At 63.3% G+C, this 55,934-nt stretch carries 56 protein-coding genes, 1 pseudogene and 1 riboswitch (2 of these 58 running past the window's edge); of the genes and pseudogenes, 32 read left to right on the top strand and 25 right to left on the bottom strand.

Features of this window, described 5'->3' with window-relative positions:
• From AB1286_RS10455 to AB1286_RS10465, 3 genes are all read right to left on the bottom strand, one after another.
• A protein-coding gene (locus AB1286_RS10455; RefSeq protein ID WP_430363217.1) for a phasin family protein crosses the window boundary here: on the bottom strand, nt 1-61 show its 5' end (the start). 485 nt of this gene lie to the left of the window's left edge; the window shows 61 of its 546 coding nt (coding positions 1-61); its start codon is at nt 59-61; its stop codon lies off the left edge, out of view.
• A 91-nt stretch (nt 62-152) separates the two neighbouring features.
• Nucleotides 153-404 (bottom strand): hypothetical protein, encoded by a 252-nt coding sequence (locus AB1286_RS10460; protein WP_430363218.1) that lies wholly within the window; start codon nt 402-404, stop codon nt 153-155.
• A 125-nt stretch (nt 405-529) separates the two neighbouring features.
• On the bottom strand, nt 530-961 hold the full coding sequence (locus tag AB1286_RS10465) for a hypothetical protein (protein WP_430363219.1): 432 nt from the start codon (nt 959-961) through the stop codon (nt 530-532).
• 806 nt (nt 962-1,767) lie between these two features.
• Between AB1286_RS10465 and AB1286_RS10470 the strand changes: the two are divergent.
• The 3 genes and pseudogenes from AB1286_RS10470 to AB1286_RS10480 all read left to right on the top strand — a co-directional run.
• Nucleotides 1,768-1,920 (top strand): annotated as a pseudogene (locus AB1286_RS10470) (response regulator transcription factor); the annotation flags it as partial.
• 26 nt (nt 1,921-1,946) lie between these two features.
• The gene (locus AB1286_RS10475) at nt 1,947-2,192 is read left to right on the top strand and encodes a response regulator transcription factor (protein ID WP_430363220.1); all 246 of its coding nucleotides are present in this window, start codon (nt 1,947-1,949) and stop codon (nt 2,190-2,192) included.
• A gap of 44 nt (nt 2,193-2,236) precedes the next feature.
• Nucleotides 2,237-2,470, top strand: a complete 234-nt coding sequence (locus AB1286_RS10480; protein WP_430363221.1) for a hypothetical protein — start codon at nt 2,237-2,239, stop codon at nt 2,468-2,470.
• A 14-nt stretch (nt 2,471-2,484) separates the two neighbouring features.
• On the opposite strand, the gene AB1286_RS10485 is transcribed toward AB1286_RS10480, so the two are convergent.
• The 7 genes from AB1286_RS10485 to AB1286_RS10515 form a co-directional block, all read right to left on the bottom strand.
• The gene (locus AB1286_RS10485) at nt 2,485-3,447 is read right to left on the bottom strand and encodes a TraB/GumN family protein (protein WP_430365034.1); all 963 of its coding nucleotides are present in this window, start codon (nt 3,445-3,447) and stop codon (nt 2,485-2,487) included.
• A gap of 175 nt (nt 3,448-3,622) precedes the next feature.
• On the bottom strand, nt 3,623-4,642 hold the full coding sequence (locus AB1286_RS10490; protein ID WP_430363222.1) for a peptide ABC transporter ATP-binding protein: 1,020 nt from the start codon (nt 4,640-4,642) through the stop codon (nt 3,623-3,625).
• The gene (locus AB1286_RS10495; protein WP_430363223.1) at nt 4,642-5,643 is read right to left on the bottom strand and encodes an ABC transporter ATP-binding protein; all 1,002 of its coding nucleotides are present in this window, start codon (nt 5,641-5,643) and stop codon (nt 4,642-4,644) included. Before AB1286_RS10495 ends, AB1286_RS10490 begins: the two co-directional genes overlap by 1 nt.
• On the bottom strand, nt 5,640-6,554 hold the full coding sequence (locus tag AB1286_RS10500) for an ABC transporter permease subunit (protein ID WP_430363224.1): 915 nt from the start codon (nt 6,552-6,554) through the stop codon (nt 5,640-5,642). The genes AB1286_RS10495 and AB1286_RS10500 overlap by 4 nt, the downstream gene beginning before the upstream one ends.
• Nucleotides 6,555-6,568: 14 nt before the next feature.
• A complete protein-coding gene (locus tag AB1286_RS10505) occupies nt 6,569-7,579 on the bottom strand; it encodes an ABC transporter permease subunit (protein ID WP_430363225.1) in 1,011 nt (336 codons plus the stop codon).
• 133 nt (nt 7,580-7,712) lie between these two features.
• Entirely contained in the window at nt 7,713-9,344 is a 1,632-nt protein-coding gene (locus AB1286_RS10510; protein WP_430363226.1) for an ABC transporter substrate-binding protein, read from the bottom strand.
• Nucleotides 9,345-9,592: 248 nt separating this feature from the next.
• Nucleotides 9,593-11,233, bottom strand: coding sequence for an ABC transporter substrate-binding protein (locus AB1286_RS10515; RefSeq protein WP_430363227.1), 1,641 nt, complete (start codon nt 11,231-11,233; stop codon nt 9,593-9,595).
• Nucleotides 11,234-11,483: 250 nt separating this feature from the next.
• Here AB1286_RS10515 and AB1286_RS10520 point away from each other — a divergent pair, with 250 nt between their 5' ends.
• Both AB1286_RS10520 and ggt read left to right on the top strand, forming a co-directional pair.
• Complete coding sequence (locus tag AB1286_RS10520) at nt 11,484-12,344, top strand: MurR/RpiR family transcriptional regulator (RefSeq protein WP_430363228.1); 861 nt, start codon at nt 11,484-11,486, stop codon at nt 12,342-12,344.
• Between the two features lie 49 nt (nt 12,345-12,393).
• A complete protein-coding gene (ggt, locus tag AB1286_RS10525; protein ID WP_430363229.1) occupies nt 12,394-14,169 on the top strand; it encodes a gamma-glutamyltransferase in 1,776 nt (591 codons plus the stop codon).
• Between the two features lie 116 nt (nt 14,170-14,285).
• Here the strand turns inward: ggt and AB1286_RS10530 are convergent, their stop codons facing one another.
• The 5 genes from AB1286_RS10530 to ahcY all read right to left on the bottom strand — a co-directional run bounded on the left by AB1286_RS10530 (nt 14,286) and on the right by ahcY (nt 17,786).
• The gene (locus tag AB1286_RS10530; protein ID WP_430363230.1) at nt 14,286-14,588 is read right to left on the bottom strand and encodes a HigA family addiction module antitoxin; all 303 of its coding nucleotides are present in this window, start codon (nt 14,586-14,588) and stop codon (nt 14,286-14,288) included.
• Nucleotides 14,589-14,608: 20 nt separating this feature from the next.
• A complete protein-coding gene (locus tag AB1286_RS10535; protein ID WP_430363231.1) occupies nt 14,609-14,890 on the bottom strand; it encodes a type II toxin-antitoxin system RelE/ParE family toxin in 282 nt (93 codons plus the stop codon).
• A 61-nt stretch (nt 14,891-14,951) separates the two neighbouring features.
• Complete coding sequence (gene metF / locus AB1286_RS10540; protein ID WP_430363232.1) at nt 14,952-15,785, bottom strand: methylenetetrahydrofolate reductase [NAD(P)H]; 834 nt, start codon at nt 15,783-15,785, stop codon at nt 14,952-14,954.
• A 49-nt stretch (nt 15,786-15,834) separates the two neighbouring features.
• Nucleotides 15,835-16,188: a phage holin family protein gene (locus tag AB1286_RS10545; RefSeq protein ID WP_430363233.1), complete on the bottom strand. Its 354-nt coding sequence runs from the start codon at nt 16,186-16,188 to the stop codon at nt 15,835-15,837.
• A 176-nt stretch (nt 16,189-16,364) separates the two neighbouring features.
• Nucleotides 16,365-17,786, bottom strand: coding sequence for an adenosylhomocysteinase (ahcY, locus tag AB1286_RS10550; RefSeq protein ID WP_430363234.1), 1,422 nt, complete (start codon nt 17,784-17,786; stop codon nt 16,365-16,367).
• 35 nt (nt 17,787-17,821) lie between these two features.
• A riboswitch (S-adenosyl-L-homocysteine riboswitch) is annotated at nt 17,822-17,942 on the bottom strand.
• 71 nt (nt 17,943-18,013) lie between these two features.
• On the opposite strand from ahcY, the gene AB1286_RS10555 reads away from it, so the two are divergent.
• Nucleotides 18,014-18,871, top strand: a complete 858-nt coding sequence (locus tag AB1286_RS10555; RefSeq protein ID WP_430363235.1) for a hypothetical protein — start codon at nt 18,014-18,016, stop codon at nt 18,869-18,871.
• A gap of 47 nt (nt 18,872-18,918) precedes the next feature.
• On the opposite strand, the gene AB1286_RS10560 is transcribed toward AB1286_RS10555, so the two are convergent.
• Together AB1286_RS10560 and AB1286_RS10565 are read right to left on the bottom strand one after the other, a co-directional pair.
• Nucleotides 18,919-19,647: an LrgB family protein gene (locus tag AB1286_RS10560; RefSeq protein WP_430363236.1), complete on the bottom strand. Its 729-nt coding sequence runs from the start codon at nt 19,645-19,647 to the stop codon at nt 18,919-18,921.
• Nucleotides 19,648-19,692: 45 nt separating this feature from the next.
• Nucleotides 19,693-20,124: a CidA/LrgA family protein gene (locus AB1286_RS10565; protein ID WP_430363237.1), complete on the bottom strand. Its 432-nt coding sequence runs from the start codon at nt 20,122-20,124 to the stop codon at nt 19,693-19,695.
• Nucleotides 20,125-20,235: 111 nt separating this feature from the next.
• Here AB1286_RS10565 and AB1286_RS10570 point away from each other — a divergent pair, with 111 nt between their 5' ends.
• Entirely contained in the window at nt 20,236-21,180 is a 945-nt protein-coding gene (locus AB1286_RS10570) for a LysR substrate-binding domain-containing protein (protein ID WP_430363238.1), read from the top strand.
• Here AB1286_RS10570 and AB1286_RS10575 read toward each other — a convergent pair.
• Entirely contained in the window at nt 21,135-22,799 is a 1,665-nt protein-coding gene (locus tag AB1286_RS10575; protein ID WP_430363239.1) for a GMC family oxidoreductase, read from the bottom strand. The genes AB1286_RS10570 and AB1286_RS10575 overlap by 46 nt on opposite strands.
• A gap of 347 nt (nt 22,800-23,146) precedes the next feature.
• Here AB1286_RS10575 and AB1286_RS10580 point away from each other — a divergent pair, with 347 nt between their 5' ends.
• Complete coding sequence (locus AB1286_RS10580; protein WP_430363240.1) at nt 23,147-24,853, top strand: isovaleryl-CoA dehydrogenase; 1,707 nt, start codon at nt 23,147-23,149, stop codon at nt 24,851-24,853.
• 102 nt (nt 24,854-24,955) lie between these two features.
• Nucleotides 24,956-26,374, top strand: a complete 1,419-nt coding sequence (locus AB1286_RS10585) for a coniferyl aldehyde dehydrogenase (RefSeq protein ID WP_430363241.1) — start codon at nt 24,956-24,958, stop codon at nt 26,372-26,374.
• Between the two features lie 45 nt (nt 26,375-26,419).
• Here AB1286_RS10585 and AB1286_RS10590 read toward each other — a convergent pair whose 3' ends face one another.
• Both AB1286_RS10590 and AB1286_RS10595 read right to left on the bottom strand, forming a co-directional pair.
• The gene (locus tag AB1286_RS10590; RefSeq protein WP_430363242.1) at nt 26,420-27,454 is read right to left on the bottom strand and encodes a serine/threonine protein kinase; all 1,035 of its coding nucleotides are present in this window, start codon (nt 27,452-27,454) and stop codon (nt 26,420-26,422) included.
• 75 nt (nt 27,455-27,529) lie between these two features.
• On the bottom strand, nt 27,530-27,745 hold the full coding sequence (locus AB1286_RS10595) for a hypothetical protein (RefSeq protein WP_102645611.1): 216 nt from the start codon (nt 27,743-27,745) through the stop codon (nt 27,530-27,532).
• Nucleotides 27,746-28,164: 419 nt separating this feature from the next.
• Here AB1286_RS10595 and AB1286_RS10600 point away from each other — a divergent pair, with 419 nt between their 5' ends.
• The 3 genes from AB1286_RS10600 (at nt 28,165) to AB1286_RS10610 (ending at nt 29,851) form a co-directional block, all read left to right on the top strand.
• Nucleotides 28,165-28,368, top strand: coding sequence for a hypothetical protein (locus AB1286_RS10600; protein WP_430363243.1), 204 nt, complete (start codon nt 28,165-28,167; stop codon nt 28,366-28,368).
• Nucleotide 28,369: 1 nt separating this feature from the next.
• Nucleotides 28,370-29,578 carry an MFS transporter gene (locus AB1286_RS10605; RefSeq protein WP_430363244.1) on the top strand — a complete coding sequence of 403 codons (1,209 nt, stop codon included), beginning with the start codon at nt 28,370-28,372 and terminating at the stop codon, nt 29,576-29,578.
• Nucleotides 29,579-29,665: 87 nt separating this feature from the next.
• On the top strand, nt 29,666-29,851 hold the full coding sequence (locus AB1286_RS10610; RefSeq protein ID WP_430363245.1) for a hypothetical protein: 186 nt from the start codon (nt 29,666-29,668) through the stop codon (nt 29,849-29,851).
• A 53-nt stretch (nt 29,852-29,904) separates the two neighbouring features.
• On the opposite strand, the gene mgrA is transcribed toward AB1286_RS10610, so the two are convergent.
• Nucleotides 29,905-30,948 (bottom strand): L-glyceraldehyde 3-phosphate reductase, encoded by a 1,044-nt coding sequence (gene mgrA / locus AB1286_RS10615; protein ID WP_430363246.1) that lies wholly within the window; start codon nt 30,946-30,948, stop codon nt 29,905-29,907.
• Between the two features lie 126 nt (nt 30,949-31,074).
• Here mgrA and AB1286_RS10620 point away from each other — a divergent pair, with 126 nt between their 5' ends.
• Complete coding sequence (locus AB1286_RS10620) at nt 31,075-31,284, top strand: DUF3185 family protein (protein WP_430363247.1); 210 nt, start codon at nt 31,075-31,077, stop codon at nt 31,282-31,284.
• A gap of 26 nt (nt 31,285-31,310) precedes the next feature.
• On the opposite strand, the gene AB1286_RS10625 is transcribed toward AB1286_RS10620, so the two are convergent.
• A complete protein-coding gene (locus AB1286_RS10625; RefSeq protein WP_430363248.1) occupies nt 31,311-32,072 on the bottom strand; it encodes a phytanoyl-CoA dioxygenase family protein in 762 nt (253 codons plus the stop codon).
• Between the two features lie 323 nt (nt 32,073-32,395).
• Here AB1286_RS10625 and AB1286_RS10630 point away from each other — a divergent pair, with 323 nt between their 5' ends.
• Nucleotides 32,396-32,746: a hypothetical protein gene (locus AB1286_RS10630; protein WP_430363249.1), complete on the top strand. Its 351-nt coding sequence runs from the start codon at nt 32,396-32,398 to the stop codon at nt 32,744-32,746.
• Between the two features lie 246 nt (nt 32,747-32,992).
• Nucleotides 32,993-33,211 carry a hypothetical protein gene (locus tag AB1286_RS10635; protein WP_430363250.1) on the top strand — a complete coding sequence of 73 codons (219 nt, stop codon included), beginning with the start codon at nt 32,993-32,995 and terminating at the stop codon, nt 33,209-33,211.
• A 257-nt stretch (nt 33,212-33,468) separates the two neighbouring features.
• Here the strand turns inward: AB1286_RS10635 and metK are convergent, their stop codons facing one another.
• Entirely contained in the window at nt 33,469-34,656 is a 1,188-nt protein-coding gene (gene metK, locus AB1286_RS10640) for a methionine adenosyltransferase (protein WP_430363251.1), read from the bottom strand.
• Between the two features lie 301 nt (nt 34,657-34,957).
• Between metK and AB1286_RS10645 the strand changes: the two genes are divergently transcribed.
• From AB1286_RS10645 to AB1286_RS10695, 11 genes are all read left to right on the top strand, one after another.
• The gene (locus AB1286_RS10645) at nt 34,958-35,845 is read left to right on the top strand and encodes a lipid A biosynthesis lauroyl acyltransferase (RefSeq protein WP_430363252.1); all 888 of its coding nucleotides are present in this window, start codon (nt 34,958-34,960) and stop codon (nt 35,843-35,845) included.
• A gap of 67 nt (nt 35,846-35,912) precedes the next feature.
• Nucleotides 35,913-36,779 (top strand): diaminopimelate epimerase, encoded by an 867-nt coding sequence (gene dapF, locus AB1286_RS10650; RefSeq protein ID WP_430363253.1) that lies wholly within the window; start codon nt 35,913-35,915, stop codon nt 36,777-36,779.
• 66 nt (nt 36,780-36,845) lie between these two features.
• Entirely contained in the window at nt 36,846-37,583 is a 738-nt protein-coding gene (locus AB1286_RS10655) for a DUF484 family protein (RefSeq protein ID WP_430363254.1), read from the top strand.
• A 35-nt stretch (nt 37,584-37,618) separates the two neighbouring features.
• The gene (gene xerC, locus AB1286_RS10660) at nt 37,619-38,548 is read left to right on the top strand and encodes a tyrosine recombinase XerC (protein ID WP_430363255.1); all 930 of its coding nucleotides are present in this window, start codon (nt 37,619-37,621) and stop codon (nt 38,546-38,548) included.
• A gap of 50 nt (nt 38,549-38,598) precedes the next feature.
• Nucleotides 38,599-39,801 carry a class I SAM-dependent rRNA methyltransferase gene (locus AB1286_RS10665; protein WP_430363256.1) on the top strand — a complete coding sequence of 401 codons (1,203 nt, stop codon included), beginning with the start codon at nt 38,599-38,601 and terminating at the stop codon, nt 39,799-39,801.
• 152 nt (nt 39,802-39,953) lie between these two features.
• On the top strand, nt 39,954-41,060 hold the full coding sequence (locus AB1286_RS10670) for a CobW family GTP-binding protein (protein ID WP_430363257.1): 1,107 nt from the start codon (nt 39,954-39,956) through the stop codon (nt 41,058-41,060).
• A gap of 462 nt (nt 41,061-41,522) precedes the next feature.
• On the top strand, nt 41,523-41,942 hold the full coding sequence (dksA, locus tag AB1286_RS10675; protein WP_116139816.1) for an RNA polymerase-binding protein DksA: 420 nt from the start codon (nt 41,523-41,525) through the stop codon (nt 41,940-41,942).
• Between the two features lie 367 nt (nt 41,943-42,309).
• Complete coding sequence (hslV, locus tag AB1286_RS10680; RefSeq protein ID WP_430363258.1) at nt 42,310-42,846, top strand: ATP-dependent protease subunit HslV; 537 nt, start codon at nt 42,310-42,312, stop codon at nt 42,844-42,846.
• Nucleotides 42,847-42,868: 22 nt separating this feature from the next.
• Nucleotides 42,869-44,212 carry an ATP-dependent protease ATPase subunit HslU gene (gene hslU, locus AB1286_RS10685; protein ID WP_430363259.1) on the top strand — a complete coding sequence of 448 codons (1,344 nt, stop codon included), beginning with the start codon at nt 42,869-42,871 and terminating at the stop codon, nt 44,210-44,212.
• A 150-nt stretch (nt 44,213-44,362) separates the two neighbouring features.
• Nucleotides 44,363-46,021: a carboxylesterase/lipase family protein gene (locus AB1286_RS10690; RefSeq protein WP_430363260.1), complete on the top strand. Its 1,659-nt coding sequence runs from the start codon at nt 44,363-44,365 to the stop codon at nt 46,019-46,021.
• 131 nt (nt 46,022-46,152) lie between these two features.
• The gene (locus AB1286_RS10695; protein WP_430363261.1) at nt 46,153-47,934 is read left to right on the top strand and encodes a carboxylesterase/lipase family protein; all 1,782 of its coding nucleotides are present in this window, start codon (nt 46,153-46,155) and stop codon (nt 47,932-47,934) included.
• Between the two features lie 44 nt (nt 47,935-47,978).
• Here AB1286_RS10695 and AB1286_RS10700 read toward each other — a convergent pair whose 3' ends face one another.
• Together AB1286_RS10700 and AB1286_RS10705 are read right to left on the bottom strand one after the other, a co-directional pair.
• Nucleotides 47,979-48,521 (bottom strand): response regulator transcription factor, encoded by a 543-nt coding sequence (locus tag AB1286_RS10700; protein WP_430363262.1) that lies wholly within the window; start codon nt 48,519-48,521, stop codon nt 47,979-47,981.
• Nucleotides 48,518-49,813, bottom strand: a complete 1,296-nt coding sequence (locus tag AB1286_RS10705) for an ATP-binding protein (protein WP_430363263.1) — start codon at nt 49,811-49,813, stop codon at nt 48,518-48,520. The genes AB1286_RS10700 and AB1286_RS10705 overlap by 4 nt, the downstream gene beginning before the upstream one ends.
• A 476-nt stretch (nt 49,814-50,289) precedes the next feature.
• Here AB1286_RS10705 and argB point away from each other — a divergent pair, with 476 nt between their 5' ends.
• The 6 genes from argB to metW form a co-directional block, all read left to right on the top strand.
• Nucleotides 50,290-51,189 (top strand): acetylglutamate kinase, encoded by a 900-nt coding sequence (argB, locus tag AB1286_RS10710; protein ID WP_430363264.1) that lies wholly within the window; start codon nt 50,290-50,292, stop codon nt 51,187-51,189.
• A 61-nt stretch (nt 51,190-51,250) separates the two neighbouring features.
• A complete protein-coding gene (locus AB1286_RS10715; protein WP_430363265.1) occupies nt 51,251-52,033 on the top strand; it encodes a pyrimidine 5'-nucleotidase in 783 nt (260 codons plus the stop codon).
• On the top strand, nt 52,000-52,701 hold the full coding sequence (gene slmA / locus AB1286_RS10720) for a nucleoid occlusion factor SlmA (protein WP_430363266.1): 702 nt from the start codon (nt 52,000-52,002) through the stop codon (nt 52,699-52,701). The genes AB1286_RS10715 and slmA overlap by 34 nt, the downstream gene beginning before the upstream one ends.
• A 119-nt stretch (nt 52,702-52,820) precedes the next feature.
• Nucleotides 52,821-54,215 carry an ATP-dependent Clp protease proteolytic subunit gene (locus AB1286_RS10725; protein WP_430363267.1) on the top strand — a complete coding sequence of 465 codons (1,395 nt, stop codon included), beginning with the start codon at nt 52,821-52,823 and terminating at the stop codon, nt 54,213-54,215.
• 248 nt (nt 54,216-54,463) lie between these two features.
• A complete protein-coding gene (metX, locus tag AB1286_RS10730) occupies nt 54,464-55,612 on the top strand; it encodes a homoserine O-succinyltransferase MetX (protein WP_430363268.1) in 1,149 nt (382 codons plus the stop codon).
• On the top strand, nt 55,609-55,934 hold the 5' portion of the coding sequence (gene metW, locus AB1286_RS10735) for a methionine biosynthesis protein MetW (RefSeq protein ID WP_430363269.1). It continues 304 nt past the right edge of the window; the window shows 326 of its 630 coding nt (coding positions 1-326); the start codon lies at nt 55,609-55,611; its stop codon lies beyond the right edge, outside the window. The genes metX and metW overlap by 4 nt, the downstream gene beginning before the upstream one ends.

Below are 55,934 nucleotides of genomic sequence, written 5' to 3' on the forward strand. Positions count from 1 at the left end.
GTACCGTGTCGATGCCGGCTCTCTGGGTTGCGATCACCTGCTTGGGAGATATCCAATTCATACCAGCTCCTATCTATTCCAATAAATTAGTACTACTAACTAAACATGCATGTCCACGACGTCAGATCGAACGACTACAGGAAAAGACGCCCTCAACGCCCCCGCATGACCGCAGCAAGCCAATCGGCGCCATGCGCCGTGATACGCGGGCGTCGCTTGCCGCCCGGCAGCATGTCGAAGGTCACCATCTTGCGAACCGACAGGCTTTCGAGGTCGGCGCGATCGAGTTCGCAATCGCCGGAGGAGCGCTGCAACACCATGAGCGCCGTCAGTTCGTGCATGCTCAGCAACGTGGCCGAACCGCGAGCCGCCGGGCGGCGAAACATCGCAAGCGGCCAAATCATGGGCTGTTCCGGGTCCGGCCCCCGCCGCGCACGCACAGCCGAGGCACGACACAGACATCGGTTCGGGCAAACCGGGCACTGCCCATGAGGACCCGCCGCACAGCGCGGACAAAAGCGGCGCAGCATCATCGCTCCACGCCCTCCCTCATCATTGCCGCATCGCGCCTGCTTGGCTCGCCACCTGCCCTTTCGTCGCTCGACCACTCGAACCAACACACCGTCACGCCCATGAATTCGCCGGCGATGCGTGTGCGCCCATTCACGCTGCGAAACATGCGCCGCCCCATACGATCGAGCAGCGGCGCGAGCGACGTGTGCGGTTCGCGCTCGATTTCAATGAACGGACGCGCATCGCACCAAATCACCCGCGCGACGCGCAAATTCATATCGCGCAGCGCACGCCTTGCGCCGTTCAGCAGCACGAGCCGATCCAGCAAGCTGCCGGCGAGCACGCGCTGCGATGCAAGCGGCGCGCTTTGAGCCGGTGCAGGTTCGGCCGATCCCTCGCTCGATTCATCGTCGCGCGCGCCGTCCGCGCGCTCCGTCAACCCATCCATAGCCATTCTCCTCATGTCCGATGGCGATCGGCGGGACATCGCCGCGCAACGCATCGGCACCCCATCGCGGCGACCGACACGTCCCGCGTTCCAACAACCGACGCCGGGCATTCGCGCGCCGGCATCGTCGATACGCGGTGAACGGATTCTCGGCTTCCACGCGGGCCCTCACCATTCGTCAAATGAAGTAGTCGCGGCAGGAAAACGAGGAAAGATTCTCCCGGCGATTTACTAACCGAATTTCTATAAAACGAATCCATTTATCGAGCGAAGCAACGAAAGAGTTTCTATCGCACTACGCGCTTCCGTCCAATCTCGAGTATCGCGGAAATTCACATTTTTTAAGGATTCGCGGCACTACATCATTTGCCTAATGGATGCCTTTCGCGTCGATGCAGAGAATCGTTTCAACTTCCGACGCTTCTTTGCCAGAGCCTCTCATGTCACGACTCTTAGGACGCAATCTTCGCCTGTTCATACAAAATCCCATCAACTGGGGAAATCGGCGACACTATTCAAAATCAACACTCGATCACTACGGAAATAGCGATCGCTTTCCCACTAAATACGATTTGTCGCGCCGAATATCAAAATCGATTTGTCCCGGACCTCCTAAAAATGCGGCAGCCCTGCATCCCTTGATCGAGGCGCTTTTTAGAAACGTATTTCATCGAAGGCGATAACGACCGGTTCGTATCGAAGAGCAGCCTTGCTCGTGCGCGACGGCACCGGAGCGTAAGCCTGCGCGCGCCGGAGCGGCGCGCCGCATCAACCGAATACATCTCGAACTTATCTTGGAGAGCGGCATGACGCCAACGACCCGAGAGGGCACCGTACTCGCCTTGATCGCCGAAGGATTGACGGACCGCGAGATTGCCGCGCGGCTGGCCTTTTCCATCTCGACGGCCAGGAAGCATCGCGAAGCGCTACTCGCGAAATTCGGCGCGACGAAGTCGGCGCAGCTCGTGCGCCGGTATTTCGTCAGTTGTCCGAACTCAATAAAAAAAAGCCGAGCACGGCGCCGTTCTCCAAACGCGAACAGCAAGTGCTCGGCCTGCTGGGCGACGGCAAAAGCGACAAGCAGATCGCCCGTCGACTCGGCATCAGCGACCTAACCGCCCGTAAGCATAGGGCCAATCTTTTGAAGAAAGCCCATGCGTCCAACGTCTGCGAACTGCTATTCGTATCGCTCGCGTCGGGCTGGCTCGACGTACCGGAGGAGCTGCCATGAAAGGGCTGCGCCGGCCGGATACCGGCTTTTGATTCGGGAGCCTCATGTCGTACTACATGGTGCAGACGATGTCGTGCGGTCCGTTGACCGAGGTCCAATACGTCGGCCGCAACGATGGAAAGCAGCCGTCCCGGCAGGACTTGCAACGCTTCACCGAACAGGCTCGACGAAATTACGCGGCTTTGCGCAACGTTCCGCTATCGCACGTCGTGCCGGGTAAGATCGCCCTGCGTCAACGCACGGTGATCGGCGTCAACGCCGTGGAACTCGGCGATTGATGAGCACGGACGACTCAACCGGGCTCGACGGTGAAGCCGCGCTGACGCAACAGGCTCAGCACGCCCTTGGGCCCGCCCAAATGAAGCGCACCGATCGCCACGAAAATCGGCCGATTCGGCGCGGCGATCGCGGACATGCGCAGCGCGAAACGCCGGTTTCGGTCGTAGACGATGCGATTGTCGAGTGCCCTCGCCACGGCAGGGGTGCGCGCGAGACGCTCCGATTTGGCCGACGCCCATGCCGAGATGGCGTCGGCGTCGCCGATTCGCCAGAGCCGGTGCAGCGTCTTGACGTCGTCCATGTTCTGCGCAGGCGTTTGCGCGAGATCCTGCGCCAGCATCTCGCGTTGCTCGGCCAGCGCCAGATTCGTAAACGAGCGCATCTGCTCCGCCAGCGTTTCCAAGCCGACGATCTTGCCGCGCGTGGGCAGATAGACGTTTTCGAGCTGGGCTTCGGTACCGTATTCGGTTTGCAAGCCCGCGGCCAGCGAATCGTAGGTTTCGACAAGCAGCGCCGCGAGCCAAGGCCGGGTCTTTTTGATTTCCTCGAGCGCGGCGGGGTTGCCGCGCAAGCGCAGCGCAAGCTTGCGCATGATCGGCTCGGGCAACAGGCGCGGCAGGCACGCATAGGAGCACACGCCGTACTTCGACACGTCGTCTTGCGATCGCAGCAAATCGTCGGGCGAAATTTCCAACGCGAGCGTGGGCGAAGCGGCGAGCGCCGCCATGATCGGCCGGCGAAACGGCTGGCTCTTCGGGTAATCGTAAGGATCGCCGACATGCAGGGTGCCGAGCAGATAGATCGTCGTCGTCCCTTTGGTCGCGACGTAAAACGGCATGTGCGCGGGCTCGGCCCGCACCGGGCCGCTCGCAGTCGTGCCGTCGAAGCCGGGCGGCGGTCCGTGAAAACCGGGAATGGCCGCCGCGGGCGAAGGCGGCGGCGTAGGGGCGCTCGGCACGGCTTGAGCGGCGGGCATCGGAGCGGGCCCGGCGAATGCCGGCGAAATCGGCCCGCCGGAACGCGAGTCGAGCGCCAAGGTAAAGATAAACGTCAGCACGAGCGAGCACATGCGTCGCAAGCTGGCTCGCGCCCACCGCGCGAGGGCATCCGCGAAGGAGCCCTCGCGCGGGCGGCGCCGTGCCGCCCGTGCTTCAGCCATCCGCGTCCCCTACCTCCTCGGCGCGGTGACACGATACGAGGCGGCCGTCGACTTCGCGCAGCTTCGGCTCTTCCACCTTGCAGCGCTCGATCGCATACGGGCACCGCTGATGGAACGTGCAGCCCGAGGGCGGATTGAGCGGCGAGGGCATTTCGCCTTGCAGCTTGATCTGCGTGCGTCGATCGGCCTCGAAGATGGCCGGCGTCGCCGACATCAACGAGCGTGTGTACGGATGGCGAGGCTTGGCGAAAATCGTCTTCTTGTCGCCCAGCTCGGCCACGCCGCCGAAGTACATGACCATCACGTCGTCGGCAATGTGCTCGACGACGGCCAGGTTGTGCGAAATAAAGACGTAACTCGTCTTGAACTGTTCTTGCAAGTCCATAAACAAATTCAGGATCTGCGCCTGGATGGAAACGTCGAGCGCCGAAACGGGCTCGTCGGCCACCACGATGCGCGGATCCAGAATCATCGCACGAGCGATGGCAATCCGCTGCCTTTGTCCGCCGGAAAACATGTGCGGATAGCGTTTTGCGTGTTCGGGACGCAACCCGACTGTGCGCATCATCTGCGCGACACGGCCGGCACGCTCGCCCGCGTTCATCTCGGCATTGATGACGAGCGGCTCGGCAAGCGTCTGCTCGACCGTCTTGCGCGGATTGAGCGAGGCAAAGGGGTTTTGGAACACCATCTGCACCCGGCGGCGGAACCCGGCGAGCTGAGCCGCAGCAGCAAAGGACACGTCCTCGCCCTCCACCAGCAAGCGTCCCGAGGTGGGCGGCTCGATCATCGTCAGTTGCCGAGCAAGCGTCGATTTGCCGCAGCCCGACTCACCCACGACGGCCAGGGTCTTGCCGCGCGCCAGCGAAAACGACACGCCGTTTAGCGCCTTGACCGTCGCCTGGCCGAACATGCCGCGCCGCACGGGGTAATGCTTGGTCAGCCCGTCCGCGATCAATACGAGGTCGTCCTCATGCCGCGGCGCGCGCGTTACTTCCGGTACCGCATTCATCAGGCGCCTCCGTGCTGGGTCGTGTTCGAGCGGATCGCATCGAGATTCAAAGGTTTGATACAGCGGGCGCAAGCTTCGGGATCTACCGGATCGAGCGCCGGCCGCCCCTTGCGGCAATCGTCCACGACGTACTTGCATCGCGGCGCAAATAGACAGCCGCTCGGGCGATCGTCGCGTCCCGGCACCATCCCGGGCAGCGCGGAAAGACGCTTGGCGCCGCGATTGTGTTCGGGGATGGCCGCCAGCAGCGCTTCGGTGTACGGATGATGCGGCTGCGCGAAAATGTCCGGGACGCGATTGGTCTCGATCACCTCGCCCGCATACATGACCGCCACGCGCTGCGCCACCTGCGAAACAACCGCCAAATCGTGGGAGATCAGCACGAGCGCCATGCCGCGCTCCTTCTGCAACCGGACCAAGAGATCCATGATCTGCGCCTGGATCGTGACGTCGAGCGCCGTCGTCGGCTCGTCCGCGATCAACAGCTTCGGGTTGCAGGCCACGGCCATCGCGATCATCACGCGCTGGTTCATGCCGCCCGACAGCTGGTGCGGAAAGGCCGTAATCCGGCTCTTCGCATCGGGAATGCCGACCTGATCGAGCAACTCGAGCGCGCGACGATCGAGGGCCGCGCCGCGCAAGCCCTCGTGCAGCTTAAGCACTTCCTTGATCTGATAGCCCACCGTGTAACTCGGATTGAGGCTCGTCAGCGCATCTTGGAACACCATCGCGATGTCTTTGCCGATGATCTTTCGGCGCGCTTTCGCCGACGCTTTCAGCAGATCTTTGCCGTCGAACGTGATCTCGTCCGCGGTAACGACCCCAGGCGCGTCGATGAGTCCCATCAGCGCCATCATCGTCACGCTCTTGCCCGAGCCCGATTCGCCGACGACGCCCACGACTTCGCCCGGCGCGACGGCCAGGCTCACGCCGTCTACGGCGGGCGCACCGCCGAACGTGACCGCCAAATTGCGGATGGTCAATAAATTGTTCATGTTCATGCCATCCGTTTCAGTTTCGGATCGAGCGCGTCGCGCAGCCCGTCGCCGAGCAGATTGATCGCGAGCACCGAAATGAGAATCGCCATGCCTGGCATCGTCACGATCCACCACGCGTTGTCGATGTAGTCGCGCGCCGAAGCGAGCATCGCGCCCCACTCCGCCGTGGGCGGTTGCACGCCTAGGCCCAGAAAGCCGAGCGCGGCCGCATCCAGAATCGCCGACGAAAAGCCGAGCGTCGCCTGCACGATCAACGGGGCCGTGCAGTTGGGCAGCACTTGCGAGAACATGAGCCGCAACGTGCCTGCGCCCGCCACGCGCGATGCCGTGACGTACTCCTTTTGCAGCTCGCCCTGGGCGGAAGCGCGCGTCAAACGGACATAGCCCGGCAGCGCGACGATCGCGATCGCGAACATGGTGTTCGTGAGACCCGGACCGATGATCGCGACGACCGCCACCGCGAGCAGCAGCGAGGGCAGCGCGAGCAGCACGTCCATCGCGCGCATGATGGGCGTATCGGCCCAACCGAAGAACGCCGCGCAAAGACCGAGCACCACGCCGGGAATCAACGCGAGCACGACCGACACGCAGCCGATCCAGAACGACATGCGTGCGCCGAACATCAATCGGGACAAGATGTCGCGGCCGGCTTCGTCGGTGCCGAGCACGAATTTCCAATTGCCGCCGTCGAGCCATGCCGGCGGAATCTTGACGTAGTCGCGGTACTGCTCGACCGGACTATGCGGGGCGATCAGCGGAGCGAACAGCGCGACAATCACGAGCACGAGCACGATTGCGCCGGCCGCCACCGCGCCGCGGTTGCGCGAGAAGTTGCTCCAAAACTCGCGCAGCGCGAGCGCGCGTCCGCTTCGCGGCGTGACGCTTTGAGGAGCCGTATTTTGAATATCTGCCATGGTTGCGGGCTCCTTTAGCGCGTATGACGAATGCGAGGATTGAGCACGCCGTACAACAAATCGACGACCAGGTTCACGACGATCACAAGCGTCGCGATCAGCAAAATGCCGCCCTGCACGACCGGGTAATCGCGCCGGCTGATCGCATCGATCAGCCACTTGCCGATGCCGGGCCAAGAAAACAGCGTCTCGGTGAGGACCGCGCCGGCGAGCAGCGTACCCACTTGAAGGCCGATCACCGTCACCACGGGAATCAGCGCATTGCGCAGGGCGTGCACGACGATCACGCGCACGGGCGAAAGCCCTTTCGCCCGTGCCGTCCGAATGTAGTCCTCGCGCAGCACCTCGAGCATCGACGAGCGCGTCATACGCGCGACGACCGCGAGCGGGATGGTGCCGAGCACGATGGCGGGCAAGATCAGATGACTGACGGCCGATTTGAACGACCCTTCGTCGGGCGCGAGCAGCGCATCGATCAGCATGAAGCCCGTCACGTGGGGAATGTCGTATTCCACGGCGATGCGTCCCGACACCGGCGTCCAGCCGAGCGTCACGGAGAACAGCATGATGAGAATGAGGCCCCACCAGAAAATCGGCATCGAATAGCCGGCGAGCGCCGTACCCATCACGCCGTGATCGACGACGGTGCCGCGCTTGAGCGCCGCGACGACGCCGGCCGGCAGGCCGATCAAGAGCGCGAACAGCATCGCGCAGATCGACAGTTCGACGGTGGCCGGGAAGCGCGCGAGAAACTCGTTCATCACGCTGGTATTCGTGATGATGGATTCGCCGAGATTGCCGTGCAATGCGCGCCAAACGTAGTGGACATACTGCATCGGCAGCGGCTCGTCGAGCCCGAGGCGATGCAGCGCCGCGGCGTGCATCGCCGGATCGACGCCGCGCTCGCCCATCATGACTTCGATCGGATCGCCGGGAATCAGGTGGATGAGCGCGAAGGCGAGAATCGTGATCCCGATGAACGTCGGTATCACCATCCCGATGCGGCGTAAAACGAATCGGAACATGGTTCGTCCCTTTAACTTGCAGGAGGAAAAATGCGACCGGCGACGAGGGACTCCTCTTGTCCCTGTCGCCGGAATACGTGAAATGCGTGGTGGCGCTCCCCGGGTCCACCCAAGAGAGCGTACCGTATCGCCGTTACTTCAGGCTGACGCCATCGAAACGGGCATAGCCAAGCGGCTCGATGCGCATATCGACGACGTTTTTCGTCATCGGTTGATACAGCGTGGAGTGGGCGATCGGCGAGAACGGCAGTTGCTCGGCGAAGATCTGTTGCGCCTGCGTATAAATCTTCGTGCGTGCCTCTTGCCCGTTCGTCGTGCGGCCCTTCTGGATCAGATCGTCGAACGGCTTGTAGCACCATTCCGAAAAGTTGTTGCCGTGCACGGCTTCGCAGCCGAGCAGCGTGCCGAGCCAATTGTCCGGATCGCCGTTGTCGCCGTTCCAGCCGATCATCATCGCATCGTCTTCGCCCGCGTGAGCACGCTTGATGTATTCGCCCCACTCATACGTCACGATCTTGGCCTTCACGCCGATCTTCGCCCAGTCGGACTGGATCATTTCGGCCATCAACTTCGCGTTCGGATTGTACGGGCGCTGCACGGGCATGGCCCAGAGCGCAATGTCGAATCCGTTCGGGAAACCGGCCTTCGCGAGCAATGCTTTCGCCTTCGCCGTATCGTACGAGGCCATCGGCAGGTTGCCGTCGTACGACCATTGGGTCGGCGGCATCGGCGCCTTCGCCGCTTGGCCCGCGCCTTGGTAGACGGATTCGACGATCGCCTTCTTGTTGATGGCCATGTCGAGCGCGCGGCGCACGTCGACATTGTCGAGCGGCTTATGCGTCACGTTGTACGAGAGATAACCGAGATTGAAGCCCGCCTGCGACGGCATCGCGATGTCGGCGTCCTTCTTCAGATCGGCGATATCGGCCGGCTTCGGATAGCTCATCACCTGGCATTCGTTGCGCTTGAGTTTTTGCGCGCGCACGCTGGCATCGGTCGTGATCGAGAAGATCAGGTTCTTCAGCTTCACGGCGCCCGGCTTCCAGTAGTCGGGGTTGCCGGTGAAGCGAATCGTCGCATCCTTCGTATAGCTCTTGAAGATGAACGGGCCCGTGCCGAGCGGCTTTTGATTGATGTCGGGCGCCTTGCCGTCTTTCAGCAGTTGATCCGCGTATTCCTTCGAGAGAATCGACGCGAACTCCATCGCCATGTTTTGGAGGAACGGCGCGTTCACTTCCTTGAGCGTGAAGCGCACGGTATACGGATCGATCTTATCGATCTTCGTGATCAGCTTGTCGAGGCCCATGTCGGTGAAATACGGGAATTGCACCGGATACGCCTTGCGAAACGGCTGGTTCGGATCGAGCATGCGCTCGAACGTGAACACGACGTCGTCCGCATTGAACTCGCGCGAGGGCTTGAAGTATTCCGTCGTTTGGAATTTCACGCCGTGGCGAAGATGGAAGGTATAGACCTTACCGTCAGCCGACACATCCCACGACTCGGCCAATCCGGGCTCCACCTCGGTGCCGCCGCGCTTGAATTCGACGAGACGGTTATAGACGGTGAAGGTATTCGCGGTGAAATCCGTACCCGTCGTGTATTGCGCGGGATCGAAACCGGCGGGGCTGCCCTCGGAGCAATACACAAGGGTTTTGTTGGGAATGTCGGCTGCGTGCGAGATCGTCGCCGCGAGCGATACCGTCACGGTGGCGGCGGCGATCGCGCTCAACCGCACAGCGCGCAACAGTTTGTTTTGCTTCATGTTTCCTCCAGGTCTCAGGCCGGCCAAAACCAGCGTACGCGGATATTACTGAGCTTTGATTACCCGAACAAGCGGTCGGGAAAAGGCAACGCTCGGCACGTGTGCGCGTTGACTTTGCGCTCCGCGCATGTTTAGTGCCACTAAAATTCCGTGTCAACCCTATCGATATACGATGTCTAGACGATTGGTCCGATCATTCAACGCGGGCTTACCCGCAAACCCGGCGATATCGAATCGATAGAGGGCCGTTACTTCAGCCCGACGCCCCAAAACTGCGTCGGCCCGAACGGATCGATCTTGAAGCCCACGACGTTCTTGCGCAGCGGCTGGTAGACCGTCGAATGGGCGATCGGCGTGAATGGGACTTGGCTCTTGAAGATTTCCTGCGCCTGGGTATAAAGCCGAGTACGTTCGGCCACGTCGTTCGTTTCGCGCGCCTTCACGAGCAAATCGTCGAACGGCTTATAGCACCACTTCGAGAAATTGCTGCCGTTCACCGCTGCGCAGCCGAGCAAAACGCCAAGCCAATTGTCAGGATCGCCGTTATCGCCCGTGAGGCCGATCAACATCGCGTCGTGCTCGCCCGCATGCGCGCGCCGCACGTACTCGCCCCACTCGTAAGTCGTGATTTGCGCCTGCACGCCGATCTTCGCCCAATCGGCTTGGATCATCTCCGCCATCAAACGCGCGTTCGGGTTGTAAGGACGTTGAACCGGCATGGCCCAAAGCGTCAGCGAGAATCCATTGGGATAGCCGGCCTTCGCCAGCAGCGCCTTCGCTTGCGCCGGGTCGTAAGGTGCGTCCTTGAGCGCCGCATCGTACGACCATTGCGTCGGCGGCATGGGATTCACGGCAACTTGGCCCGCGCCTTGATAGACCGATTTGACGATCGCTTGCTTATCGATCGCCATGTCGAGCGCGCGGCGTACGTCTACGTTCCCGAGCGGCTTGTGCGTCGTGTTGTAAGCGAGAAAACCGAGGTTGAATCCCACTTGATGCGGCATTTGCAGATTCGGATCGTTCGACAGCGCCGCGATATCCGCGGGGCGCGGATAGTTCATGACTTCGCATTCGCCGTCTTTCAATTTTTGCTCGCGCACCGCGGGATCGGGCGTGATCTGAAAGACGAGCTTACTCACGCGAACGACGCCGCTCTTCCAATAGTCGGCGTTGCCGTCAAAGCGGATCGTCGCATCCTTGTCATAGCTATGAAAAACGAACGGCCCCGTGCCGATCGGCAAGCGATTCAAATCCGCCGCGTTGCCGGCATGCATCAGTTGAGCGACGTATTCGGCGGAAATGATCGAGGCGAACGGCATCGCCAGTTCCGACAAGAACGGCGCGCTCGCATGGCGCAGCGTCATGCGCACCGTATAGGGATCGATTCGCTCCACCTTCGCGAGATTCGTCGCGAGCCCCAGATCGGAGAAGTAAGGAAAGACGACGGGGTAGGCCTTGCGTAGCGCGTCGTCCGGATCGCGCATCCGCTCGAAGGTCTGCACCACGTCGTCTGCGTCGAAATCGCGCGTCGGCTTGAAGTACGACGTCGTATGAAACTTCACCCCTTGGCGCAGATGAAACGTATAGACGCGGCCATCGTCGGAAATCTCCCACGATTGCGCGAGGCCCGGCTCCACCTTCGTGCCGCCGTGCTCGAACTCGACGAGGCGGTTATAGACCGTATATGCGGCGGCCGAGAACTCGACGCTCGTCGTGTACTGCGCCGGATCGAAGCCGGCCGGACTCGCGTCGGAGCAAAACACGAGCGTCTTGGCCGGCAACTCGGCGGCTTCGCTATGGGCAGCGCCAAATAGGACGCTGGCCGCAGCGACCGCCATGAACAGATGTGCAGCGAAGCGAACGGCGAATAGTGGACGACGTACCAGCATAGGCGCTCCTTCAATGGCAGACCGGACAAGCGTAGCACGGCGTCCATTGCGCACCGACCGGTCGATGTAATGCTTATCACGCACCCTGATCGAACGAGACACATCCTTGCCTGTTCATCGCGGGTAAACACCGAGCAATCGCCTCGTTGACGAATGTTTTTGGCTTGCTAGCATGATGTTCACGTAATGAACGTTACATGCGAGCTACAACCCGCGTGTCGAATCGAAGATTTTCATCGAACGAAATATCGTGGCACTCCCTTCCGTGAGGGCGCTGCTCAAGCAGCGCGAAGCATCCGTCACCGCCTCCGAGCGGCGCATCATCGCCGTGCTGCTCGCCAACTATCCCAGTGCGGCGCTCACGTCGATATCGCAGCTGGCCACGGCCGCCGGCGTCAGCGATCCCACGGTCCACCGGCTCGTCTTAAAGCTCGGTTTCGAGGGCTATCCCGAGTTTCAGCGGGCGTTGCTCGCCGAAGTCGATGCGCGAATGAATTCGCCCTTGTCGCGACTCGAATCGTCGGCCGACCAACCGCATACCGAAGACACGCAGCAAGCGATGCTGGGCTCGTTGACGCTCGCGATCGGAAAGACAGCCGAGCTCGCATCGCGCGAGGACTTCGAACGGACCGTGTCGTTGCTCGCCGATCCGCAACGCACCGTACTGTGCTGCGGCGGCCGGGCCAGCGGGTTCTTCGCGGCGTGGCTAGCCGTGTTGCTGAGCCAAATCCGCCCGCGCGCGCGGCATGTCGAGCCGTCGCTCGAACGCGGGTCCGAAGCGCTGGCCGACCTTTCCCCGGGCGACGTGGTGGTCGTCTACGACTATCGCCGCTACCAGGAAAGCGTCGTTCAATTTGCGCGTGCGGCGCGAGATCTCGGCGCGCACGTCGTGCTGTTCACCGACGAATGGCGCTCGCCGATTGCGAGCTTCGCCGATGCCGTCCTCGTCTCTTTCGTACAAAGCGCGTCGCCGTTCGACACGAAGGTGCCGGTGGTCGCGCAAACCGAAGCGGTCGTCGCCGCGCTCGTCCAACGCGCGAGCGTCGACGCCAAAAACCGATTGAAACGTATCGAAGCACTGAGAGCCGGGCGCGTCGCCGAGGACGCATAACCAGCCGCCTATTCCTCCCACGACACAGGACCTCACAGCGAAGATCATCATGAAGAAAGATACCCCCCTGCTTGCCGCACTCACCGCCGCGCTAATCGCAACAAGCGCGATTTCCGCCGTCGCTGACGCTGCCTCCCGGCCTGCCGTCGAAGCGCGTCATGGCATGGTCGTCACGTCGCAGCATCTGGCCTCGCAAGTCGGCGTCGACATTCTGAAGATGGGCGGCAATGCGATCGATGCGGCGGTCGCCGTCGGCTATGCGCAAGCGGTGGTCAATCCGTGTTGCGGCAACATCGGCGGCGGCGGTTTCATGACGCTGCATCTCGCCGACGGTCGCGACACGTTCATCAATTTCCGCGAGACGGCACCGGCCGCGGCCACCGCGAACATGTACCTCGACGAGCAAGGCAACGTGAAGAAGGGCGCGAGCTTGTACGGCTACGGCGCCGTCGGCGTACCGGGCACGGTGATGGGCATGGACCTCGCGCAGCGCAAATACGGACGCCTCACGCGCGAACAGGTGATGGCACCGGCGATTCGCCTCGCCCGCGAAGGGTTCGTGCTGACGCGCGCCGATACCGACATCCTCGATACGACCGTCAAGCGATTCAAGGACGATCCCGGCATCGCGCGGATTTTCCTGCGCAAGGACGGCACGCCGCTGCAACCCGGCGATCGGCTCGTGCAGAAAGATTTGGCCAATACGCTCGAGGCGATCGCGAAACGCGGTCCCGATGCGTTCTACAAAGGCAAGATTCCGCAAGCGATCGAAACGGCTTCGAAGGCAAACGGCGGCCTGCTGACCGTGGCCGATTTCGCGAACTATCGTGCAACGGAGATGACGCCGGTGAGTTGCGACTATCACGGCTATACGTTCATCTCCGCGCCGCCGCCGAGCTCGGGCGGTACGACGATGTGCGAAATCTTGAATACGCTCGAGGGCTATGACCTCAAGGGCTTCGGCTGGCATTCGGCGCAGGCGGTGCACTACATGGCCGAATCGATGCGCCATGCCTACGCCGACCGCAATACGAAGCTCGGCGATCCGGCGTTCGTGAATAACCCGCTCGATCAGTTGCTTAGCAAGTCGTACGCGGCGCAGATCCGCGCGTCGATTCCCGCAGACAAAGCGACGCCTTCGATGGACTTGGCCGATGCCGCGTCGCTGCCCGAGAAAAAGGAGACGACGCATTATTCGATCGTCGACAAAGACGGCAATGCCGTGTCGACGACCTACACCGTCAACGGCCGCTTCGGTGCCGTGGTCATGGCGCCCGGCACGGGCTTCTTCCTGAACGACGAAATGGACGACTTTACGTCGAAGGTCGGCGCACAGAACATGTTCGGTCTCGTGCAAGGCCCGAACAATGCGATCGCACCGGGCAAACGGCCGCTTTCGTCGATGGCGCCGACGATCGTCACGAAAGACGGCAAGGTGTTTCTCGTGATCGGCTCGCCGGGCGGCTCGCGCATCATTACGACAACGCTCGAAACGGCGATCGACATCATCGATTACGGCATGGAACCGCAAGAAGCCGTCGATGCCGCGCGTATTCATGAGCAATGGCTGCCGGACGTCGTGTACTACGAGCCGTATGGGGTGTCGGCGGATACGCTGAAGATTCTTGCTGGCGAAGGCTACAAGATGGTGCAGCAAACGCCTTGGGGCGCGGCCGAGTTGGTCGAAGTCGGGTTGCCCGGTTTGGCGGCGGATGGGTCGCAAAGCTCGGGGAACGATTCGTCGGTGGGCGGTAAGGTGCGCGTGGGGTATTTCTACGGCGCGAACGACGAGCGGCGGCCGGCGGGGGAAGCGTTGGGGTATTAATGCGAAGGCCGAACATCGGCATTTCGCAAAGCCCGCTGGCGTCGCTCAGCGGGCTTTTTTTGTGCGGATGCTATGAACGCCGGAAGCGGTGAGGCGTTGCGCGTCTTTGCTTGCAATCAGGCCGCTATGGCGTGCAGCCGAATTTCCGCAATCTTTTCCGCACCGATCCGCTCCTTTGCCCTCTCGGTGTCGTAGTGTGTCTGAAGGTTCATCCAGCTTTGCGGGTCTACTCCGAAGAAAGCGCCCAACCGCACGGCCGTATCGGCCGTGATCGCTCGCCCGTGCTTGATGATTTCGTTGATCCGACGTGCCGGCACGCCGATTGCCTTGGCTAGAGCGTACTGCGAAACGCCCATCGGCTCAAGCCACTCGATAGCCAAGATCTCGCCAGGCGTTGCTAGCGGAATTTCCCGAGCCATGTATTTCTCCTGGTGATGAGTTAATGGTAGTCGACGATTTCAACGTCCGTGGCATTGCCGCCGGCAAATCCAAAGCCGACACGCCACTGCCCGTTGACGCGAATGCTGTACTGACCGCCCCGATCTCCCTTCAGCGCCTCCAACTGGTCAGGCTCGTTCCCTCGGTCGATCAACGATATCGAGCCGATCTCGTGGACGTCAAAACACTGGCCTCGACCGTTACGCAAGAACTCACATAGCGCAAATCGGCGACGCCCATTTATTGGATCGACAGTTGGGAAAGTTAGGCGAGGAACGAGCAATACCCGGAAGCCCGCATGGAAACGGGCGCCGGGGAAATGAACCGATAAGTTCGCTTGCGGGTTACCGTCCGGTCAACCGCTCGCAAATCGCCTTAGTCGCGGTGGCGGCATTGAGCGTATAGAAATGCAACCCGGGCGCGCCCTCCTTCACGAGCCGCTCGCATAGCTGCGTGACGACATCGATCCCGAAAGCGCGAATCGCTTCCCGATCGTCGCCGAAGCTCTCCAACCGCTTGGCGATCCAGCGCGGCACTTCCGCTCCGCACATTTCCGAAAAACGCATCAACTGCGAGTAGTTCGTGATCGGCATGATGCCAGGCACGATCGGTACGTCGACGCCGAGCTTGCGTGCATCGTCGACGAAACGGAAATACGCATCGGCATTGTAGAAATACTGCGTAATTGCCGCGTTCGCGCCCGCCTTCACCTTACGTGCAAAATTCTCGAGGTCGTGCTTGGGCGAACGTGCCTGCGGGTGATACTCCGGGTATGCCGCCACTTCGATGTGGAACCAGTCGCCGTACTCGGCTCGGATGAACGCAACGAGCTCCGACGCGTAGCGCAACTCGCCCACTTCGCCCATGCCCGAGGGCAGATCGCCGCGCAACGCGACAATGTGGCGGATGCCGTTCGAGCGATAACGCTCCAAGATCGCACGCAGGCTTTCCTTCGACGAGCCGATGCACGACAAGTGAGGTGCGGCCTCGACGCCGTCCTTGGCCATCTCGAGGACGGTATCGAGCGTGCCCTGCTGCGTCGAGCCGCCCGCGCCGAAGGTCACGGAGACGAACTTCGGCTTGAGCTGCGCCAACTGCACGCGTGCGGCGCGCAGCTTCTCGACGCCGTCGGGCGTCTTCGGCGGAAAAAATTCGAACGAGATTTCGATGGGATTCATGGTCCGGTGATCCGGTATGGGACCGAGCCGCGATAAGTTCGCGCCGCCCTCAGCCTAAACTACGATTGCCGAAGATCAGCGCCGAAAGCAGCCACGACACGATGCTGTACAAGATCGAACCGAAGAACGCCGACCAAAAACCCGACACCTCGAAGCCCTTCAGCAGCGATGCCGCAAGCCAGAAACACAAGGCGTTCACGACCAAGATGAACAAGCCCAGCGTGACGATCGTGACAGGCAACGTCAACACGACCAGCACGGGCCGGATCACGGCATTGATGAGGCCGAGCACGAGCGCGATGATCAGCGCCGTACCGAAGCTGCGGATATGGATCGACGGCACGAGGTACGTGATGATCAAAAGCGCGAGCGCGTTGATAATCCAAGTCAGCAGCACGGTCATAACGGGTTCCTTCGGCGTAGTGGTCGATTTGTTATCGGTCAATCGGCGGCAAAGCGAGATCGCGCGGCCGCAGCTCGGTATTGCAATTGTAAACAAGGCGGCGTTGGCCATCGCAACGCCGCCTTTCTAGCCCGCCGGCGGACACGGGCGCGAGACGCCCGTGTCCGTTCGCCCGATCAATAACGGTAGTGATTCGGCTTGAACGGACCGTTTTTCTCGACACCGATGTAGCTTGCTTGCGCATCCGACAACTCGGTCAGATTCACACCGATGCGTGCGAGGTGCAAACGCGCGACCTTCTCGTCGAGGTGCTTGGGCAGCACATACACCTTGTTGCCGTACTCGCCGCCGCGCGTGAACAGCTCGATCTGAGCCAGCGTTTGGTTCGCGAACGAGTTCGACATCACGAACGAGGGGTGGCCCGTGGCGCAGCCCAGGTTCACGAGACGCCCTTCAGCCAGCAAGATGATGCGCTTGCCGTCGGGGAACACGATGTGGTCGACCTGCGGCTTGATGTTTTCCCACGTGTATTGGCGCGTCGATGCCACGTCGATTTCCGAATCGAAGTGACCGATGTTGCAGACGATCGCGTTGTTACGCATCGCCTTCATGTGGTCGTGGCCGATCACATGGTAGTTGCCGGTCGCCGTGACGAAGATGTCGGCTTTATCGGCCGCGTATTCCATCGTGACGACGCGGTAGCCTTCCATCGCGGCTTGCAACGCGCAGATCGGATCGATTTCCGTGACCCACACCGTCGCGCCGAGCCCGCGCAGCGATTGCGCGCAGCCCTTGCCCACATCGCCGTAACCGGCCACGACCGCGACCTTGCCCGCGATCATGACGTCGGTCGCGCGCTTGATGCCGTCGACGAGCGATTCGCGGCAGCCATAGAGGTTGTCGAACTTCGACTTCGTCACCGAGTCGTTGACGTTGATCGCCGGGAACGGCAGGCGGCCGTCCTTTTCCATTTGATACAGACGATGCACGCCCGTCGTGGTTTCTTCGGTCACGCCCTTGATTTGCGACAGACGCTTCGAGTACCACGAACCGTCGATCTCGAGGTGGCGTTCGATCGACTTGAACAGCGCGACTTCTTCTTCGTTCGTCGGCTTGGCGATGACGGAGCGATCCTTCTCGGCCTTCGAACCCAAGATCAGCAACAGCGTTGCGTCGCCGCCGTCGTCGAGAATCATGTTCGCGAACTCGCCGTTCGGCCATTCGAAGATGCGGTGCGAGAACTCCCAGTACTCGTCGAGCGATTCGCCCTTGAACGCGAACACGGGCGTGCCCGACTTGGCGATCGCCGCCGCGGCGTGGTCTTGCGTGGAGAAGATGTTGCACGAGGCCCAACGTACGTCGGCGCCGAGCGCCTCGAGCGTCTCGATCAGCACGCCCGTCTGGATCGTCATGTGCAGCGAGCCGGCGATGCGCGCGCCCTTAAGCGGCTGCGCGGCCTTGAACTCCTCGCGAATTTGCATGAGACCCGGCATTTCGGTCTCGGCGATCGTCAGTTCCTTGCGACCCCATTCGGCCAGCGACAGGTCGGCAACGAGAAAATCTTGGCTTTGTTTCGAATCGATAACTGCGGCGTTCATCACGCCCTCCTTTTCTATTGAGTTTCTAGAAAATATAGACGTGAGCGCCGTTCGATGGAGCTGGCACGCCCGCGTTTTCATTCACGCAAAAGGCTTGCCGTCCTATTGAAGTTTCCGAGCCTGGCGGAATGATCCGTCGCAACGCTCCTCGAAAACGCATAGATTGTATCAAAAATCGCAGAGCGAACCATGCCTCGATCGCAACGAGAGTTTTCGCATGGCTGCCGGTGCCCGCCACGTTCACACTACGCGCATCGAAGCTTGCGGCCTTGGACGATATGTCGAGCAATTGGAATCGCTTTTTCAACGCACAGACGAGGGGATACCTTAAAGAGCACTTCATGACGGCCGTCGCGATCCCGAGGATCCCGGCCGGGCCCAGGCAGTTCGATTTGCATCATCAAATCGCGAGTGGATACAAAATCGCGCGGCTCGCTGCATGGGACGCCACGAGCGCCGACGACGAACCGCTGAACGGGTATTGGGTCCCGCAAGGGGGCTCGTGCGTCATTCCGCGCTTCGCGATGCGTTCGCACTATGTTTTTACACCCGACTTCAGCGGATGCTCGCTTCTGATCGATCAGATCGATCGCCATCACTACCGCGTCTACCACGCTCAAGCCAGCCGCGCGCACCTCGCGAACGAATACCTCAATCCGGCGGGACACCGCCACGGCTTGGGGCTCGCGGCCGCCCTAACGTTCAGCGACTACTCCGCGGCATGCACGGCTTGTAAAACGCTGTGCGGGCGCGAACAAACACGCGGCTTCGCGTTTCTCAAATTCGAGGACGGACGCTGGTGGATCTACGCGCAGGGTCAAAACGGTGTAGGCATCGGCTATGCGGACGGGCGCTACACGTTAAACGGACCGCAAACGCCATCGGGCGGGGTGCGCATCCCCGTCGCCGATCTCACGTGCGACGTGCCCCGCACGCCGGAACGGCACGACGGGGTCGCGCTCCCCAGCGTCACGCGCGAGGCCCTTTACGCGAACATCGCGCCGGCGGCGGGGCTCTATACGCGTGCAAAGGCGCGCGACGCAGGCATCTTCACGCGCATGCTGCCGAAGGAAGACCGCTGGTGACGTAAGCAGGCCCCGAGTACAACTGCGCTGAGCAATACGCGCCAGCCCTACCCGAACGTCGCGCCAAGCAACGGGGCGAGCAATACCATGACGACGCCCGCGATCATCATCGTCAGGCTCGCCACGACGCCTTCCTCGCTACCGAGTTCGCGCGCCTTCGCGGTGCCCACGCCGTGCGCGGCGGCGCCGAACATCGCCCCCCGCGCAAGGCGGCTGCGCAGCGGCAAGAACGCGAGCACAAGCTCGCCGAGCAGCATGCCGCACACGCCGGTGGCGATCACGAACAGCGCAGTGAGCTGGCGCGGCGCATGAATCTGATCGGATACGGCAAGAGCGAACGGCGTCGAGACCGAACGCGTGATCAAGCTGCGCGCGACATCGGGCTCGAGGTGCAATAGCTTGGCGAGCGCGAACGAGCCGATCACGGCCACGACGATCCCCACCGTGACGCCGGCCGCGAGCGAGATCCAATGCCGGCGCATGAGTTCTCGGTACTCGTAAATCGGCACGGCGAAAGCAACCGTGGCCGGCCCCAAAAGCCACATGAGCCAGCGTGTATCCGCAAAGTAGACCGAATAGGGGATGTGCATGGCGAGCACCACGACGGCGAGCATCGCCGGCACGATGACGAGCGGCGTCAGCCACGGTTGCTTGAACCGTGCGTACAAACGCTTTCCGATCGCGTAGAAGACGATCGTCAATACGAAGCAAGCCGCGGCGATCCATTGCGGCCGCAGCTCGGCCGCCGGCCAGGAAAGAACGGACGAAACAGACATCGACTCACTCCTCGCTATGGGATCGCGAAGTCATCGCGCGGACGCTCAAGCGGCCGATGCGAGACGGATGGCGCGGGCGCGGCGCATCGCAATGACGCGCTCGAGCCGTGCCGCTTGGTCGACGGTGAAGGCCACCGCCACCATCACCGCGAGCGTGCCGCCCACGACGACAAGCGCGAGCCGCCAGCCATCGGACTTGAAAAGGCCGCCGTACTGCACCACCGCAACGGCCGCCGGCACGAAAAACAGCAACATGTCGGACAGCAGCCAATCGGCCCCGGCCTTGACCCATCGGGGCGCAACCCCGCCCGTGAACAGCAGCACGAGCAGCGCGGCCAAGCCGATGACGCCGCCGGGGATCGGCAGCCCGAGATGCCGAGCCGCGAAATCGGCTCCGAGCCACAGCACGGCCAGCAACGCGCTTTGCCCCGCGATGCGGCCCACTTGGCCGAGACGTTCGATCGATTTCGTGCTCATGGCAAAACTCCCTATTGACTCCACATCGAAATTGTAAGAAGCCTGGCGCCATAAATAAAATGACTTAAACTCATCGCCGGCATTCCAATTTGGAACTATCGGGGGATCGTCATGGAGCTACGCGCGCTGCGCTATTTCGTCGAGGTGGTTCGACAGCAGAGTTTCACGCTGGCGGCCGAGCACATGTTCGTCACGCAGCCCACCATCAGCAAAATGGTCAAGGCGCTGGAGGAAGAGATCGGCGCGCCGCTCCTGCTGCGCGAGGGCCGCCAGATGGTGTTGACCGACGAGGGCCGCATCGTCTATCAGCGCGGCCAGGAGGTACTCGCGGCCTATGCGCAGTTGCAGGCTGAGCTTGACGACGTCGGCACGTTGGGCCGTGGCGCGTTGACGATCGGCATCCCACCGATGGGCGGCTCGCTGTTCACGCCCATCATCGCGGCCTTCCGCCGCCGCTATCCGAAGATCGAGCTGAAGCTGTTCGAACAAGGCTCGCGCGCCATCGAAGCGGCCTTGCTGGCGGGGGAACTCGAGTTCGGCGGCGTCCTTTTGCCCGTCGATCCGCAGGTATTCGACGTCTTGCCGATGTCGTTGCAACTGTTGTGGGTCGTGGCGCCGCATGGCTCGCGCTTCGACGGCGTGCGCCAAGTGCAGCTTGCCGACCTCGCTGCCGAACCGTTCGTCTACTACGGGGAAAGTCTCGCGCTCAACGATGTCGTCACGCGCGCCTGCCGCGATGCGGGCTTCACGCCGCAAATCGTTTCGCGCAGCAGCCATTGGGACTTCATGGCCGCACTCGTGCGCGCGGGCGTCGGGATCGCGCTGCTGCCGGCACCCTACTGCCGGCGGCTCGATCCGACGTACTTTACGTGCCGGCCCGTGATTCAGCCGGAAATCCGCTGGGAAATGGCGATCGCTTGGCGCAAGAGCGGCTATCTCTCGCATGCGGCGCGTGCCTGGCTCGACGTCGCACGCGAGACGCTGCCCGGACAGCCGGGCGACGACTTCGTCTACACGCGCTCCGACAACTCGGGCGGCGCCCCCACGAACGATTGAGCGCCGCCGCGCGCCGCCACGATGAAGTCCGCGGCACGCTCGGCGATCATGACGGTCGGCGCGTTCGTGTTGCCGCCGATCAGCGTCGGCATCACCGATGCATCCACCACGCGCAAGCCCGTCACGCCGCGCACGCACAATTGGGGATCCACGACGGCGTGCGCATCGCCGCCCATTCGGCAGGTGCCCACAGGGTGATAGATCGTATCGGCGTGGCGGGCGATCGCCTCGGACAGCTCGGCATCGGTTGCATGCGACGGTACGTAGAGCGTGCGTCCGCCGTACGCGGCGAGCGCCGGCGCGGCCACGATGCGCTGCGCGACGCGCACGCCGGCGATCAACGTCTGCATATCGTCAGGATCGGAAAAGAAACGCGGATCGATGCGCGGCGCCACACGCGCATCGGCACTGGCAAGCGAAACGGTCCCGCGGCTCTTGGGCCGCAATACGCAGACGTGAACCGAGTAGCCGTGGCCCCAGTGCATGCGCCGGCTGTGATCGTCGACGAGTGCCGCGCAAAAATGCAGTTGCAGATCGGGCCGATCGAGTGGCGCGCGACTCTTTAAAAAACCGCCGGCCTCGGCGACGTTGCTCGACCACATACCCTCGCCGCGGCGCAAGAACGCGGGCAATTGCGCAGTCATCTTAGCGAAACCGCGCAGCGAATAGCCGACCGGCTCCGTACTCGCCACGCGCACGTTCAACGTGAAATCGACGTGATCGATCAGATTGCGCCCCACATCGGGCGACTCGTGCACGAGCGGCACGCCGAACGCGCGCAGGGTGTCGGCCGGGCCGATGCCGGAACACATCAGCAACTGCGGCGACCCGAACGCGCCGGCGGCGAGTATGACTTCGGCACGTGCCGTCAGCGTGGCGATCCGGCCGGCGCGCATGATTTCGACGCCGGTCGCGCGACGCGCACCGTCGAACAGCACGCGCAGCGCGCAAGCGTCGACGATCGTATCGACATTCGCGGGCGGCCCCGAGCGCTCGGGGCCAGCTTCATACAAATAAGCGCGGGCAACGCTGCAACGTCGCCCGTCGCGCTGGGTCACTTGATAAAACCCCACGCCTTCCTGATCGGCCCCGTTGAAGTCGTCGTTCGGGCGATATCCGGCTTCGATCGCCGCGGCAACGAAACGCGTGGAGATCGGATTGCGAAATCGCAAATCGGACACGCTGAGCGGGCCACCCGTGCCATGCCATTCGTCAGCGCCGCGCGCGTTGTCTTCCGCGCGGCGAAAGTACGGTAGGACGTCGGACCAGCCCCAGCCCGTGCAGCCTAGGCTCGCCCATTCGTCGTAATCGAGGGGATGGCCGCGCGTGTAGATCATCGCGTTGATCGCGCTCGAGCCGCCCAGAGCGCGTCCGCGCGGCTGATAGCCGCGTCGACCGGCGAGCCCGGGTTGCGGCGCCGTGCGATAGCCGTAGTTCGTCTTCAACTTGAACGGTACGAGCGCCGCAATGCCGAGCGGCGTATTCACAAGCCAATTGCGGGCCGTATGCGGTCCCGCTTCGATCAATGCGATGCGCGCGTCGGGGCATTGCTTGGCGAGCCTGCCTGCTAGCGCCGCACCGCCCGAACCGCCGCCGACTATGACGTAGTCGTATTGCATGCGTCCCTCCATCACCCTGTGGTCGGAACATGCAGCATGTCCCATCGACCGGCGTTCTCGTGTTTTGGCGCATTGTAGGGAGCTTAGCCAGGCCTGCGCGCGCTCCGAGGCAGAGCTATTCCTCTAAACCAGGCACGCCGCGCGAACCTATCATTAGGCTAGATAGGCAGGCGCACGCGGCCTTCGCGCGTGCGGTTCGAACAGCTACAGCCCCTTCAAGCCAGAACGCTCGCGGTTTGCACGCAGCATCTCAAACGCAGAGCCGAAATAAGCCGCCGAGAAACATCTGGAATCGGAATCGCGCCGAGGATCGGCGGGGACCGAGCGCCCAGTTGGAGACACGCCTTATGGAACCCCAGGCCCCATCGGCCACGCACGAAGTGACGAATCAAGTCCCACCGCTCGAACGCTACAACCTCTATACGGTGGATGCAACGCTGAGCGCCGCCGTCGAACGCGAGGGCGCTGCCTGGCACGCGAGTGCGCTCGCAAGCGACGGCGCCGTATTGGGCGAGCCCGAGATCCTCGCGCTCGCCGCCGCGGCGAATCGCCATGAGCCCGAGCTCACGACCTTCAGTCCGCGCGGAGAGCGCGTCGACACGCTCGAGTTTCATCCGAGCTGGCATCGGTTGCTGGCCCTTTTGCGTAAGGAAGGGTTGCATGCGCTGCCGTTCGACACGCCCCGCGCCGGCGCGATGGCGGCCCGCTGCGCCGGCTACTTCCTGCATGCGCAGCTCGAATCGGGATCGCTCTGTCCGCTGACGATGACCTTTGCGAGCGTCCCGGTGCTGCGACGCGAGCAAGCGCTGTTCGCGCAAATCGCCGAGAAACTCTACGCGCGCGATCACGATCCGAGCGATGCCCCGCTCGCGAGCAAGCGCTCGATGATGGTCGGCATGGGGATGACGGAAAAGCAAGGCGGCTCGGACGTACGCACGAACCAAACGCGCGCGAGCGCGCTCGGCGCCGAATCGGGGCGCGGCGCCGCGTATCGCCTCGTCGGTCACAAATGGTTCTTTTCCGCGCCGCAATGCGACGCGCATCTCGTGCTCGCCCGCACGAGCGCCGATGCGCCCATCTCGTGCTTCTACGTGCCGCGCTATACGCCCGACGGTGCGCGCAATGCGGTTCGCGTCCAACGTTTGAAAGACAAACTCGGCAATCGCTCGAACGCGAGCAGCGAAGTCGAGTTTCTCGACGCCTACGGCATCATGATCGGCGACGAAGGACGCGGCGTGCCGACGATCATCGAGATGGCGAACTACACGCGCCTCGATTGCGTCATCGGCAGTGCGGCGCTTCAGCGTGCCGCGCTGGTCCAGGCGATTCATCACGCGCGTCATCGCGTGGCGTTCTCGCGGCGACTCGTCGATCAACCGCTCATGCGCAACGTGCTGGCCGATCTCGCACTCGAGAGCGAGGCGGCGACCGTATTGTTCATGCGTCTCGCGCGCGCCTTCGACGCGCATCTCGCCGCCGAACGTACCGGCGCGGCCGAAGCCGACGTCGAGCGCGCTTGGCGCCGCATCGTTACGCCGGCCGCGAAATTTTGGGTCTGCAAGCGCGCGCTCGAATTCACCGGCGAAGCGATGGAGGTGTGGGGCGGTAACGGTTATGTCGAAGAAGGACCGATGGCGCGCTTTTATCGGGAAGCGCCGGTCAACTCGATCTGGGAGGGCTCCGGCAACGTCATGTGTCTGGACGTGCTCCGCGCGATCGAACGCGACCCACAGGGTGCATCGGCGCTGCTGACGCAATGGCGAGCCGACGCACAGGGCGCCCCCACACTCGTCAACGCGCTCGATTCGCTCGCCGCCTCGCTTGCCGCTCAGCCTCACGAACGCGAAGCGGCGGCGCGTCGCATTACCCAACAGTTGGTGCTGTGCGCGCAGGCGATCTTGTTGATGCGCGGTGCGCCCGACGAGCATGCCCAAGCATTCATCGCCACGCGGTTGGCCGATTCCGGGGCGGGGCTCGGAGGCGGGCGCGTCTACGGCACGTTGCCCGCTATGTTCGATCACGGCGCGATCGTCGCGCACGCATTGCAGTTCTGAATCGACCGCGCATTCGACGCGAATCAAAACGCCTGGTAGAGCGATGCCAGCACGTGGCATCGACGCGCAAAAGCAGTCGACGCCCGACCTCGGAGGATAGGAATGAAGAACGATCTGCCCAGCGCCGCGGCGCTCGATCACGCCCTGCGGCTTGCGCGCGAAGCGTACGCGCGCGAGCCGTATCCTTCATGGGAAACACGAGCGGCGCACTTGCGCGCGCTGCGAGCGATGCTGCTCGACAATAGCGACGCGCTCGCGCAAGCGCTCGCCGCCGACTTCGGCCAGCGCGCGAAAGCCGAGCTCTTGCTGTCGGAGCTTTGGCTCGCAAAGAACGAAATCGACTCGGCACTCAAGCACGGGAAGCGCTGGATGAAGCCGCAGCGGCGCGCCACCGGCATTTGGCTGCGCCCGGCGACGGCGAAAGTCGTACCTCAGCCGCTCGGCGTCGTGGGCATCGTCGCGCCATGGAACTATCCGATCCTGCTGGCCGTCGGCCCGTTGATCTGTGCATTGGCGGCCGGCAACCGCGCGATCATCAAAATGTCCGAGTACACGCCGCGTACCGCCGAGCTCGTTCGACAATTGATCGAGCGGACCTTCGCGCCCGAGCATGTAACCGTCATCACGGGCGATGCCTCGATCGGCGCAGCGTTTTGCGCCTTACCGTTCGATCACCTGATTTTCACCGGATCGACGGCCGTCGGCCGCGAGGTCATGCGCGCCGCCGCCGCTAACCTGACACCGGTCACGCTCGAGCTGGGCGGCAAATCGCCCGCGATCATCGGTCCGCACGCGCGCTTCGATCATGCAGTCGACAGCATCCTCGCCGGTAAGACGCTCAATGCCGGCCAAACGTGTATCGCACCCGATTACGTCCTTTTACCGCGCGGAACCGAGCAAGCGTTCATCGAACGTGCACGCGCGCGCGTAGCGCGGCTTTATCCCGATTTCGCCCGCAACGCCGATTACACCACGCTCGTATCGGCACGCCACTTCGAGCGCATGAAGACACTCGCAGACGAAGCCGCCGCGCAAGGGGCCGCGCTGCATCCGCTGACGGACGCGCAACCCGATGCGGCTCGCCGGCTCTTTCCGCCGTGCGCCGTAACGAATGCGCCCGAGCAATGCGCGCTGATGCAAGACGAGATCTTCGGTCCGCTGCTGCCGCTCATCCCCTACGACACGCTCGACGACGCGCTGCGTTACGTCAACGCGCGCCCGCGCCCGCTTGCGCTCTATCTCTTCGACGATGAACGCCGAACTGTCGAGCGCGTGTTGCACGAGACGGTGTCGGGCGGCGTCGCGGTCAACGAAACGCTGCTGCACATCGCATGCGAGGGATTGCCGTTCGGAGGCGTGGGAGCGAGCGGCATCGGCGCCTATCACGGCTACGAAGGCTTCACGACGTTCTCGAAAATGAAGCCGGTGCTCGTGCAACCGCGCTGGAACGCGCGCGCGCTGCTATTGCCCCCGTACGGGCGGCGCTTTCATGCGCTGATGCGGCTCATGTTCAAATTCTGAGGCGCCTGGATCGATCGCGGCACGAGCCGGCCCCGCGCCCGCCGGTCAGACGGGCCACAATGGCCCCTCTTGCATTGCACCAATCTGCTCGCGCAATTCGAGCACGCGCGCTTCCCAATACCGTTGCGTGTTGAACCAAGGAAAGGCGGCGGGAAAAGCGGGATCGTCCCAACGCCGAGCCAGCCACGCCGCGTAATGCATCAATCGCAGCGTACGGAGCGCCTCGATCAAATGCAGCTCGCGCGGCTCGAATTCGCAGAAATCTTCATAACCGGCCAAAAGATCCGACAGCGCGCTCGCGGCATCCGCGCGCCCGCCGGGCAGCAGCAGCCACAAATCCTGAATCGCGGGGCCCATGCGGCTGTCGTCGAAATCGACGAAGTGAGGACCCGCGTCGGTCCATAGCACGTTGCTCGCATGGCAATCGCCGTGCAGTCGCAGGTAGGCAATGTCTCCCGCGGCTTCGAAAGCGCGTTCGACACCTTCGAGCGCGAGCGTCGCCGCGGCCTCGTACGAGGCGCGCAGCTCGGGCGGCACGAAATCGTGCGACAACAAAAACTCGCGAGGCTCTCGGCCGAACGTGGCGATATCGAGCGTCGGCCGGGCAACGTACGGCTTCTGCTTACCGACGGCATGAATGCGTCCGATGAAACGCCCCATCCATTCGAGCGTATCTCGACGGTCGAGATCGGGCGAACGCCCGCCGCGGCGCTCGAAGATGGCGAAGCGAAATCCGTCGAACGCATGCAACGTGCGGCCGTCGATTTCACGCGCGGGCACGACGGGAATCTCCGCTTGCACGAGTTCGGCGACGAAACCGTGCTCCTCGAGAATCGCTTCGTCCGACCACCGGTTGGGCCGATAGAACTTCACGACGACGGGTGGTCCGTCTTCGACGCCGACCTGATAAACGCGGTTTTCGTAACTGTTGAGCGGTAGCAGTCGCCCGTCGGTCCGCACGCCGGTCTGAGCCAGCACGCTATCGATCGCGTCGAGCACGCATTCCGGCGTGAGCCGGGTGAATGGGTGCGTGGCAGCTAGGCCGGGCACGCCTGGGGAATCGGGAAATGGCTCGTTCATGCCGGCATTGTGCCGCATCGGCGCGGCGCCCGGCGTACGACTACCTCTGAGGAATACGTGAGCCCTGATTGACCTTCAATGGACAAGCGATCCTGCCGGACGTGCGACGAGTTCCCCAGTATCGATCAGATCTTCAAGGAAGAACGGCTCGGTATTCAATTGCAGCGACGCGCCGGGCTCCCCGGCAAACCATACGACCATCGCCATATCGCCGAGTATGCGCATGACGATCCCGCGCGCGCCGGATGGCACGGCCATATGCACCGACCTGACGATCGAACCGATTTGCATGATGTCTCCCCTCTGGGGCGTTAAACGATGACTCGATTGTTCACGGAACCGGCCAGTGAGGAAAGCCGAATGTAGAGGCCGATTAACCGCTATTTCCAGCGATCGTCCTTACAAAAAGCTGACCATCCACATAGCAAGAGTCCCGCAAACTCGCCCATTCGTGCGTGGCGCGCATGCGACCCGCCACGCGAGCGGCGCACATCGCCATACGTTACGCGTACCAGGCGGTATAGTCCAAGCATAACGTGCGGCGCATCGCCGCGGTCGATGTGCCGCAACCCGTCGCTGTATCTCGCTTGGGAAGCCGGCACATCGATTGCGCGATCGGGCCGTCGGGCGTGCGCTTGAACAAGGCGCCGCCACGCCGCCGGCTCCATCGGCGCGCCGCATTGGGCATCGATCGTGACGGGAGAACGAAGATGAACGACCTATCGCAATATGGCACACGGCCCAGAATATGGGTAAGCGCACTCGGTGCCGCGAGTATCGCGCTCGCGCTAGGCGCATGCGCACAGAACGGTATGGACAACGTCAAACCTACCGCTACCACGGCCTACCATTCGGGAGAGGGCGCCGTGCCGCAGCCCGCTCCGGCCACGGCGCCGGCCCCCGCTCGGGAGTGACGTGGCGGTAGCCGCTCCCTTTCTCGAACGGGGCTCGCGCGCGTATTGGCGGGCGAGCCTAGCACTGCTCTTCGCCGGCTACGCGACGTTTTCGCTGCTCTATTGCGTGCAGCCGTTGCTGCCCGCGTTCTCCTCGACGTTCGGCACGACACCCGCGCAAAGCAGCTTGGCCATCTCGCTGACCACAGGCGTTCTGGCCCTCGCGATATTCGCGGCCGGTTTCTTATCCGAAGGGCTGAGCCGCCATCGATTGATGACGGCCTCGCTATCGGCATCGGCTCTACTCACGCTCGCCGTCGCGGTCGTTCCCCATTGGCCGGAACTGCTGGTGCTGCGTGCGCTCGAAGGCGCGGCGCTCGGCGGCGTGCCGGCCGTCGCGATGGCCTATCTTGCCGAGGAGGTTCATCCGGACGGCCTTGGCCTTGCGATGGGACTTTATGTGGGCGGCACGGCGATCGGCGGAATGGCCGGCCGCGTCGTCGCGGGCGCACTCGCCGATCTGTTCTCATGGCGCATCTCGATCGCCGTCATCGGCGTGCTCGGTCTCCTCGCCATGGTCGCATTCCGCGCGCTACTGCCACCTTCTCGACACTTCGTACCGCGGCGCGCGCTTGCGTTCGCGCACCATCGCGAGGCGCTACGCGGCCACCTCGGCAAGCCTGCGCTCAGAGCGCTTTTTGCGATGGCGTTCGTGCTGATGGGCTGCTTCGTGACGCTCTACAACTACGTCGGCTACCGCTTACTCGGCGCTCCCTACAACCTGAGTCAGACGCAAATCGGTGCGATCTTCGTCGTCTATCTGGCAGGCGTCGTCGCCTCGCCGCTTTCCGGACGGATGGCCGACCTCATCGGCCGCGCGCGCGTCTTGATCGCAAGCCTCGTTCTCATGCTCGTAGGCGTCGCCTTGACACAACTAGCTCCGATCGCCTCGATCGTCGCGGGCATCGCACTCGTCACCTTCGGCTTTTTCGCGGGGCATGCGGTGGCGAGCGGCTGGGTCGGGCGCCTCGCCCAGCATGCAAAAGGGCAAGCGGCGGCGCTGTATCTGCTCGCCTATTACCTTGGCTCGAGCCTAGTGGGCTGGTACGGCGGGCGCGTATTCGGCGCCTATGGCTGGAGCGGCGTGACGGCACTCGTCGCCGGCTTGCTCCTACTCGGCATCGTCACAGCCGCTTGGCTCAGATCGTGCGAACGCGCCGAGCTCGCATAAGGCAAATCGCGCAGCGTCTCCTATACTCGTTTAACGCGTGTGCACGTTTGCAGCATTGCATCGCAACAAAACTAGGAGGAGATGAGCATGCCGACGGACTTCACCATTAGCGACTTCATCCTCGTCATTCCGATGGCGCTCGCGGGCGCGTTATTCCTCGGTGCGCTGCCCACGTCCTCACGCTTCGTGCACAACACGTTGCGCGTGCTCGGCGCGTTGATCGGTGTGGTGTTTGCCGTTGTGCTCGTCGAAGGGCTGCCGGCGCTGATGTAGCGCGGCGAGCCCACCGGCGAAACGCGTCGTCATGCCGATCGCGCCGATGCAAGTTAAATGCGCTGATCGGTGGAAGGCTTTTCCCAGAGATTGATGCCGCCTTCGGTCGCATAGCGGTCGATTTCGGCGATTTCATCGCTCGAGAACGCGAGGTTCGCGAGCGCGCCCACGTTCTCGCGTACTTGCTCGGCCCGGCTCGCGCCGATGAGCGCGGAGGTAACCCGCGCGTCGCGCAACACCCAAGCGAGCGCCATCTGCGCCAGCGATTGGCCGCGCCGCTTCGCGATCTCGTTGAGCTTGCGTACGTGCTCGATGTTCTCGGGGTTCAGATGGCTTTGCTGCAACGAACCGCCGCCGGGCTTGTTGATCCGGGCGTCATCCGGCACGCCGTTCAGATACTTCGAAGTCAGTAACCCCTGCGCCAACGGCGTGAAAGCGATGCACCCGGTCCCCGTTTCGCCGAGCGTGTCGAGCAACTCGTGCTCGATCCAACGATTGAGCATGTTGTACGAAGGTTGATGGATGAGCAGAGGAACCTTGTGCTCGCGAAGGAGCGCTTCCATCTCGCGCGTCTTGGCGGCAGAGTACGACGAGATACCGACATACAGCGCCTTGCCCTGATGCACTACGCTGGCAAGCGCGGCGGCCGTTTCCTCGAGCGGCGTATCGGCGTCGAAGCGGTGCGAGTAGAAGATGTCGACGTAATCGAGCCCCATTCGCTTCAAGCTTTGGTCCAAGCTCGCGAGCACATACTTGCGCGAGCCTCCGCCCTGCCCATACGGCCCCGGCCACATGTCCCAGCCGGCCTTCGTCGAAATCAGCAACTCGTCGCGATACGGGCGGAAATCGTCTTTGAACAGTCGCCCGAAATTCGTTTCGGCGCTGCCGTACGGCGGCCCATAGTTGTTCGCCAAGTCGAAGTGCGTGACACCGAGATCGAATGCCGTGCGCAGAATCTCGCGCTGCGTCGATAGGGCCGTCGTATCGCCGAAGTTGTGCCATAAGCCGAGCGACAGCGCGGGCAGCTTCAGTCCCGAGCGGCCGCACGTGCGGAATTGCATGTCCGAATAGCGGGTGGATGCAGCTTCATAGGCCATGAGAATCCTCGTTGAGTGCGTGGATGAATGCGTCGGCGGCGGGCGACGTTGGGTGCTAACCGATGGACACCGAGGAGGCAAGTTTCATACACTGCCGCCTGCTCTTACCATCGATGAGAAAAGTCCATGATCAAAGCGATTTCCCTGGCGCTGATCGCGGGTGGCGTGGTGTTGCTCTATTTCGGCGGCCAATCGTTCCATTCGCTTGCGAGCGACGTTTCGCGCGTCGTGACCGGTACGCCTACCAACAAGACCATTTGGCTCATAGCCGGCGGGGTTGCGGCGACGCTCGCCGGCCTGATCGGCTTGACCGCCTCGTCTGCCGGCAAGCGCTGAAGCGCCTGCCGGGCCAGCACCATCGATCAAAGCGCGATTTCGGGCTTCGACGCGGAACGCGTGCCGGGCAGCGGCACGTTGCTCGTTCCGTGGTAAGTGAACACGAGCGAGAACTTCACGTCGTCGGTGAGATTCTGCCCGGCCGAGTGCAGCGTATTGCAATGGAAGAAGACAACGTCTCCGGGCTCGAGTTCGGGCGAGACTGCCGTACGAAGCAGCGCTTCGTTTTCGGGTAGATCGGCGCGGAAGAACTTCTGGGCGTCGAAGCGCTCCGAGGTGAACGTCATCGCGTGCGAACCGGGGACGAACCAGAGCCCGCCATTGCGAACCGTTTCCGTCCCGAGCGCGAGCCAGGTCGATACGAGATCGTCGCGCTCGAACGACCAATAGCGCGCATCGCGATGCCAGCCCGTCAGGCTGCCATAGGCGGGATGCTTCGTCATCATGCAATTGTGATGCGCACGAGAGAGCCGTGGCGATTCGCCGAAGTACAACTCCATCCAGCCTCTGATCTCCGGCGCCGTCGCCCATTCGCGGAACAGCGCATCGCGCGCGTAAGCGTCGAGCAAACGACGCACGGTATGGCCGCCCGGCGCATGCTTGGACTCGGGCGCGCCCGGATACCGCAGATCGGCCTCGTACTCGAGCGGCTGCGCCGCCTCGTCCAACTGGCGCGATGCGACACCCTTGAGCGCCACGCACCGCTCGCTAGGAACGAGCCCCTTTACGACGACGAAGCCGCGCTCGCGCAGCTCCTGCACTTGTTCTTTTTTCGATTGTGCTGACATGAAACCTTCCTTGCTGAAGGGCCGCTGGGGCGGAAACGTTTCATTCTAAAGCGTGCGCGCGCGGTGCGGGTTCGCACCGGCCCAGTGCGAGGGTGATCACGACTTACGCGCGTCACGAATCGCGTGTACTGTGAGCCGCATGTCGATTGTTTCTTCCGGCTCGCTGCGACCCCGTTTTACGTCGAGAGCCGTCGCCACTTCTCCGGATTTTGCCCTCGCCGCATCCTTCGGCCCGCGCATGGCAACAGCGCGCATGGCACGATTGGTGCGTCGATGCGGCGGCCTCGCAATCGTTGCGAGGACCCTCATCGTTTTTTGATGCCATGCACAAACACCTCGCATCCCGTCATAGCCGCCCCCGGGTCTCGCTGAGCCCGGCACGCTCGTTGCGCCGCACACCCGCTCGCGCGCTGCGGCACCATGCCGCGCGTACGAGTGCGCGCACTGCTCATTCCCAAGAAGCAGGTGGCACGTTGCGCACCTGGTTGCGCACCGTATTTTCGATGTTGCGCAGCCGGACGCGCGCGCGCCGTTTGCTGTTGCGCGGCTTGCTGCGTCATACGAAGGCCCGCCGCGCCGCGCTAGCCAGCGCGCAACGCGCGGCTGCGACCGCCAACCGCCGGCCGCGCCGCCTGTCTGCCAGCGCGGGCTGGTTCGCATTCGCCGCCCGCTAGGCACCGCGAGCCAGCCGAACCATCGCCGGGGCGCCTCGTGCCCCGAGTCGCAAAGCGGCACCGCCTGCGGATATTCATCGACTGGCTGGTCGCGCATTTCCCCGAGAGAGTTCGGGGTATCGATCGAAGTTAGGCTCGCGGGCGACTACCATTGAGAGGTCGTCACCACGCTCCCGCAGCCTTTCGTCAGCGTAAAATTCGAACATACAGACCGATCGGCCGCGCCACGCGAGACCAAGATTTGCGATGAATACGCCCTCTCCCCAAAAGCCGCGGCATAAGGCGCCCTCGAAACGCACGTTGAACATCTTGACGGCACTTGTCGGCGTGGGGACGCTCGCGGCCGGTATCGGCTGGCTCATCTATAGCTGGAAGACCGATCTCGAAGTGCCCTACTTCGCCATTCCGCTCGTATTGTGCGTGCCCGTTATCGTCGCGGTCGCCTTCCGCAACTGCTGGGACTAACCGCATCCGAGTTTCGCGCCGAACGGGAAGCGACGGCGATGGACCAAAGCCGACGCAACCTGCTGCGCCCGACGAAAAATCGCGCGGCCAACCCGCCAAACCGACCGACAAGCCGCTCCCCGATTTGCCGAATCCGACGGAGGTCGGCGAAGACGGCTAAGCCGGATGCATCACGGCCGTTTCTATGCGGCAGCTCGAAAAAAACCCCGGCATAAGCCGGGGTTTCGTTGCTTCATTACCGCGCTTGGGTCAGGCGATTACGCGACTTCGGCGACCGGCTCCGTGCCGGCCGCTTCGGCCAGTGCGAGCGCCTTATCGGTTGCTTCCCACGAGAATTCCGGCTCTTCGCGGCCGAAGTGACCGTAAGCGGCCGTCTTTTCATAGACGGGGCGCAGCAGGTCGAGCATCTGAATGATGCCCTTCGGACGCAGATCGAAATGCTCGCGCACGAGTGCGGTGATCGTCGCATCGGACACCTTGCCCGTGCCGAACGTATTGACCATGACGGAGGTGGGCTGCGCCACGCCGATCGCGTACGACACTTGGATCAAGCAGCGCGAGGCGAGACCCGCGGCCACGATGTTCTTGGCGACATAGCGGCCCGCGTAAGCAGCCGAACGGTCGACCTTCGACGGATCCTTGCCCGAGAACGCGCCGCCACCGTGAGGAGCCGCGCCGCCGTACGTATCGACGATGATCTTACGGCCCGTCAACCCGCAGTCGCCTTGCGGACCGCCGATGACGAAACGACCCGTCGGGTTCACGAGGAACTTCACGTCGCCCTTGATCAGTTCGGCCGGCAAGGTCGGCTTGATGACCTCTTCGATCACCGCTTCGCGCAGCATCGACAGCTCGATTTCCGGTGCATGCTGCGTCGAGAGCACGACGGTGTCGATCGAATGCGGCTTGCCGTCGACGTAGCGTACCGTCACTTGCGACTTCGCATCGGGACGCAGCCAGGGCAAGCGGCCGTCGCGGCGCAGCGACGCTTGGCGCTCGACAAGGCGGTGCGACAAGTGGATCGGCAACGGCATCAACTCGGGCGTTTCGTCGCAGGCATAACCGAACATCAAGCCTTGGTCGCCCGCGCCTTGATCGAGGTTGTTGTCGTGCGCGCGATCGACGCCTTGCGCGATGTCGGGCGATTGCTTGTCGTAGGCGACGAGCACCGCGCAGCCGCGGTAATCGATGCCGTAGTCGGTGTTGTCGTAGCCGATGCGCTTGATCGTATCGCGCGCGACTTGGATGTAGTCGACGTTCGCCGTGGTTGTGATTTCACCAGCCAGCACGACGAGACCCGTGTTGCACAGCGTTTCGGCGGCAACGCGAGAGTATTTGTCTTGCGTGAGGATGGCGTCGAGAATGGCGTCCGAGATTTGGTCGGCGACCTTGTCGGGATGGCCTTCGGAAACGGATTCGGACGTGAAAAGGTAGTCGTTTGCCACGTTGCAGACTCCAAGGTTACGGTGTTTGAGTTCACGTAGCCAGCTTCGGGAGCCTGAAGCGGCGACGCTTTAGCGGATTTCATGCTCGCTCGGACGCTGCTGGCGCCCGGGCGACTTCGCCCCGCAAGTTGTCTATTAACTCGGCGAAGCCCGTATTATAGCGGCTTCTCGAGATTGTCACAGAGCGAATTGCCGTGTCTCTTCCCATCTTTTCGGCGCATTGCGCGCCACGCTCATGCGTCTACGCGGTCCTCGCACCGGCTCAGCGTCCCCTTTGTACGCCCCCGTGTGAGGCCCGCGAATGTTAAATCGCATCGGCACGAAATTCGCCATCGGCCTGCTCAAGTTTCTCGCAATCTTGCCGTACGGCTTCGTCGCGCGCTTAGGCGACGGCCTCGGCTGGCTGCTCTATCAGATCCCCAGCAAGCGCCGGCGCATCGTTCATACGAACCTCAAGCTGTGTTTTCCCGAGTGGAGCGAACAAAAGCGCGACGAAATCGCCTGCAAGCATTTTCGCCACGCGATTCGCAGCTACGTCGAGCGCAGCGTGCAGTGGTTCGGCTCTTTGGAGAAGCTTAAGAAGCTCGTCGTCGTCGACAGCGAAGTCGATCTGACCGATCCGAATATGCCGCCCACGCTGCTCCTCGGCTTTCACTTCGTCGGCATCGAAGCGGGCTCGGTCTTCATCAACGTCGCATTGCAGCGCCAATGCGCCGCGCTGTATCAGCCGATGTCCAACCCCGAACTCGAGGAAATCGCGAAGCAGGCTCGCGGCCGCTTCGGCGCCGACATGGCAAGCCGCGCCGATAGCGCCCGCGTCGTCTTGCGCTGGCTGCGCGAGCGCAAACCCGTCATGCTCGGCGCCGATATGGATTACGGCCTGCGCAACTCCACCTTCGTGCCCTTCTTCGGCATCCCCACCTGCACGCTGACGGCCGTCGGCCGCTTCGCGCAGGTGGGCCGCGCGCAGGTGCTGCCGTTCATCGGCGAGGTACTGCCCAATTACAAAGGTTATCGGCTGAAAGTCTTCAAACCTTGGGAAAACTTTCCCACGGGCGACGACGACACCGATGCGCGCCGCATGAACGCCTTCCTCGAAGAACAGATTCCGCGCATCCCGGAGCAGTACTACTGGGTGCACAAGCGCTTCAAGACACGGCCGCCCGGCATGCCGAGCGTCTACGATTGAGGTGCAAGATTCAGCCGGCAGGGCGCGCGAGCGCAGGGCCGTAGGCGTCCCTTACAATATCGGCATCATGAAGCTCAAGTTCACCAAGATGCACGGCGCGGGCAACGACTTCGTCGTGCTCGACGGCTATAGCCGGCCGCTCGCCCTGACGCGCGACCAAGTGCGCGCGCTCGCCGACCGCCATTTCGGCATCGGCGCCGATCAACTGCTGCTCGTCGAGCGGCCGACCGTTGCGGACGCCGATTTCAAATACCGCATTTTCAACTGCGACGGCGGCGAGGTCGAACACTGCGGCAACGGCGCGCGATGCTTCGTCAAATTCGTCCGCGATACGGGGCTGACCGATAAGCGCAGCGTGCGCGTGCAAGTGCACGGCGGGCTCATCACGCTCACGATGCAAGAGAACGGCGAAGTGGTCGTCGACATGGGACCGCCCGTGTTCGAGCCCGCGCGCGTCCCGTTCGATTCGGCGGGACTTAACGCGCGCCGCGAAGGCGCCGATTCGCTCTGGCCGCTCGAGATCGACGGCCGCACGTACTGGGTATCGGTCGTCTCGATGGGCAATCCGCACGCCGTCCAAGTCGTGGACGACGTCCGCACGTTTCCGATTGCCGAACTCGGGCCGAAGATCGAGCACTACGCCCGCTTCCCGCAGCGCGTGAATGCAGGCTTCATGCAGATCCGCTCGCGCAGCGAAGTGGCGTTGCGCGTGTTCGAACGCGGCGCGGGCGAGACGCTTGCCTGCGGCACGGGAGCCTGCGCGGCGGTCGCGGCCGGCATTCGCCGGGGCCTGCTCGATTCGCCCGTTACCGTCCACGCGCTCGGCGGCACGCTGACCATCGCCTGGGACGGCGCGCGCGACGAAGCCGCCTCGCTCATGATGTCAGGCCCGGCGTCCACCGTGTTCGATGGCGAAATCGAACTCGCGGACTGACCGATACGATTGCGGCCCGTCCGTTTTTTTTCACCCCTTGCCTTGCCCGCTCTTTTGCCGACACTCATGAACGATCGCGAAGTCGCCGACTACTTACTCGCCAACCCGGAATTCTTCTCGCAACACGCGGAGCTGCTGGCCGCCGTTCGGCTCGCCAATCCGCACGGGAAAGCGGCCGTCTCGCTTCAAGAGCGCCAGATGGACATGCTGCGCGAAAAGAACAAGGTGCTCGAGCGTCGCCTGGCCGAACTGTTGCGCTACGGTCATGAGAACGACAGCATCGCAGCCAAGTTCAACCGCTGGACCGCGCGCGTGATCGCCGAGCGCGACGCCCACGCGTTGCCGCGCACCGTCGCGCAAGGCCTCATGGAAGTATTCGACGTGCCGCAAGCGGCGCTGCGCCTTTGGGATGTGGCCGATACGTACCGCGACGCCGAATTCGCGCGTCAGGTGGGCGAAGAGGTACGCTTGTTCGCCAATGGGCTCGATGCTCCGTACTGCGGTGCGAACTCTGGCTTCGAAGCGGCGCAATGGCTTGCCGCCGGCGAGGCCGGCGCGAGCGACGCCGCAGCCGTCCAATCGGTCGCGCTGCTCGCCCTGCGCGAGCCGCGCGCGCTCGAAACCGCGGCCGCGCGTGCAAGCGTCGCCGAGGGCGCGAACGAGAGCGCGCCCGCCGTGCCGGCGTTCGGCTTGCTGGTCATGGGCTCGCCCGATCCGCGCCGTTTCCACGACGGCATGGCGACCGATTTCCTGATGCAGATCGGCACGCTCGCAAGTGCGGCGCTGAGCCGGCTGCTTGCCTGATCACCGGCCTTCAGCCCCTTTCGACGAGCGCGCGCGTGCCTGAGACCGACTCCGAACTGATCGCGGCGTATCTTGCCGGTCTGGCGCATGCGCGCCGGCTCTCCGAGCATACGCTGCGCAGTTACGCGCACGAACTCGAGGCCCTGGTGCAACTCGCCGACGGCAGGCCGCTAGCCGGCTTATCGGCGGTGGATATGCGAGGAGCCGTGGCCCGGGCGCACGCGGGCGGTTTGTCGGCGCGCTCGATCGCGCATCGTTTGTCGGCTTGGCGCGCGTTTTACCGCTGGCTCGGCGAACGCGTCGAGCTGCCCGCCAACCCGGTGGCGGCGGTGCGGGCGCCCAAGCAACCGAAGCGGCTACCCAAAGCGTTGTCCGTCGACGACGCCACCGCACTCATGGAAGCCGGTCCTGCCGAAAGCGCCGAGGGGCTGCGCGACCATGCGATCCTCGAGTTGTTTTACTCGTCGGGTTTGCGGCTGTCGGAGCTCGTCGGGCTCGATGCCGCCTACGCGGAAGGCGACGGCTACCGTTCGACCGGCTGGCTCGACATGGCGGCGCACGAGGTGACGGTGCTCGGTAAGGGCAAACGCCAGCGAACCGTGCCGGTCGGCCGCAAGGCGATCGACGCGCTGAACGCATGGCTCGCGGTGCGCGGCCAGTTCGTGAAGGCCGATCCGCATCCGCTATTTCTATCGGCGCGCGGCGCGCGTATGTCGCCGAACGTCGTACGCGAACGCGTCAAACGCGCCGCGCTCAGAGCCGGCATTCCGGCCAACGTGCATCCGCACGTCCTGCGTCACTCGTTCGCCACGCACGTGCTGCAATCGAGCGGCGATCTGCGGGCGGTGCAAGAGTTGCTCGGCCATGCGAGCGTGGCCGCGACGCAAATTTATACGTCGCTCGATTTTCAACACCTCGCGCGAATCTACGACAGCGCCCACCCGCGCGCGAAAAAGCGCGATTGACGCGGTCTATCCCGCGCGCGCGCGCCGCGCCGCTTAACTCCGCATTTGCTATGAACACCGTTACGCTCAAGCCCTCGAAGGAAAAATCGCTGTTCCGCCGCCACCCGTGGGTCTATGCCAACGCGATCGAGCACGTCGAAGGCAAACCCACCTCCGGCGCCACCGTCATCGTGCGCGCGCACGATGGTCGTTTCCTCGCTAGAGCGGCCTACAGCCCGCATTCTCAAATTCGCCTGCGCGTCTGGAGCTTCGACGAGAGCGAACCGATCGATCACGCGTTTTTCAAGCGGCGCGTGCAGCGCGCTTTCGCCCATCGGCAGGCATTCGTACGCGATACGGGCGCCGTGCGGCTGATCTTCGGCGAAGCCGACGGCCTGCCGGGCCTCGTCGTCGACTACTACACGGAGGACGGCGGTGCCGGTCGCGGTCAGCTCGTTTGCCAGTTCATGGCCGCCGGCGTGGAGGCATGGAAGCAAGCGATCGTCGCGGCGCTCGTCGGCGCGACAGGCTGCCCCAATGTCTATGAACGCTCGGACGTGTCCATCCGCGAAAAGGAAGGGCTCGAGCAAACGACCGGCGTGCTGGCCGGCGACGCCCCGCCCGACACGCTGATCACGCGCGAGAACGGGGTGCGCTACCACGTCGACGTGCACAGCGGGCACAAGACGGGGTTTTACGTCGACCAGCGCGACAACCGCGCGCTGGTGCAAGCCTATGCCGCGGAGCGCGACGTGCTCAATTGCTTTTGCTACACGGGCGGCTTCTCGCTCGCGGCGCTGGGCGGCGGCGCCAAGCGCGTCGTCTCGATCGATTCGTCTGGGGAGGCGCTCGCGCTTGCGCGCGCGAACGTCGAAGCGAACGGTTTCGACGCCGAGCGAGCGCAATGGCTCGACGCCGATGCATTCCGCACGCTGCGCCGCCTCGTGGACGACGGCGAGCGTTTCGACCTCGTCGTGCTAGATCCGCCGAAATTCGCGCCGGCGCGCGAGCATGTGGACCGCGCGGCGCGCGCCTATAAGGACATCAACCTGTCGGGGTTTCGCTTGCTACGGCCGGGCGGGCTCCTGTTCACGTACTCGTGCTCGGGCGCGATCGATGCGGATCTCTTTCAAAAGATCGTCGCCGGCGCAGCGGCCGACGCACGCGTGGACGCGCGAATCCTCAAGCGCCTCGGCGCCGGCCTCGATCACCCGCTGCTGGCCGCGTTCCCGGAAGGCGAGTATTTGAAGGGACTGCTGTTGCAAATCGTATGACCGCCCCCATTTAGGGCAAATTCGCGCTGGCGCCCAGCGAGAGGTCCGGTGTCGAGGACCTCGGCGCAAACGAGCGCGCGCCGGTATGCTTCAATATTTTCGTGGTCGGCTCGCTCGAACCGTCCCTGATTTTCGACCATAGGCGATTGAATATGATCCCCGTCACCATCTTGACCGGCTTCCTAGGCAGCGGCAAAACCACGCTGCTCAAGCGCATCCTTACCGAAAAGCACGGCATGAAGATCGCCGTGATCGAAAACGAGTTCGGCGAGGAGAACATCGACAACGAGATTCTGGTTCAGGAACAGGCCGAGCAGATCGTGCAGATGAGCAACGGCTGCATCTGCTGCACGATCCGCGGCGACTTGGCGCGCGCGCTCGGCGATCTCGCGGCCCGCAAGCGTGCCGGCGAAATCGCGTTCGACCGCGTCGTCATCGAAACGACGGGCTTGGCCAACCCCGGCCCCGTCGCGCAGACGTTCTTCATGGATAGCGAGATCGGCGACGCGTTCTTGCTCGATGCGATCATCACGCTCGTCGACGCCAAACACGCCGATGCACAACTCGACGAACACGAAGTGGTGCAGCGGCAAGTGGGCTTCGCCGATCGCCTATTCATCACCAAGTCGGATCTCGTCGACGAAGCCACGCTGGCCGACCTGCGCCATCGCCTCGTCCACATGAATCCGAAGGCGGCGATCAAGGTGGTGAACTTCGGCGAAGCCGACATCAAGGAGATCTTCGATCTGCGCGGCTTCAATCTGAACGCGAAGCTCGAGATCGATCCGGACTTCCTGGCCGAAGACGATCACGCTCACGCGCACCACCACGATCACGGCCATGACCATGCGCACGATCACGGCCATGACCATGCGCACGATCACGACCATGAGCATTGCGACCACGATCACGGTCATTGCGAGCATGAAGGGCATGCGCACCACCACCATGCGCACCATGACGATCGGATCAAGTCGTTCGTCTATCGCAACGATCGGCCGTTCGATCCGAACAAGCTCGAGGATTTCCTGGGCGGCGTGCTGCAAATCTACGGCGAGCGGCTGCTGCGCTACAAAGGCGTGCTCTATATGAAGGGCGTCGACCGTAAAGTCGTCTTCCAGGGCGTGCATCAAATGATGGGAAGCGACCTCGCGGCCAAATGGCTGCCGGTGGAGAAGAAGACGAACAAGATGGTCTTCATCGGCATCGATCTGCCGCAGGACCTCATTACGGACGGCTTGGACGCCTGCCTCGCCTAAATTGTCCGACAGGTGGGGCGCCACACGCACCTCACCGGTGGAAGGTTCGCTTTTTGCACGGGTGCGCGCTATATTTTCAGGATATTGGCGACGCCCCGACAGGGTTTTCTCTGTTGCAGCGCCGTAGTTCGATTCAGTTACAATACGTCCCCGCCGCTTACCGGCGGGTTACGCGACGGCACCGGGAAACCTTATCCGGGCAAGGCCGAAACAAAAGAATCGAGACACCGAAAGACGCCGCCCGAGGCTCGCGTATTGCGAGGCTCGTGTTGCGACGCCGTATCGAATGGGTAGGAGCACCCGAGGATCGGTTTCCTTACGGAGTTCGGCCCCGCATCGGCGCGACGGCGTCTCGACGGCCACTGGGCCGCGGGCGCCGGCGCTTCCCTAGCACCGCTTGCGGGCAATACGAAAGTGCGGGCAATATGTATGGGTTTTGCCTCACATTGAAGAAGCACGCAGATGACGACGAAACGACTCTTGACCGAAGCCGAAATCCTGAAGATGAGCGACAAGGATTACATGAACGAGGATCAGCTCGCCTTCTTCAAGAACAGGCTCGAACAGCTTCAGGCGGAAATTCTCCGCAACGCCGGGCAGACGACCGAGAACCTGCGCGAAACGGTGATCGTGCCCGATCCGGCGGATCGCGCGACGATCGAGGAAGAACACGCACTCGAGCTGCGCACGCGCGATCGCGAACGCAAGCTGCTGAAGAAAGTGCAGCAATCGCTCGCGCGCATCGAAGCGGGCGATTACGGCTGGTGCGAGGAAACGGGCGAGCCGATCGGCATCCCGCGTCTGCTCGCACGGCCCACGGCGACGCTCTCGCTCGAGGCGCAGGAGCGCCGCGAGCTGCGCCAAAAGCTGTTCGGCGACTGATCGAGCGGCAGCGCGGCGCTTCATGCCGCGCGCATGCACGCAGCTTCCAACGAGGCGCGCGGTATTCCGCGCGCTTTTTTCTTTTCGGTCACCGGGCTAAGTCAGTCCGCGGCATGCCGTGGTCGCGCTCGATTCGGAAAAGCTTACCTATGCGAAGCGGATGCGCGCTTCGTCGTCGGTTCGAGGCGTCTCCCCCGGCGCCCGTCGCGCAGATCGTCGCCCTCCTGCTCTTGATAAACCCGCGCACGCCCTAAAATGGGCTGAATGTGCGCGCGGGATCGCATGCGACCTTACCCGGCGCCACCCGTTCTCAAGCTCGCGCGGCCACGCGCCGCGCGAGCCCCTTCCGTTTCTCGAGGAATGCACCATGGAGCAATTTCACGGCACGACGATCGTCTCCGTGCGCAACGGCGACAAAGTTGCGCTCGGCGGCGACGGCCAAGTGACGCTCGGCAACATCGTCATGAAAGGCGGCGCAAAGAAGGTCCGGCGCATCTATAACGGCAAGGTCCTCGTGGGCTTCGCGGGCGGCACCGCCGATGCGTTTTCGCTGCTCGATCGTTTCGAGGCGAAGCTCGAAAAGCACCAGGGCAATCTGACGCGCGCGGCCGTCGAACTCGCGAAGGATTGGCGCACCGACCGTATGCTGCGCCGGCTCGAGGCGATGCTGATCACGGCGGACGCGCAAACGACGCTCGTCATCACCGGTAACGGCGACGTGCTCGATCCCGAAGGCGGCATTTGCGCGATCGGTTCGGGCGGCGCCTATGCGCAAGCCGCCGCGCGCGCACTGGCCGACAACACGACGCTTTCGCCGCGCGAGATCGTCGAGAAGTCGCTGGCCATCGCCGGCGACATGTGCATTTACACGAACCATAACCGCGTCATCGAGACGATCGAGTAAGCGCCAAGCGAGAGAGGAACCGATGAGCACCATGACCCCTGCCGAGATCGTCTCGGAACTCGACAAACACATCATCGGCCAGAACAAGGCCAAGAAAGCCGTGGCCGTGGCGCTGCGCAACCGCTGGCGCCGGCAGCAAGTGGGCGAGCCGCTGCGTCAGGAAATCACGCCGAAGAACATTCTGATGATCGGGCCGACGGGCGTCGGCAAAACGGAAATCGCGCGACGCTTGGCCAAGCTCGCCGATGCGCCGTTCATCAAGATCGAAGCGACGAAATTCACCGAAGTCGGCTACGTCGGCCGCGACGTCGACAGCATCGTGCGCGACCTCATCGAAATCGCCCTGAAGCAAACGCGCGAATCGGAGATGCGCAAGGTGCGCACGAAAGCGCAGGATCAAGCCGAGGACCGCATTCTCGACATCTTGCTGCCGAGCGCCCGCCCCGTCGGGTTCGGCGCGCAAGCCGCTAGCGAGGACAGCGCAGACGGCAGCGCGACGCGCCAGACTTTCCGCAAGCGCCTGCGCGAAGGGCAGCTCGACGACAAGGAGATCGAGCTCGACGTCGAGATGCCGCAAGCCGGCATGGACATCATGGGGCCGCCCGGAATGGAGGACATGACCGAGCAGATCCGCTCGATGTTTGCGAACCTCGGCGGCGGTAAAAAGACGCGCCGCAAGGTCAAGGTCAAAGAAGCGCTGAAGCTTCTGACCGACGAGGAAGCGTCGAAGATGCTCAACGACGAGGAAGTGAAGGCCAAGGCCGTGCAGAACGTCGAGCAAAACGGCATCGTGTTCCTCGACGAAATCGACAAAATCGCCTCGCGCAGCGAAACGGGCGGCGCCGAGGTGTCGCGCCAAGGCGTACAGCGCGATTTGCTGCCGCTCGTGGAAGGCACGACGATCAACACGCGCTACGGGATGGTGAAGACCGACCACATTCTGTTCATCGCGAGCGGCGCGTTCCATCTGTCGAAGCCGAGCGATCTGATCCCCGAGTTGCAAGGGCGCTTTCCGATCCGCGTCGAACTCGATTCGCTGTCGGTGGAAGATTTCGAGTCCATCTTGATCGCGACCGATGCGAGCCTCGTCAAGCAGTACCAAGCGCTGCTCGCAACGGAAGACGTCGAGCTGGAATTCGCGCAAGACGGCATCAAGCGCATGGCCGAAATTGCCTTCTCGGTCAACGAGCGTACCGAAAACATCGGCGCGCGCCGGCTTTACACCGTCATCGAAAAACTGCTTGAGGAAGTCTCGTTCTCGGCCGGCAACCATTCGGGTCAGAAGGTGACGATCGATGCGGCGTATGTCGATCGCGCACTCGGCGAGGTCGCGCAAAGCGAGGATCTGTCGCGCTACGTGCTTTGAGGTAGCGCCCCGCGCGCGAGCCCGGGGCTTGGGCATCCGGTCCGATTCGAACGAACGGAGCGATCCGAGACGCGTTTGGCGTCAATGATCGCGCTACTCACCATATTGGTGAGGATCAATCCGTAGTTCATTCGGAACGGAGGCACCATCGTGAACATTTCGTTCGATCGCGCGACGCAGTCGCGTTTCGCCGCGGCCCTCACGGCCGCAGCATCGCTTTCTTGCCTGGTGGCAAACGGCACGACGCATGCCGCCATGGCACGGCAAGCGCCTAGCGCGCAGCTCGCGGACGGTATCGTCGAGGGCGTAAAGCTCCAGGGCCAATATAAAGACGTACGCGTGTTCCGCGGCATCCCGTACGCGGCACCGCCCGTGGACGATTTGCGCTTCCGAGAACCCCAAAGCGTGGCCCGCTGGGCCGGTGTGCGCAGCGCCAAACAGTTCGGTCCTCGCTGCATGCAACCGAACGTCGCCGGCAAGCCGGATTTCCGCTCGACGACAATGAGCGAGGACTGCCTCTATCTGAACGTGTGGACGCCCGCGAGCAGCGCAAGCACGAAGCTGCCCGTGCTCGTTTTCTTCCATGGGGGAGGATTCGTGTCCGGCGATGGATCGGAGTCTCGCTACGACGGCGCGAATCTCGCCTCGCGCGGCATCGTTGCCGTCACCTTGAACTACCGGCTCGGGGTCTTCGGGTTCCTCGCCCCGGCGGGAGTGGCCGGCGAATCTTCGCAGGGAACGGCCGGGAACTTCGGCTGGCTCGATCAGCTCGCGGCGCTGCGCTGGGTGCGCCAAAACATCGCTCAATTCGGGGGCGATCCTTCGCAAGTCACGATCGCCGGCACGTCGGCCGGCTCGGTTTCGGTGAGCGCGCATATGAGCTCGCCCCTATCGCGCGGGCTGTTCGCCCGAGCGATCGGCCAAAGCGGCGGGGCCTTCGCGTCGCAGGCCCTATGGACGCGAGAGCAATCGGAACGCGCGGCCGCAGCGTTCTCGAGCCGAGTCGGCGCAACCTCGCTGCGCCAATTGCGCTCGCTGCCGGCACAAACGCTGCTTGCGGCAACGGCCCAGCCGCTGCGCTCGGAACAACCGGCGATGTTCGAGCCAAGCGTGGACGGCTACTTTTTGAACGAATCGCCCGAGCAAGTATTCGCCCGAGGCGGACAAACTCAAGTGCCGCTACTCTTGGGATCGAACGCACAGCACGAGCCGCCGTCAACCGCGAGCGAGCCGGCTCAGAGCCATCGAATCATGACGCTGCGCGAGAGGCTCATGTGGTTCGTCGATCAAGTGGACGTCAAACTCGCTCATTATCCCGGCAGCGACGACGTCGCGCAAAGTACGCGGCGATGGATGGATCTACACAGGCAAACGGGGCAAGTGCCCGTCTTTTACTACCGCTATACGCACGACATGCCGCGCGAAATTCGCGTCGACGAAGGGACGGCGCACCCGCCGATACTAGGCGCGGCGCACGACGCGCAGGCCGCCTACTCGCTCGGCAATCTTGGCAATTCGCATCGGTACGCTTGGACGGCTGCCGATTACGACGTCTCGCGCATCTTTTCGAGCTATCTGGAGCAATTCGTGAAGACGGGCGATCCCAACGGCGCCGCATCGGTGCCCGGCGAGTCACCCGAGGCGAACGCGGCGCCGCGCAATACGGGCTCCGTGCCGAGTTGGCCGGCCTTGCGCGTCGAGAGTCAAGAGGTCTTGCGGCAGGTCATCGGACCGGACACCCACTCCGTGTGGGACGCAAGCGGGCCGCAACCGCAACCCGGCACGTCGGCAATTGCTGTCGCCCGGTGAGTTCGTCTACGGTAATTCGGTCGGAAACGGCACGCCCCGCGCCGCGCCGATTTGTACGACGTCAATGATCGAATCTCCTACCGCCACGGCGGGCCCATTGGACGAAAGTCCGGTCGAAAAGGAGGCAATTCGTGCAGACATCGTCGAATCACTCAGCAAAGTGCCATCTCGTTACAGCCATCGCCACGGCGACGGCTCTTTTATGCAGCACCGGCGCATCGGCCGTGCCGGCGAATGCCGCGCGAGCGGCGCTCGCGCCCCAAATCAAACTGACCGACGGCATCGTCGAAGGCCTGCAAATGCGCGGACAAAAGAAGGACGTGCGCGTCTTCCGAGGCATTCCCTATGCCGCGCCGCCCGTCGGCGAATACCGCTTTCGCGAACCGCAGCCTGTTGCTCGCTGGGCCGGCGTGCGGCAAGCGCGGCAGTTCGGGCCGCGCTGCATGCAGCCGGTTCCCGCCGACAAAAGCAATGCTCGCGCGAAGGAGATGAACGAGGACTGCCTGTATCTAAACGTCTGGGCTCCCACGCAGGCAGCAGATAAGAAGCTGCCCGTGCTGGTCTACTTCCACGGCGGCGGATTCACCGCGGGGGACGGCTCGGATCCGCGGTACGACGGCGCAAACCTCGCGGCGCGCGGTATCGTCATGGTGACGGTCAATTACCGGCTCGGCGTCTTCGGCTTTCTCGCCCCGCCCGAGGCCGCGCGCGAATCGTCGCATGGCACAGCCGGCAATTACGGGCTCCTCGATCAAGTCTCGGCCCTACGGTGGGTGCGAGACAATATCGCGCAGTTCGGCGGCGATCCGTCGAAGGTCACGATCGCCGGATCGTCGGCGGGGTCCATGTCCGTCAGCGCTCATATGGCCTCGCCGCTTTCGCGCGGGCTGTTCGCGGGCGCGATCGGCGAAAGCGGCGGCGCGTTCGCGCCCACCGCGTTTTGGACACGGCAGGAGGCGGAACATGCGGGTACCCGATTCGCGGCACGCGTCGGTGCGGCATCGCTACAGCAACTCCGGTCCCTCCCGGCACACGCGCTGCTCACGGCGGCGGGGCAATCGGGCCTCACGAAGGAATCCATCGCATTTTGGCCTAGCATCGACGGCCACTTTCTGACCGAGTCACCCGAGCAAGTCTTTACGAACGGGGGACAGGCGCAGGTCCCGCTGATGTTAGGATCGAATTCGCAAGAGCAGCCGTATACGGCGATCCTAGGCGACGCGGAGCCAACGCCGGAAAACTGGCGTCAAACGGTGAAAGCGAAATTCCCGGCGCATGCCGAGGAGGTGCTCGCACATTACCCCGGCAACGATGAGAACGAGGTCAAACACGCCGCCACGGCGCTGGCGAGCGACCTGTTCATCGGCCACGGGGTGTGGCGATGGATGGAGCGGCACCGCGAGACCGGGCGCTCGCCGGTTTTCTACTACCGCTACACTCAACCGCTGCCGCCCGAAGTCCAACGTGCCGGTCAGCCGCAGGACACCGATCCGCGCCTCGGGGCGAAACACAGCGCCCAAGTCCCTTATGCGCTCGGCAACTTGGATCACGTACGCCGGTACGCATGGACAGCCGCCGACTACGATGTATCGCGGATGTTCTCGAGTTACGTCGAGCAGTTCGTGAAGACGGGCAATCCTAGCGGGACGACGCCGATCGGTCAGGGCGCTTCCGTCGAGGGCGCGACAGCGCGCAGTGAGAGCTGGCTACCGCGCTGGCCGGCGCTCGTCGCCGAGAATCGAGGCATGCTCATGCAAACAATCGGCGAGCAAACGAGTTCGGTATGGGACCGCAGCGCGCCAAGGCATGGGCTGCTTCAGCGGCTCACGGCCGGCGGACAGTCGGCCGCTGTGACCGCTCCCGCATCCGCACAGGTCGATCTCGAGACGCCGGCGGAGCCGCCTGCTGAATAAGCGGCGCGAAAGCGCTGGGGTTCCGGCCGCTTAATGCGGCCGGATCACTGCTTCACCGGCCGCTTCGCCAGTTTTCTCTGCAACGTACGGCGATGCATGTTCAACGCGCGGGCGGTCGCCGAGATATTGCCCCCGTTTTCCGCCAGTGCGCGCTGGATGTGCTCCCACTCCAGCCGCGCCACCGACAGCAGTGTCGGATGCTCGATAGCCGCTTCGGCCTGCACGGCGCTCGCCTCGGTTTGCAGCGCGGCCAAGATCGACTCGACGTTCGCCGGTTTGGCGAGGTAGTTGTCGGCGCCGTCCTTCACCGCTTGCACCGCCGTTGCAATACTCGCGTAGCCGGTGAGCACCAGCATCCGCGCATCGGGCTGCAACTCGCGCAGCGGCGCGACGAGGCTCAGCCCCGAATCGCTACCCAAATGCAGATCGACCGTCAAGAAATCGAACCGATGTTGATTAGCCAGCGCGATCGCCTCTTCGGCGTTGTGCGCCTGGTGCGTGGTGAAGCCCCGGCGCGTCAGGCCGCGCGCCAAAATGCCCGAGAAAACCTCATCGTCGTCGATGACGAGAAATTGATTGCCGCTCATAGTTCGTTCTCCTTGGAGTTCAATGGTGTGGGCGCGGCACGCCGCGATTGCCCTTCTTCCTTCGCGGCCGGTACTCGCAGCACGGCACGTGTGCCGCGCGATTCCCCGTCGAGTAATTCGATCGATCCGTTCAGCCGCGAAGCTGCGGAAAATGCGAGATAAAGACCGACGCCGTGTCCGCCCTGCGTGCTGTCGACAGGCGCGGTGCCGAGCTTCGTGCGCAGCGCCGGCGAGATGCCCGGCCCCGAATCGCACACCTCGAATTCGATGAAACCGTCGGCCGCGGCAGCGGCCAACGTCACGTGATCGCAGCTCACGCGCGCCGCGTTATCGAGCAAGATCGTCAGGATCTGACCGACTGCGGCGGTTTCATCGAGCCATACGTCATCGGCGACCGTACCGAGCCGCACGAATTTCACGTGCGGATGACGCAGGCGCCACTGCTCGCAAAAACTCGTGAGCCAGTTGCCGAGCCGCTCGCGAGCGGGCGAAACCGATGCCCGCGACCGCAGCCGCGCGAGCGCCGAGGTACAAAGCGTCATCTGCTGCTCGAGCAACGCGAAATCGTCCGTGTACGGCGCGAGGCCCTCGTCATGCTTAGCCGCCTCGCGCAGCTCCTCGGTGACCATCGCGATCGTCGAAAGCGGCGTGCCCATTTCGTGCGCGACGGTGGCCGCCTGTACGCCGAGCGCAACGGCCCGCTCGTCACGCAACAGCCGTTGCTGCGCATCGCCGAGCGCGGCGTCGCGCTGGCGCAACGCCGCAGACATGCGCGCGACGAACCAGGCGATCAGCCCGACGCTCACCATGAAGTTCACCCACATCCCGGTTCGGTAGTAATCGAACACGTTGGCTGGGTTATCCATATTGAGCGGCACCGAATCGAAGCCGAGCGCGACGTAGCAACACATCGCGAAGATCGCGAGCCAGATCATGTGCCGCCACGGCAGCACGGCCGCCGCAATCGCGAGCGAGGGCAGATACAGTGAAACGAACGGGTTCGTCGTGCCGCCTGACAAAAATAGAAGCGCCGACAACGCCCCGAGATCGACCCATAGCTGGCCCAGCAATTCGAGATCGGTTTCGGGCCGCGAGCTCGAAACCCGAATCCAGGTCGCGGCGTTGAAGATCGCCTCGAGCGCGATGATGATCAACATGGCAGGCAACGGCAAATGCACGCCGAAGAACGTCTGCACGACGGCGATCGTCACGAGCTGCCCGATGATTGCCAGACAACGTAGCCAAAACAAGTGTCCGAGGTTCATTCGGCCGGTATTCGTAATACGGTGCATCGAAGTCTACTGTGTGGAGTTCTCGGGTTCGGCATCGGAACGGCCCGACGTGGTCCCATGGGCGGCCAGTTCATCGGCATAACAAGCCGGGCACAGGCATCCGCGCGCCCCGCTCTGCGCGCCCGCGCGCGGTAGCGCGGGCAGGCGCGCGCACCAGCAATCGAATGGGCGCGTCATGCTGCCGCAGTCGAACGCGCACCCGCAGCGCGTACAACTGGCCCTCGAATCGGGGGCGGGCGGGCAACTTTGAGCGGCCATCGGCGGTACCGTTAATATCGAACACGAAAAAATGTCGTAAAAACAACACGATGAGCCGATGATGCCAGCGTTCACGGCACGCCGCATGCATCTTTGTCAAAGAAACGGCGCGTCATACGCGCACTGCGACCAAAAACCGCGGCCGGGCGGCGCAGTCCTGTACAATTCCGCCTGTTTTCGCCTCCCCGTTTGAACCGTTGCCTGCCGAGCTTGCCGCCATGTCCGAGCCCATCGACCTCGCCCAGATCGCGCCTACGCTGAAAGCTGAAATTCTGGCCGAGGCATTGCCTTATATCCGCCAATACCATGGCAAAACCGTCGTCATCAAATACGGCGGCAATGCAATGACCGAGGAGCGCCTGAAACAAGGGTTCGCACGCGATGTGATCCTGCTCAAGCTCGTCGGCATCAACCCCGTCATCGTGCACGGCGGCGGCCCGCAAATCGATCAAGCGCTCAAGAAGATCGGCAAGCAGGGCACGTTCATCCAAGGCATGCGGGTGACGGACGAAGAAACGATGGAAGTCGTCGAGTGGGTGCTCGGCGGCGAAGTGCAGCAAGACATCGTCACGCTGATCAATCACTTCGGCGGTCACGCCGTCGGCTTGACCGGCAAGGACGGCGGCCTCATCCACGCGCGCAAGCTGATGATGCCCGACCGCGACAACCCGGGGCAGTACGTCGATATCGGCCAGGTCGGCGAAGTCGAATCGATCAATCCGGCCGTGGTCCGCGCGCTGCAAGACGACGCGTTCATTCCGGTGATCTCGCCGATCGGCTTCGGCGAAGACGGTCTGTCGTACAACATCAACGCCGATCTCGTCGCGGGCAAACTCGCCGTGGTCCTGAACGCGGAAAAGCTCGTCATGATGACGAACATCCCCGGCGTCATGGACAAGTCCGGCACTCTGCTGACCGATCTTTCCGCCCGCGAGATCGACGCGCTGTTCGAAGACGGCACGATCTCGGGCGGCATGCTGCCGAAAATCGCATCGGCGCTCGATGCCGCTAAGAGCGGCGTGCGCTCGGTTCACATCATCGACGGCCGCATCGAACACTCGGTGCTGCTCGAAATTCTGACCGAGCAGCCGTTCGGCACGATGATCCGCTCGCACTGAGCACGTACGCGTTCGGGCCGCGATGGCCTCGGCCCCGAACGCGACCATCGAATACCTGCCGATGCCCTCCTCGTTGCCTACCCCTCGACGTCCCCGAATGCGCTCGCGCGCCGGTGGGCCGGTATGGCTGTTCGATCTGGACAACACGCTGCACCATGCCTCGCACGCCATTTTTCCGGCGATCAACGAGGCCATGACGCGCTATATCGTCGATGCGCTTAGTGTCGACCGGACCGAGGCCGACCGGCTCAGGCTGCGCTACGGACGACGCTACGGCGCAACGCTGCTCGGGCTTACCCGTCATCATCCGATCGATCCGCACGATTTTTTGCGCGTCGTGCATACGTTCCCCGATTTGCCGGCGATGGTGCGCGCCGAGCGCGGCCTGGCCCGGCTCGTCGCGAGCCTGCCCGGGCGCAAATTGATTCTGACCAACGCGCCCGAAACCTACGCGCGGGCCGTGCTCGCGGAGCTCGGTATCGAGCGGCTGTTCGAGCGCGTGATCGCAATCGAACACATGCGCAGACGCGGATCGTGGCATGCCAAGCCGGATCTGCCGATGTTGCGCCGGGTCTTGCGCGAAGTGCGCGTGCCCATGGAGGACGCGATTCTCGTGGAAGATACGCGCTCGCATTTGAAGCGCTACAAGCGGCTTGGCATCCGCACCGTCTGGATCGTCGGGCACCTCCCGACGCCGGCACGCGCCGACGGAAAAATGGCCCGGTGGCCGGGTAGTGGTCGCCCCCACTATGTCGATCGACGCATTCGTTCGCTAAAATCGCTCCGACCGGGTCACGAAACGGGGCGCTCATGGAGCCGATTCGAGAGCAGGACGCGGAGTTAAACCGCGGCAGCGAGCCGAAAGACGCCGCGCGCGCACCGCGCATGAAGCCTGGCGAGCGGCGCGTGCATATTTTGCAAACGCTAGCGGCCATGCTCGAGTCTCCCAAGACCGAGAAGATCACCACCGCCGCGCTCGCGGCGCGCCTCGGCGTCTCCGAGGCGGCGTTGTACCGCCAGTTCGCAAGCAAGGCTCAAATGTTCGAGGCGCTCATCGAATTCATCGAGGCGACTTTCTTCGGACTGATCAACCAAATAGCGGAAAAAGAGCCGAACGGGGTGCGCCAAGCACGCGCGATCGGCATGATGCTACTCAATTTCGCGGCGAAAAATCCCGGCATGACGCGTGTGCTGACGGGCGAAGCGCTCGTGGGCGAGCACGCGCGGCTCGCCGAGCGCGTGAGCCAGGTACTCGAGCGCGTCGAAACGTCGGTCAAGCACAGTCTACGCATCGCGCTCATGGAGGCGAATCAGGCCGCGGCCGGGCACGAGCCCGATGGCTCAGCCGCCCCGCTACCGCCCGACTACGATCCCGCCATGCGGGCGAACTTGCTCGTCAGCTACGTCGTGGGCCGCTGGCACCGGTATGCGCGCAGCGGCTTCACCCGTACGCCCGCCGAGCATGCCGAGGCGCAATTGCATTTGATCCTGCACGTCTGCCCCCCGCTTTGACAGTCCGCTCGCGCGGGCGCTATGCTGCCGCGCATTGAGGGCCGCGCGGCAGCCGATTCGCGGGCATCCGGTAAGCGCCCGCGGTGAACGAAAAAAACGAACGAGAATCGGGGAACGTCATGCGGGGCGACAAATGGGTACGGGCGATGGCGCTCGTGAATGCGGCGGTACTGACGCTGGTCGCCATTGCGGCTTTGACCACCGCGGCGAAGCTGACCAGAGGCGTGGCAGGCGCTGCGCAAACCTTCGAAGGCGCACTCCTCGCCGCCGTACCTTTTGTGATGGCATGGCGCGGATTGGGCCGCAATGCGTCGCCGGGCCTGACGAATGCCGCTTGGGTCGTCAATCTGGCGACGGCCTTCCTGATGCTTGTCACGTTCGTCATCGGCGCTACGTTGAGTGGGCACGAGACCTTGGCGACTTTCCGCCCCGTTGCGCTCGGATTGCTTTTCGCCGTCAACGCCAAAGTACTCGCGCATAAGAAGGCCGAGCAGCGCAAGCGGCCTGCGCGAATCGAACCCGTCTGGGAAAACGCGAGCGAAGCCGCCGATGCGGCGGCCGGCTCGAACGCCGTCTTGACCGCCGCCCAAGAGCCGGAGCGTGCAAAACCGTCGAATTACTTCGTGCGCCACTGGCGCGGCGAACTGCCGTTGCCGGTGTCGTACTGGATCAACGGTGGCTTGCTGAGCGTCGCGTCGACGGCGATCATCGTCTCGATCAACGAGATCGAACAGCACAGTCTAGCTTCCTTGCGCCTCGTGGCATGGACGACGCTCGCGATATTGAGCGCCTCCGTTCTATCGTCGATCTGGTCGATGGTCGGCATATGGCGGTCTGCCGGACATCACGCCGCTCGGGGCGGCGCGAAGGGCTGGGCGTATGTCGCACGCTTCATGATCGTCCTCGGGATAGTGGGCGGCCTTTCGAATCTCGTGCGAACCGTGTTGCCCCAAATGCGCGTTTTCGGGCTCATCGCCATCGGCCAGGATCCCATCGGCCATTTTATCGTGAGCGTATCGCCCGACTCACGCTCGGTGATCGTGACCGGTACGTTGCGCGAGGGCTCGGCAGCCGCTATCACCCGCGTGATCGACGCCACGCCGACGGCGCAATGGCTCGTACTCAATTCGAATGGGGGCCGCGTGCTCGAGGCGCAGCAACTTGCGCGAACGGTGCGCGCACGCGGGCTCGACACCTATGTCGGAGGGCTATGCGCCAGCGCTTGCACCTTCGTCTATCTGGCAGGCAAAACACGAGCCGCATCCCCTTATGCACGTATCGGCTTTCATCAACCGACCTTCGTCGGACTCAATGCGCTGGGCCAGCAAAAGATCACGCAGGCCATGCTCGACGACTACCGCGCCGCGGGCCTACCTCCCGAGTTCATTCAGCGCATCGCCCAGACGCCGCCGAGCCAACTCTGGTATCCCCGGAGCGACGAGCTCCTCCATGCGAACGTCGTGACGGAGATACGGCGGCCTGTACGCGGCGGTCCCGTGTCGACGGGCCCATAGCGCGTTATCCGGTTTTCCGCTATGCTTTGCCGACTATTGCCTTAGGCGAGCCATGCTCCGGCGTTTGACCGGAAGCGAGGATCGCGCAAGGCGGCGCGCCGATTTGTCGACTCGATTGCGGGCGCGCGAACCCGAGCAAGTCTCGCCGGGTTCACTATAAATGCGGCTAAAGAGGTCGTCAGCCGCGCCCTGTCTCCCTCCCGCGCATTGCCGACACCGTTTAGCCGCCCTGTTAGAAGGCGGAATCCATGGAATCGATCGGCATCGTCGCTCCACAACGCATGCATTTTTCCGAGCCGCTCGCGCTTAGAAGCGGTGCATCGCTCGCAGGCTACGACCTCGTGGTCGAAACGTACGGCACGCTCAACGCGGAGCGTTCGAACGCCGTGCTCGTCTGCCACGCACTGAACGCGTCGCATCACGTTGCCGGCGTCTACGCGGACGAACCGAAAAACGTCGGCTGGTGGGACAACATGGTGGGGCCCGGCAAGCCGCTCGATACGAACCGCTTTTTCGTGATCGGCGTGAACAACCTCGGCTCGTGTTTCGGCTCGACGGGCCCGATGAGCCTCGATCCGGCCACCGGCAAGCCGTACGGCGCGCGTTTTCCGGTCGTGACCGTCGAAGATTGGGTCAATGCGCAGGCTCGCGTGGCGGACGCCTTCGGCATCGAACGCTTCGCCGCCGTCATGGGCGGCAGTCTCGGCGGCATGCAGGCCCTCGCCTGGAGCCTGATGTATCCGGACCGCCTCGGCCATTGCATCGTGATTGCGTCCACCCCCAAGCTCTCGGCGCAGAACATCGCGTTCAACGAGGTGGCGCGTTCGGCGATTCTCTCCGATCCCGATTTCCACGGCGGCGATTACTACGCGCACAACGTGAAGCCTCGGCGCGGACTGCGCGTGGCTCGCATGATCGGCCACATCACGTACTTGTCCGACGACGACATGGCCACCAAGTTCGGACGCGCTCTGCGCCGCCCAGCCGGCGGCGCAGACGACGACTATCGCTTCAGCTTCGACGTCGAATTCGAAGTCGAGTCGTACCTGCGCTATCAGGGCGACAAGTTCGCCGACTATTTCGACGCGAACACCTACCTTTTGATCACGCGCGCACTCGACTACTTCGATCCCGCGAAAGCGTTCGACGGAGACTTGACCGCCGCGCTCGCGCATACGCGTGCGCAGTACCTCGTGGCCAGCTTCACGACCGATTGGCGGTTCGCGCCGACGCGCTCGCGCGAACTCGTCAAGGCACTGCTCGATCATAAGCGGCGCGTCACGTATGCCGAAATCGACGCGCCGCACGGGCACGACGCCTTCTTGCTGGACGACGCGCGCTACCACAACGTGTTGCGCGCCTATTACGAACGCATTGCCGAGGAGGTCGGCGCATGAATCAAGCCGCTATCGATTCGCTCGCCACGCGGGCCGATTTCCGCGCGATCGCCCGCTGGGTGGAGCCCAATTCAACGGTGCTCGACCTCGGTTGCGGCGACGGCAGCTTGCTTGCCCTGCTGACCGAAGAACTCGGAGTGTCCGGCTACGGCATCGAGATCAACGATGCGGGCGTCCTCGCTTGCGTCAAGCAAGGCGTCAACGTCATTCAGCAAAACCTCGAGGACGGACTGCGCCTCTTCGAGGATGCGAGCTTCGATTTCGCGATCCTCTCGCAGACGCTACAGACGATCCACCAAACCGCCGCGATCCTTCGCGAAAC

Source organism: Trinickia sp. NRRL B-1857, from assembly GCF_050470685.1.
GTDB lineage: Bacteria > Pseudomonadota > Gammaproteobacteria > Burkholderiales > Burkholderiaceae > Trinickia.

Excerpts from the sequence above, each read along its gene's own strand:
- AB1286_RS10460 (WP_430363218.1), bottom strand. The coding sequence starts at position 404 with ATGATTTGGCCGCTTGCGATGTTTCGCCGCCCGGCGGCTCGCGGTTCG.
- AB1286_RS10465 (WP_430363219.1), bottom strand. The coding sequence starts at position 961 with ATGGATGGGTTGACGGAGCGCGCGGACGGCGCGCGCGACGATGAATCG.
- AB1286_RS10480 (WP_430363221.1), top strand. The coding sequence starts at position 2,237 with ATGTCGTACTACATGGTGCAGACGATGTCGTGCGGTCCGTTGACCGAG.
- AB1286_RS10485 (WP_430365034.1), bottom strand. The coding sequence starts at position 3,447 with ATGCCCGCCGCTCAAGCCGTGCCGAGCGCCCCTACGCCGCCGCCTTCG.
- AB1286_RS10490 (WP_430363222.1), bottom strand. The coding sequence starts at position 4,642 with ATGAATGCGGTACCGGAAGTAACGCGCGCGCCGCGGCATGAGGACGAC.
- AB1286_RS10495 (WP_430363223.1), bottom strand. The coding sequence starts at position 5,643 with ATGAACATGAACAATTTATTGACCATCCGCAATTTGGCGGTCACGTTC.
- AB1286_RS10500 (WP_430363224.1), bottom strand. The coding sequence starts at position 6,554 with ATGGCAGATATTCAAAATACGGCTCCTCAAAGCGTCACGCCGCGAAGC.
- AB1286_RS10505 (WP_430363225.1), bottom strand. The coding sequence starts at position 7,579 with ATGTTCCGATTCGTTTTACGCCGCATCGGGATGGTGATACCGACGTTC.
- AB1286_RS10510 (WP_430363226.1), bottom strand. The coding sequence starts at position 9,344 with ATGAAGCAAAACAAACTGTTGCGCGCTGTGCGGTTGAGCGCGATCGCC.
- AB1286_RS10515 (WP_430363227.1), bottom strand. The coding sequence starts at position 11,233 with ATGCTGGTACGTCGTCCACTATTCGCCGTTCGCTTCGCTGCACATCTG.
- ggt (WP_430363229.1), top strand. The coding sequence starts at position 12,394 with ATGAAGAAAGATACCCCCCTGCTTGCCGCACTCACCGCCGCGCTAATC.
- AB1286_RS10530 (WP_430363230.1), bottom strand. The coding sequence starts at position 14,588 with ATGGCTCGGGAAATTCCGCTAGCAACGCCTGGCGAGATCTTGGCTATC.
- metF (WP_430363232.1), bottom strand. The coding sequence starts at position 15,785 with ATGAATCCCATCGAAATCTCGTTCGAATTTTTTCCGCCGAAGACGCCC.
- AB1286_RS10545 (WP_430363233.1), bottom strand. The coding sequence starts at position 16,188 with ATGACCGTGCTGCTGACTTGGATTATCAACGCGCTCGCGCTTTTGATC.
- ahcY (WP_430363234.1), bottom strand. The coding sequence starts at position 17,786 with ATGAACGCCGCAGTTATCGATTCGAAACAAAGCCAAGATTTTCTCGTT.
- AB1286_RS10560 (WP_430363236.1), bottom strand. The coding sequence starts at position 19,647 with ATGTCTGTTTCGTCCGTTCTTTCCTGGCCGGCGGCCGAGCTGCGGCCG.
- AB1286_RS10565 (WP_430363237.1), bottom strand. The coding sequence starts at position 20,124 with ATGAGCACGAAATCGATCGAACGTCTCGGCCAAGTGGGCCGCATCGCG.
- AB1286_RS10570 (WP_430363238.1), top strand. The coding sequence starts at position 20,236 with ATGGAGCTACGCGCGCTGCGCTATTTCGTCGAGGTGGTTCGACAGCAG.
- AB1286_RS10575 (WP_430363239.1), bottom strand. The coding sequence starts at position 22,799 with ATGCAATACGACTACGTCATAGTCGGCGGCGGTTCGGGCGGTGCGGCG.
- AB1286_RS10580 (WP_430363240.1), top strand. The coding sequence starts at position 23,147 with ATGGAACCCCAGGCCCCATCGGCCACGCACGAAGTGACGAATCAAGTC.
- AB1286_RS10585 (WP_430363241.1), top strand. The coding sequence starts at position 24,956 with ATGAAGAACGATCTGCCCAGCGCCGCGGCGCTCGATCACGCCCTGCGG.
- AB1286_RS10590 (WP_430363242.1), bottom strand. The coding sequence starts at position 27,454 with ATGAACGAGCCATTTCCCGATTCCCCAGGCGTGCCCGGCCTAGCTGCC.
- AB1286_RS10595 (WP_102645611.1), bottom strand. The coding sequence starts at position 27,745 with ATGCAAATCGGTTCGATCGTCAGGTCGGTGCATATGGCCGTGCCATCC.
- AB1286_RS10600 (WP_430363243.1), top strand. The coding sequence starts at position 28,165 with ATGAACGACCTATCGCAATATGGCACACGGCCCAGAATATGGGTAAGC.
- AB1286_RS10610 (WP_430363245.1), top strand. The coding sequence starts at position 29,666 with ATGCCGACGGACTTCACCATTAGCGACTTCATCCTCGTCATTCCGATG.
- mgrA (WP_430363246.1), bottom strand. The coding sequence starts at position 30,948 with ATGGCCTATGAAGCTGCATCCACCCGCTATTCGGACATGCAATTCCGC.
- AB1286_RS10620 (WP_430363247.1), top strand. The coding sequence starts at position 31,075 with ATGATCAAAGCGATTTCCCTGGCGCTGATCGCGGGTGGCGTGGTGTTG.
- AB1286_RS10625 (WP_430363248.1), bottom strand. The coding sequence starts at position 32,072 with ATGTCAGCACAATCGAAAAAAGAACAAGTGCAGGAGCTGCGCGAGCGC.
- AB1286_RS10630 (WP_430363249.1), top strand. The coding sequence starts at position 32,396 with ATGCACAAACACCTCGCATCCCGTCATAGCCGCCCCCGGGTCTCGCTG.
- AB1286_RS10635 (WP_430363250.1), top strand. The coding sequence starts at position 32,993 with ATGAATACGCCCTCTCCCCAAAAGCCGCGGCATAAGGCGCCCTCGAAA.
- AB1286_RS10645 (WP_430363252.1), top strand. The coding sequence starts at position 34,958 with ATGTTAAATCGCATCGGCACGAAATTCGCCATCGGCCTGCTCAAGTTT.
- dapF (WP_430363253.1), top strand. The coding sequence starts at position 35,913 with ATGAAGCTCAAGTTCACCAAGATGCACGGCGCGGGCAACGACTTCGTC.
- AB1286_RS10655 (WP_430363254.1), top strand. The coding sequence starts at position 36,846 with ATGAACGATCGCGAAGTCGCCGACTACTTACTCGCCAACCCGGAATTC.
- AB1286_RS10665 (WP_430363256.1), top strand. The coding sequence starts at position 38,599 with ATGAACACCGTTACGCTCAAGCCCTCGAAGGAAAAATCGCTGTTCCGC.
- AB1286_RS10670 (WP_430363257.1), top strand. The coding sequence starts at position 39,954 with ATGATCCCCGTCACCATCTTGACCGGCTTCCTAGGCAGCGGCAAAACC.
- dksA (WP_116139816.1), top strand. The coding sequence starts at position 41,523 with ATGACGACGAAACGACTCTTGACCGAAGCCGAAATCCTGAAGATGAGC.
- hslV (WP_430363258.1), top strand. The coding sequence starts at position 42,310 with ATGGAGCAATTTCACGGCACGACGATCGTCTCCGTGCGCAACGGCGAC.
- hslU (WP_430363259.1), top strand. The coding sequence starts at position 42,869 with ATGAGCACCATGACCCCTGCCGAGATCGTCTCGGAACTCGACAAACAC.
- AB1286_RS10700 (WP_430363262.1), bottom strand. The coding sequence starts at position 48,521 with ATGAGCGGCAATCAATTTCTCGTCATCGACGACGATGAGGTTTTCTCG.
- AB1286_RS10705 (WP_430363263.1), bottom strand. The coding sequence starts at position 49,813 with ATGCACCGTATTACGAATACCGGCCGAATGAACCTCGGACACTTGTTT.
- argB (WP_430363264.1), top strand. The coding sequence starts at position 50,290 with ATGTCCGAGCCCATCGACCTCGCCCAGATCGCGCCTACGCTGAAAGCT.
- AB1286_RS10715 (WP_430363265.1), top strand. The coding sequence starts at position 51,251 with ATGCCCTCCTCGTTGCCTACCCCTCGACGTCCCCGAATGCGCTCGCGC.
- slmA (WP_430363266.1), top strand. The coding sequence starts at position 52,000 with ATGGAGCCGATTCGAGAGCAGGACGCGGAGTTAAACCGCGGCAGCGAG.
- AB1286_RS10725 (WP_430363267.1), top strand. The coding sequence starts at position 52,821 with ATGCGGGGCGACAAATGGGTACGGGCGATGGCGCTCGTGAATGCGGCG.
- metX (WP_430363268.1), top strand. The coding sequence starts at position 54,464 with ATGGAATCGATCGGCATCGTCGCTCCACAACGCATGCATTTTTCCGAG.